Source organism: Mycolicibacterium nivoides, assembly GCF_003855255.1.
GTDB lineage: Bacteria > Actinomycetota > Actinomycetes > Mycobacteriales > Mycobacteriaceae > Mycobacterium > Mycobacterium nivoides.
Genome location: NZ_CP034072.1, coordinates 3,997,588 through 4,052,943 on the forward strand (window position 1 = coordinate 3,997,588; position 55,356 = coordinate 4,052,943).

58 protein-coding genes, 1 pseudogene and 1 riboswitch (2 of these 60 cut by a window edge) are annotated in these 55,356 nt (G+C 67.5%); of the genes and pseudogenes, 27 read left to right on the forward strand and 32 right to left on the reverse strand.

Features of this window, described 5'->3' with window-relative positions; all coding sequences use genetic code 11:
* Positions 1–75 carry the 3' end of a pyridoxal phosphate-dependent aminotransferase gene (locus EH231_RS19465; RefSeq protein ID WP_164480957.1) on the forward strand. 1,083 nt of this gene lie to the left of the window's left edge, so the window shows 75 of its 1,158 coding nt (coding positions 1,084–1,158); the start codon falls outside the window, past its left edge; it ends in the stop codon at positions 73–75.
* Positions 76–98: 23 nt separating this feature from the next.
* On the opposite strand, the gene EH231_RS19470 is transcribed toward EH231_RS19465, so the two are convergent.
* Genes EH231_RS19470 through EH231_RS19480 form a run of 3 tightly spaced genes read right to left on the reverse strand, consistent with a single transcriptional unit; the run spans position 99 to position 4,152 of the window.
* Entirely contained in the window at positions 99–2,084 is a 1,986-nt protein-coding gene (locus tag EH231_RS19470; RefSeq protein WP_124713117.1) for an acetoacetate--CoA ligase, read from the reverse strand.
* Entirely contained in the window at positions 2,081–2,827 is a 747-nt protein-coding gene (locus tag EH231_RS19475; protein ID WP_090430547.1) for a 3-hydroxybutyrate dehydrogenase, read from the reverse strand. The genes EH231_RS19470 and EH231_RS19475 overlap by 4 nt, the downstream gene beginning before the upstream one ends.
* The gene (locus tag EH231_RS19480; protein WP_090430545.1) at positions 2,824–4,152 is read right to left on the reverse strand and encodes an MFS transporter; all 1,329 of its coding nucleotides are present in this window, start codon (positions 4,150–4,152) and stop codon (positions 2,824–2,826) included. Before EH231_RS19480 ends, EH231_RS19475 begins: the two co-directional genes overlap by 4 nt.
* 118 nt (positions 4,153–4,270) lie before the next feature.
* On the opposite strand from EH231_RS19480, the gene EH231_RS19485 reads away from it, so the two are divergent.
* Together EH231_RS19485 and EH231_RS19490 are read left to right on the forward strand one after the other, a co-directional pair.
* On the forward strand, positions 4,271–5,182 hold the full coding sequence (locus EH231_RS19485) for a LysR family transcriptional regulator (protein ID WP_124713118.1): 912 nt from the start codon (positions 4,271–4,273) through the stop codon (positions 5,180–5,182).
* Positions 5,183–5,235: 53 nt separating this feature from the next.
* Entirely contained in the window at positions 5,236–6,006 is a 771-nt protein-coding gene (locus tag EH231_RS19490) for an alpha/beta fold hydrolase (protein ID WP_124713119.1), read from the forward strand.
* Here the strand turns inward: EH231_RS19490 and EH231_RS19495 are convergent.
* Positions 6,003–6,563 carry a TetR/AcrR family transcriptional regulator gene (locus EH231_RS19495; RefSeq protein ID WP_090430539.1) on the reverse strand — a complete coding sequence of 187 codons (561 nt, stop codon included), beginning with the start codon at positions 6,561–6,563 and terminating at the stop codon, positions 6,003–6,005. The two genes, EH231_RS19490 and EH231_RS19495, sit on opposite strands and share 4 nt — an antisense overlap.
* An 85-nt stretch (positions 6,564–6,648) precedes the next feature.
* On the opposite strand from EH231_RS19495, the gene EH231_RS19500 reads away from it, so the two are divergent.
* The 9 genes from EH231_RS19500 to EH231_RS19540 all read left to right on the forward strand — a co-directional run bounded on the left by EH231_RS19500 (position 6,649) and on the right by EH231_RS19540 (position 16,978).
* Entirely contained in the window at positions 6,649–7,479 is an 831-nt protein-coding gene (locus EH231_RS19500) for a mycofactocin-coupled SDR family oxidoreductase (protein ID WP_090430538.1), read from the forward strand.
* On the forward strand, positions 7,479–8,279 hold the full coding sequence (locus EH231_RS19505) for a mycofactocin-coupled SDR family oxidoreductase (RefSeq protein ID WP_170856363.1): 801 nt from the start codon (positions 7,479–7,481) through the stop codon (positions 8,277–8,279). The genes EH231_RS19500 and EH231_RS19505 overlap by 1 nt, the downstream gene beginning before the upstream one ends.
* Entirely contained in the window at positions 8,276–9,073 is a 798-nt protein-coding gene (locus EH231_RS19510) for a carboxymuconolactone decarboxylase family protein (protein ID WP_090430536.1), read from the forward strand. Before EH231_RS19505 ends, EH231_RS19510 begins: the two co-directional genes overlap by 4 nt.
* On the forward strand, positions 9,055–10,446 hold the full coding sequence (locus tag EH231_RS19515) for an aldehyde dehydrogenase family protein (protein WP_234927305.1): 1,392 nt from the start codon (positions 9,055–9,057) through the stop codon (positions 10,444–10,446). The genes EH231_RS19510 and EH231_RS19515 overlap by 19 nt, the downstream gene beginning before the upstream one ends.
* A gap of 84 nt (positions 10,447–10,530) precedes the next feature.
* Complete coding sequence (locus tag EH231_RS19520) at positions 10,531–11,310, forward strand: DeoR/GlpR family DNA-binding transcription regulator (RefSeq protein WP_090430532.1); 780 nt, start codon at positions 10,531–10,533, stop codon at positions 11,308–11,310.
* An 85-nt stretch (positions 11,311–11,395) separates the two neighbouring features.
* Entirely contained in the window at positions 11,396–12,919 is a 1,524-nt protein-coding gene (locus EH231_RS19525; RefSeq protein ID WP_090430530.1) for an amino acid permease, read from the forward strand.
* Positions 12,916–14,346 (forward strand): FGGY family carbohydrate kinase, encoded by a 1,431-nt coding sequence (locus tag EH231_RS19530; RefSeq protein WP_090430528.1) that lies wholly within the window; start codon positions 12,916–12,918, stop codon positions 14,344–14,346. The genes EH231_RS19525 and EH231_RS19530 overlap by 4 nt, the downstream gene beginning before the upstream one ends.
* Positions 14,343–15,743: an NAD(P)/FAD-dependent oxidoreductase gene (locus tag EH231_RS19535; RefSeq protein ID WP_090430526.1), complete on the forward strand. Its 1,401-nt coding sequence runs from the start codon at positions 14,343–14,345 to the stop codon at positions 15,741–15,743. Before EH231_RS19530 ends, EH231_RS19535 begins: the two co-directional genes overlap by 4 nt.
* The gene (locus tag EH231_RS19540) at positions 15,740–16,978 is read left to right on the forward strand and encodes an NAD(P)/FAD-dependent oxidoreductase (protein ID WP_090430524.1); all 1,239 of its coding nucleotides are present in this window, start codon (positions 15,740–15,742) and stop codon (positions 16,976–16,978) included. Before EH231_RS19535 ends, EH231_RS19540 begins: the two co-directional genes overlap by 4 nt.
* On the opposite strand, the gene EH231_RS19545 is transcribed toward EH231_RS19540, so the two are convergent.
* Together EH231_RS19545 and EH231_RS19550 are read right to left on the reverse strand one after the other, a co-directional pair.
* A complete protein-coding gene (locus tag EH231_RS19545; protein ID WP_090430522.1) occupies positions 16,959–18,254 on the reverse strand; it encodes a cytochrome P450 in 1,296 nt (431 codons plus the stop codon). The two genes, EH231_RS19540 and EH231_RS19545, sit on opposite strands and share 20 nt — an antisense overlap.
* Positions 18,255–18,257: 3 nt before the next feature.
* Positions 18,258–18,494, reverse strand: a complete 237-nt coding sequence (locus tag EH231_RS19550; RefSeq protein WP_234927306.1) for a ferredoxin — start codon at positions 18,492–18,494, stop codon at positions 18,258–18,260.
* Between the two features lie 142 nt (positions 18,495–18,636).
* Here EH231_RS19550 and EH231_RS19555 point away from each other — a divergent pair, with 142 nt between their 5' ends.
* Positions 18,637–19,230 (forward strand): TetR/AcrR family transcriptional regulator, encoded by a 594-nt coding sequence (locus tag EH231_RS19555; protein WP_124713120.1) that lies wholly within the window; start codon positions 18,637–18,639, stop codon positions 19,228–19,230.
* Here EH231_RS19555 and EH231_RS19560 read toward each other — a convergent pair.
* The 6 genes from EH231_RS19560 to hsaA form a co-directional block, all read right to left on the reverse strand.
* The gene (locus EH231_RS19560) at positions 19,223–20,062 is read right to left on the reverse strand and encodes a mycofactocin-coupled SDR family oxidoreductase (RefSeq protein ID WP_090430518.1); all 840 of its coding nucleotides are present in this window, start codon (positions 20,060–20,062) and stop codon (positions 19,223–19,225) included. The genes EH231_RS19555 and EH231_RS19560 overlap by 8 nt on opposite strands.
* A 174-nt stretch (positions 20,063–20,236) precedes the next feature.
* Positions 20,237–21,724 (reverse strand): hypothetical protein, encoded by a 1,488-nt coding sequence (locus EH231_RS19565; RefSeq protein ID WP_241177773.1) that lies wholly within the window; start codon positions 21,722–21,724, stop codon positions 20,237–20,239.
* A gap of 173 nt (positions 21,725–21,897) precedes the next feature.
* Positions 21,898–22,467, reverse strand: a complete 570-nt coding sequence (gene hsaB / locus EH231_RS19570) for a 3-hydroxy-9,10-secoandrosta-1,3,5(10)-triene-9,17-dione monooxygenase reductase subunit (RefSeq protein WP_090430514.1) — start codon at positions 22,465–22,467, stop codon at positions 21,898–21,900.
* A 28-nt stretch (positions 22,468–22,495) separates the two neighbouring features.
* Complete coding sequence (hsaC, locus tag EH231_RS19575; RefSeq protein ID WP_090430512.1) at positions 22,496–23,395, reverse strand: iron-dependent extradiol dioxygenase HsaC; 900 nt, start codon at positions 23,393–23,395, stop codon at positions 22,496–22,498.
* A 3-nt stretch (positions 23,396–23,398) separates the two neighbouring features.
* On the reverse strand, positions 23,399–24,265 hold the full coding sequence (hsaD, locus tag EH231_RS19580; protein WP_055117946.1) for a 4,5:9,10-diseco-3-hydroxy-5,9,17-trioxoandrosta-1(10),2-diene-4-oate hydrolase: 867 nt from the start codon (positions 24,263–24,265) through the stop codon (positions 23,399–23,401).
* A 3-nt stretch (positions 24,266–24,268) separates the two neighbouring features.
* Positions 24,269–25,459: a 3-hydroxy-9,10-secoandrosta-1,3,5(10)-triene-9,17-dione monooxygenase oxygenase subunit gene (gene hsaA, locus EH231_RS19585; RefSeq protein WP_044520783.1), complete on the reverse strand. Its 1,191-nt coding sequence runs from the start codon at positions 25,457–25,459 to the stop codon at positions 24,269–24,271.
* Positions 25,460–25,627: 168 nt separating this feature from the next.
* Here hsaA and EH231_RS19590 point away from each other — a divergent pair, with 168 nt between their 5' ends.
* Positions 25,628–26,695 (forward strand): ferredoxin--NADP reductase, encoded by a 1,068-nt coding sequence (locus EH231_RS19590; RefSeq protein ID WP_090430510.1) that lies wholly within the window; start codon positions 25,628–25,630, stop codon positions 26,693–26,695.
* Between the two features lie 28 nt (positions 26,696–26,723).
* Positions 26,724–27,293, forward strand: coding sequence for a hypothetical protein (locus EH231_RS19595; RefSeq protein WP_164481220.1), 570 nt, complete (start codon positions 26,724–26,726; stop codon positions 27,291–27,293).
* On the opposite strand, the gene EH231_RS19600 is transcribed toward EH231_RS19595, so the two are convergent.
* Positions 27,222–27,737 (reverse strand): Rv1443c family protein, encoded by a 516-nt coding sequence (locus tag EH231_RS19600; RefSeq protein ID WP_124713121.1) that lies wholly within the window; start codon positions 27,735–27,737, stop codon positions 27,222–27,224. The genes EH231_RS19595 and EH231_RS19600 overlap by 72 nt on opposite strands.
* A gap of 60 nt (positions 27,738–27,797) precedes the next feature.
* On the opposite strand from EH231_RS19600, the gene EH231_RS19605 reads away from it, so the two are divergent.
* Positions 27,798–28,415, forward strand: coding sequence for a TetR/AcrR family transcriptional regulator (locus tag EH231_RS19605; protein ID WP_124713122.1), 618 nt, complete (start codon positions 27,798–27,800; stop codon positions 28,413–28,415).
* A gap of 75 nt (positions 28,416–28,490) precedes the next feature.
* Here the strand turns inward: EH231_RS19605 and EH231_RS19610 are convergent, their stop codons facing one another.
* Positions 28,491–30,623 carry an acyl-CoA dehydrogenase family protein gene (locus EH231_RS19610; RefSeq protein WP_124713123.1) on the reverse strand — a complete coding sequence of 711 codons (2,133 nt, stop codon included), beginning with the start codon at positions 30,621–30,623 and terminating at the stop codon, positions 28,491–28,493.
* Positions 30,624–30,824: 201 nt separating this feature from the next.
* Here EH231_RS19610 and kstR point away from each other — a divergent pair, with 201 nt between their 5' ends.
* Entirely contained in the window at positions 30,825–31,502 is a 678-nt protein-coding gene (gene kstR / locus EH231_RS19615) for a cholesterol catabolism transcriptional regulator KstR (RefSeq protein WP_029108285.1), read from the forward strand.
* A 3-nt stretch (positions 31,503–31,505) separates the two neighbouring features.
* The gene (gene otsB / locus EH231_RS19620; RefSeq protein WP_124713124.1) at positions 31,506–32,255 is read left to right on the forward strand and encodes a trehalose-phosphatase; all 750 of its coding nucleotides are present in this window, start codon (positions 31,506–31,508) and stop codon (positions 32,253–32,255) included.
* Here otsB and EH231_RS19625 read toward each other — a convergent pair.
* From EH231_RS19625 to EH231_RS19640, 4 genes are read right to left on the reverse strand one after another with little or no spacing between them, the layout of a single operon-like run.
* Positions 32,252–33,352 (reverse strand): Rv3575c family transcriptional regulator, encoded by a 1,101-nt coding sequence (locus EH231_RS19625; protein WP_090430498.1) that lies wholly within the window; start codon positions 33,350–33,352, stop codon positions 32,252–32,254. The genes otsB and EH231_RS19625 overlap by 4 nt on opposite strands.
* Positions 33,353–33,363: 11 nt before the next feature.
* Entirely contained in the window at positions 33,364–34,230 is an 867-nt protein-coding gene (locus EH231_RS19630) for a metal ABC transporter permease (RefSeq protein WP_090430496.1), read from the reverse strand.
* Positions 34,230–35,009: a metal ABC transporter ATP-binding protein gene (locus EH231_RS19635; RefSeq protein WP_090430862.1), complete on the reverse strand. Its 780-nt coding sequence runs from the start codon at positions 35,007–35,009 to the stop codon at positions 34,230–34,232. The genes EH231_RS19630 and EH231_RS19635 overlap by 1 nt, the downstream gene beginning before the upstream one ends.
* An 11-nt stretch (positions 35,010–35,020) precedes the next feature.
* Positions 35,021–36,013, reverse strand: coding sequence for a metal ABC transporter solute-binding protein, Zn/Mn family (locus EH231_RS19640; RefSeq protein ID WP_124713125.1), 993 nt, complete (start codon positions 36,011–36,013; stop codon positions 35,021–35,023).
* Positions 36,014–36,070: 57 nt separating this feature from the next.
* Between EH231_RS19640 and EH231_RS19645 the strand changes: the two genes are divergently transcribed.
* Positions 36,071–37,201 (forward strand): GTP-binding protein, encoded by a 1,131-nt coding sequence (locus EH231_RS19645; protein WP_090430491.1) that lies wholly within the window; start codon positions 36,071–36,073, stop codon positions 37,199–37,201.
* Here the strand turns inward: EH231_RS19645 and EH231_RS19650 are convergent.
* The 3 genes from EH231_RS19650 to EH231_RS19660 are packed head-to-tail and all read right to left on the reverse strand — an operon-like array spanning position 37,185 to position 40,362.
* A complete protein-coding gene (locus EH231_RS19650; protein ID WP_124713126.1) occupies positions 37,185–38,012 on the reverse strand; it encodes a class I SAM-dependent methyltransferase in 828 nt (275 codons plus the stop codon). The genes EH231_RS19645 and EH231_RS19650 overlap by 17 nt on opposite strands.
* Positions 38,013–38,045: 33 nt before the next feature.
* On the reverse strand, positions 38,046–39,206 hold the full coding sequence (gene aztD, locus EH231_RS19655) for a zinc metallochaperone AztD (RefSeq protein ID WP_090430487.1): 1,161 nt from the start codon (positions 39,204–39,206) through the stop codon (positions 38,046–38,048).
* Between the two features lie 40 nt (positions 39,207–39,246).
* Positions 39,247–40,362, reverse strand: coding sequence for an ABC transporter (locus EH231_RS19660; RefSeq protein WP_124713127.1), 1,116 nt, complete (start codon positions 40,360–40,362; stop codon positions 39,247–39,249).
* A gap of 82 nt (positions 40,363–40,444) precedes the next feature.
* Between EH231_RS19660 and bluB the strand changes: the two genes are divergently transcribed.
* The 4 genes from bluB (at position 40,445) to EH231_RS19680 (ending at position 43,615) form a co-directional block, all read left to right on the forward strand.
* Positions 40,445–41,104, forward strand: coding sequence for a 5,6-dimethylbenzimidazole synthase (bluB, locus tag EH231_RS19665; RefSeq protein WP_090430484.1), 660 nt, complete (start codon positions 40,445–40,447; stop codon positions 41,102–41,104).
* Between the two features lie 9 nt (positions 41,105–41,113).
* Entirely contained in the window at positions 41,114–41,875 is a 762-nt protein-coding gene (locus EH231_RS19670) for a LamB/YcsF family protein (protein WP_090430482.1), read from the forward strand.
* A gap of 67 nt (positions 41,876–41,942) precedes the next feature.
* The gene (locus tag EH231_RS19675) at positions 41,943–42,902 is read left to right on the forward strand and encodes a permease (RefSeq protein WP_164481221.1); all 960 of its coding nucleotides are present in this window, start codon (positions 41,943–41,945) and stop codon (positions 42,900–42,902) included.
* Positions 42,899–43,615, forward strand: a complete 717-nt coding sequence (locus EH231_RS19680) for a TIGR03943 family putative permease subunit (protein ID WP_124713128.1) — start codon at positions 42,899–42,901, stop codon at positions 43,613–43,615. The genes EH231_RS19675 and EH231_RS19680 overlap by 4 nt, the downstream gene beginning before the upstream one ends.
* On the opposite strand, the gene EH231_RS19685 is transcribed toward EH231_RS19680, so the two are convergent.
* The 8 genes and pseudogenes from EH231_RS19685 to rpmB all read right to left on the reverse strand — a co-directional run bounded on the left by EH231_RS19685 (position 43,609) and on the right by rpmB (position 48,147).
* Complete coding sequence (locus tag EH231_RS19685) at positions 43,609–44,268, reverse strand: (2Fe-2S)-binding protein (RefSeq protein WP_090430476.1); 660 nt, start codon at positions 44,266–44,268, stop codon at positions 43,609–43,611. The genes EH231_RS19680 and EH231_RS19685 overlap by 7 nt on opposite strands.
* A complete protein-coding gene (locus tag EH231_RS19690) occupies positions 44,265–45,050 on the reverse strand; it encodes an ABC transporter ATP-binding protein (RefSeq protein WP_124714332.1) in 786 nt (261 codons plus the stop codon). The genes EH231_RS19685 and EH231_RS19690 overlap by 4 nt, the downstream gene beginning before the upstream one ends.
* A complete protein-coding gene (locus EH231_RS19695) occupies positions 45,047–46,063 on the reverse strand; it encodes a FecCD family ABC transporter permease (RefSeq protein WP_090430474.1) in 1,017 nt (338 codons plus the stop codon). Before EH231_RS19695 ends, EH231_RS19690 begins: the two co-directional genes overlap by 4 nt.
* On the reverse strand, positions 46,063–47,034 hold the full coding sequence (locus EH231_RS19700) for an ABC transporter substrate-binding protein (RefSeq protein ID WP_124713129.1): 972 nt from the start codon (positions 47,032–47,034) through the stop codon (positions 46,063–46,065). Before EH231_RS19700 ends, EH231_RS19695 begins: the two co-directional genes overlap by 1 nt.
* 41 nt (positions 47,035–47,075) lie before the next feature.
* Positions 47,076–47,179: riboswitch (cobalamin riboswitch) on the reverse strand.
* A complete protein-coding gene (gene rpsR / locus EH231_RS19705) occupies positions 47,180–47,443 on the reverse strand; it encodes a 30S ribosomal protein S18 (protein WP_124713130.1) in 264 nt (87 codons plus the stop codon).
* Positions 47,443–47,747: pseudogene (gene rpsN, locus EH231_RS19710) on the reverse strand (30S ribosomal protein S14). Before rpsN ends, rpsR begins: the two are co-directional and overlap by 1 nt.
* Positions 47,747–47,911 carry a 50S ribosomal protein L33 gene (gene rpmG / locus EH231_RS19715; RefSeq protein ID WP_029108302.1) on the reverse strand — a complete coding sequence of 55 codons (165 nt, stop codon included), beginning with the start codon at positions 47,909–47,911 and terminating at the stop codon, positions 47,747–47,749. Before rpmG ends, rpsN begins: the two are co-directional and overlap by 1 nt.
* Positions 47,911–48,147, reverse strand: a complete 237-nt coding sequence (gene rpmB / locus EH231_RS19720; protein ID WP_044520828.1) for a 50S ribosomal protein L28 — start codon at positions 48,145–48,147, stop codon at positions 47,911–47,913. Before rpmB ends, rpmG begins: the two co-directional genes overlap by 1 nt.
* 72 nt (positions 48,148–48,219) lie before the next feature.
* Here rpmB and mrf point away from each other — a divergent pair, with 72 nt between their 5' ends.
* The 3 genes from mrf to EH231_RS19735 are packed head-to-tail and all read left to right on the forward strand — an operon-like array spanning position 48,220 to position 50,599.
* On the forward strand, positions 48,220–49,410 hold the full coding sequence (mrf, locus tag EH231_RS19725; protein WP_206429601.1) for a ribosome hibernation factor-recruiting GTPase MRF: 1,191 nt from the start codon (positions 48,220–48,222) through the stop codon (positions 49,408–49,410).
* Complete coding sequence (locus EH231_RS19730; protein ID WP_090430467.1) at positions 49,407–49,655, forward strand: type B 50S ribosomal protein L31; 249 nt, start codon at positions 49,407–49,409, stop codon at positions 49,653–49,655. Before mrf ends, EH231_RS19730 begins: the two co-directional genes overlap by 4 nt.
* A gap of 20 nt (positions 49,656–49,675) precedes the next feature.
* Positions 49,676–50,599: an MBL fold metallo-hydrolase gene (locus tag EH231_RS19735; protein ID WP_090430466.1), complete on the forward strand. Its 924-nt coding sequence runs from the start codon at positions 49,676–49,678 to the stop codon at positions 50,597–50,599.
* On the opposite strand, the gene EH231_RS19740 is transcribed toward EH231_RS19735, so the two are convergent.
* A complete protein-coding gene (locus tag EH231_RS19740; RefSeq protein WP_124713131.1) occupies positions 50,592–51,569 on the reverse strand; it encodes a glycerophosphodiester phosphodiesterase family protein in 978 nt (325 codons plus the stop codon). The two genes, EH231_RS19735 and EH231_RS19740, sit on opposite strands and share 8 nt — an antisense overlap.
* Before the next feature lie 71 nt (positions 51,570–51,640).
* Between EH231_RS19740 and EH231_RS19745 the strand changes: the two genes are divergently transcribed.
* Positions 51,641–52,915 carry an SLC13 family permease gene (locus EH231_RS19745; protein ID WP_124713132.1) on the forward strand — a complete coding sequence of 425 codons (1,275 nt, stop codon included), beginning with the start codon at positions 51,641–51,643 and terminating at the stop codon, positions 52,913–52,915.
* A 73-nt stretch (positions 52,916–52,988) separates the two neighbouring features.
* On the opposite strand, the gene rlmB is transcribed toward EH231_RS19745, so the two are convergent.
* Together rlmB and cysS are read right to left on the reverse strand one after the other, a co-directional pair.
* Entirely contained in the window at positions 52,989–53,933 is a 945-nt protein-coding gene (gene rlmB, locus EH231_RS19750; RefSeq protein WP_090430459.1) for a 23S rRNA (guanosine(2251)-2'-O)-methyltransferase RlmB, read from the reverse strand.
* On the reverse strand, positions 53,933–55,356 hold the 3' portion of the coding sequence (gene cysS, locus EH231_RS19755; protein WP_124713133.1) for a cysteine--tRNA ligase. Its footprint extends 25 nt past the window's final position; 1,424 of the gene's 1,449 nt are visible here — the last part of the coding sequence; its start codon lies beyond the right edge, outside the window; it ends in the stop codon at positions 53,933–53,935. The genes rlmB and cysS overlap by 1 nt, the downstream gene beginning before the upstream one ends.

Sequence of the window (55,356 nt, forward strand, 5' to 3'; positions counted from 1 at the left end):
GTCCGGCTGTCCTTCGCCGGGCCGACCAGCGATATCGAAGAGGCGCTGCGCCGCATCGGTGCCTGGTTGGGCTGACGCGCCCACCGATCGCGCCGAGACTACGGTTTTTGACGGGAAATCACGGATTTCACAGCAAAACCCGTAGTTTGGGCGGAGACAAGTGACGCGTACCAGTCCAGCAGATCCGGATTGTCCACGGCGCTGCGCTCGACCACCTTGGCCGCGTCAGCGCCCTGGAACAGCTTCTTGATCGGGACCTCGAGCTTCTTACCCGTGCGGGTGTGTGGGATGCCCGGGGCAACAAGGATGTCGTCGGGCACGTGCCGTGGCGACACCTCGGTGCGGATGGTCTGAATGATCTTGTCCCGCACTGTGTCCGTGAGCTCGACACCCTCGGCGAGCACCACGAACAACGGCATCCAGTACCCGCCGTCGGGCTGCTCGGCCCCGATCACCAGCGCCTCGGCGATCTCGGGCAACCGCTCGACCGACTGATAGATGTCGGCGCTGCCCATACGGATGCCGTTGCGGTTCAGGGTGGAGTCCGAGCGCCCGTGCACGACGACGCTGTCGTGATCGGTGATGGTGATCCAGTCGCCGTGCCGCCACACGCCGGGGAACATCTCGAAATAGGCATCGCGGTACCGGGATCCGTCGGCATCGTTCCAGAACGCGATCGGCATCGAGGGCAGTGGTTTGGTGATCACGAGCTCGCCGACCTCGCCGCGCACCGGATTGCCGGATTCGTCCCAGGCATCCACTGCCGCACCGAGGTAGCGCGCCGACAGCTCACCCGGCCACACCGGCACGGTCGGCACACCGCCGATGAAGGCCGACACCACGTCGGTTCCGCCGCTGATCGATGCGACCTGTACGCGCTCACCGACGTTGTCGCGCAGCCACAGTGCCGACGAGGGCGGCAGTGACGATCCGGTGATGCCCACGGTTCTCAACGCCGACAGATCATGCTCTTCGCGGGGTACCGCACCGGCCTTCGCACAGGCCAGCACATAACCGGGACTGGTGCCCAGAATCGTCGCACGGACGGTGGCCGCGATGTGCCACAGTGCGTCGGCCGCCGGATAGGTGGGGCTGCCCTCGTAACAGACGATGGTGGCCCCGACCAGCAGGCCGGCCACCTGGAAATTCCACATCATCCAGCTCGGGCTGGTGTACCAGAAGAAGGTGTCGTCACGACCGATGTCGGACTGCAGCGACACCGCTTTGAGGTGTTCGAGCAGCACGCCGCCGTGGCCGTGCATGATGCCTTTGGGCAGCCCGGTGGTGCCCGACGAATACAGAACCCAAAGCGGATGATCGAAATCGACCGGCGTCGTAGCCAACTCGCTCTTACCGGCGGTCGCCGACTCCCAGTCCAGCCAGTCGTCACGGGCCGCACCCAGTCGTGACACCAGCACCGAGGCCTTCAACGTGGGCAGACCCTCGCGGACTGCGGCGATATCGGCGCTCTTGTCGTGGGACTTGCCCCCGAACTGGTAGCCGTCGGCGGTCACCAACACCGTCGGCTCCAACTGACCGAGCCGGTCGAGAGCCGCCTTGGCGGTGTAGTCCTGTCCGCAGGCGCTCCAGATCGCGCCGATGCTCGCAGTAGCCAGGAAGGCGATGATCGCCTCGGCGATGTTGGGCAGGTAGCCGACCACCCGGTCACCCGGCTCCACGCCGAGCGATCGCAAGGTGTACGCGAATGACGCGGTACGGCGCAACAATTCGGCCCAGGACAGCTCGGTGACGGCGCCGCCCTCGGCGACGGTGAGAATGGCCGGTCGATCGGTCCGGGCCTGGCGGGCCACCTGGTCGACGTAGTTGAGCCGGGAACCGGGGAACCAGCGCACGCCCGGCATCGCGTCGCCGACGAGCACCTGCTCTGGCCGCTCACCCAGGTCGAAGTAATCCCACAGCGCGCCCCAGAATGCGGCCGGATCATCGACGGACCATTGCCACAGGCTCTGATAGTCAGGCGCGCTGATACCGGTGCGGGACTCCACGAACCGGGCGAAGTCGGTGACCTTCGCGGCCGCGACGCCTTCCGGGGTCGGTTCCCATTGAGCTTCTGTTGTGGTCATCGTGCGCTCCACCCACCATCCATCGTGTACGACGCCCCGGTCACCATCCGGGCGTTCGGCGACGCCAGCCAACCTACCAACGCGCCCACCTCTTCCGGCTCGACCAATTGCTTGACCGCGCTTTCCTTCAGCAGCACCTCGGCCAGCACGTCCTGCTCTGGAATGCCGTGGATGCGAGCCTGATCGGCGATCTGTTCGGTGACCAACGGGGTCCGCACATAGCCGGGGTTGACGCAGTTACTGGTCACCCCGTGCGGGCCGCCCTCGAGCGCGGTCACCTTCGACAACCCCTCCAGTGCATGCTTGGCCGTGACGTAGCCGGACTTGAACTCCGAGGCGCGCAGGCCGTGCACCGAGGAGATGTTGACGATGCGACCGAACCCCTGGGCATACATGTGCGGCAGCGCGGCGCGGATCAACAGGAACGGCACCTCGACCATCAAAGCCAGCAGCATCCGGAACCGCTCGGGCGGGAATTCCTGGATCGGGTGGATGCTCTGCACCCCGGCGTTGTTCACCAGGATGTCGCAGTCCAGCTGCAGCGTCTCCAGCGCCGAGACGTCGAGAAGGTCCACTGCCCAGGGCTTTCCGCCGATCTCCTCGGCCACGGAAGCCGCGGCAGGTCCGTTGATGTCGGCCACCGTGACCACCGCACCGAGGGACGCCAGCTCGCGGGCACATGCCGCGCCGATCCCGCTGGCAGCCCCGGTGACCAGTGCCGTGCGGCCGGCCAGATCGCTCATGCCGCGGCCCGCTGCAGATCGGCGGCATCGATGTCGGCCAGGTCCACACCCTTGGTCTCGCGGGTGAACGCCAGCGCGATCAGCGTCACGAGAGCGGCCAGCGCGAGGTACACCGCGATCGGCACGGAGGAGCCGTAGGTCTTCAACAACCAGACCGCGATAATCGGCGCCAGCGACCCGGCGGCGATCGAGGTGACCTGATAGCCAAGGGAGACACCGGAATAGCGCATCCGGGTGGGGAACATCTCGGACATCAGCGCGGGCTGCGGCGCGTACATCAGGGCATGGATCACCAGGCCAAGCGTGATGGCCCCGATCACCGGCAGATACTGACCGCTGTCCATCATCGGATAGGCGAAGAAGCCCCAGCAGGCTGCTCCGACAGCACCGAAGAAGTACACCGGACGACGTCCGTAACGGTCCGAAAGCGCCCCTACCGTCGGGATGGCCACGAGGTGCACCGTGTGGGCGATGAGCAGCCACCACAGGATGTCGCTGGTGTCGGAGTGCACGTGCTCCTTGAGATAGGTGATCGAGAACGTGACCACCAGGTAGTACATGATGTTCTCGCCGAAACGCAGGCCCATCGCGGTGAACACCCCGCGCGGATAGCGCTTGAGCACCTCGATCGCACTGAACGAGCTGGCCTTGATCTGTTCGGCTTCCTGTTGGGCCGCAACGAAGATCGGAGCGTCGGTCACCTTGGTGCGGATGTAGTAGCCGATCAGCACCACCACAGCCGACAGCCAGAACGCCACGCGCCAACCCCAGGACAGGAACGCGTCGGCACTGAGCAGTCCGTTCAGCAGCAGCAACACCACGGTCGCCAGCATGTTGCCTACCGGCACGCCGGCCTGCGGCCAACTGGCCCAGAAACCGCGCGAACGGTTCGGGCTGTGCTCGGCCACGAGCAGCACGGCACCACCCCACTCGCCGCCGACCGCGAAGCCCTGCAGGAACCGCAGGACCACCAGCAAGATCGGTGCCAGGTAGCCGATCTGCGCGTAGGTCGGCAGGCAGCCCATCAGGAACGTGGCCAAGCCGACGAGTACCAGGCTGAACTGCAGCAGTTTCTTGCGGCCGAACTTGTCGCCGTAGTGACCGAACACGATGCCGCCCAGGGGGCGGGCCAGGAAGCCGATGGCGTAGGTACCGAAGGCCGCCATGATGGTGTCCAGGTCATTGCCGCCCTGCGGGAAGAACAACTTGTTGAACACCAGCGTGGCGGCGGTTCCGTACAGGAAGAACTCGTACCACTCGACCACCGTGCCCGCCATCGATGCGGCGACGACACGGCGCAGACCGGTCATATTGGGCGCGCTCATCCGCGGCTCTCCTCATTGCTCATTACTGTGATGCCCCTTACAGCTTTCGTGAGTATTCATGCACGCCGAACTCGCCGCAATGGGTAAAACCGCACGAGCAGTCTGCAAAAATGCAGAAATGGACGGTCCGCAACGCTCCGGGCGCCCCAGCGCGGACGATCTGCTCGTGCTGCTCGCGGTCGGCCGGTCCGGCCGCTACACCGCCGCGGCCGATGAGCTGGGCATCAACCACACCACGATCTCGCGGCGTATCGCCGCGTTGGAGCAGGCCATCGGGGGCCGGGTACTGACCCGGGCCGGCGGCGGCTGGGAACTCACCGACCTCGGCCGCGAGGCGCTGGCCGCCGCCGAGGCCGTCGAGTCCGCGGTATCCACCCTGAGTACCACCGGCGCCCGGCAACTCGAGGGCGTGGTCCGGGTCTCGGCGACGGACGGCTTCAGCGCCTACATCGCCGCCCCCGCGGCGGCCCAGGTGCAACGCCGTCACCCTCGCCTGACCGTCGAGATCGTGACCGCCACCCGCCGCGCTTCTCAACAGCGGTCGAGCCTGGACCTCGAGATCGTGGTGGGAGCGCCCCAGGTACGACGAGCCGAGGCGATCCGCCTCGGTGACTACTGCCTTGGCCTGTACGGCGCGCGCTCCTATCTCGCCGAACACGGCACCCCGTCCGGCATCGCGGACCTGGCCCGATTTCCGTTGGTCTACTTCATCGATTCGATGTTGCAGGTCGATGACCTCGACATGGCCACCAGCTTTGCGCCGGCCATGCGCGAATCCGTGACGTCCACCAACGTTTTCGTTCACGTCGAGGCCACCCGCGCCGCTGCGGGGCTGGGGCTGCTTCCGTGTTTCATGGCCGACCGGCACGAGGATCTGGTTCGGGTGCTGCCCACAGAACTGACGGTTCGGTTGAGCTACTGGCTGGTGGCCCGGGCCGAGACGCTGCGCCGCCCGGTGGTGGCCGCCGTGGTCAAGGCGATCCAGGATCGGATGGCCGACCAACACGATGTGCTGCTCGGCATTCGCTGAACCGATGAGAAGAATGCTTGCGGTCCGGCCCCGATATTGCTGCAGTGAGCGGTATGCCATTCATCGAGCACGAACGCGGCCGCGCCTACTACCGGCACTGGGCCGCAGCGGAACCCCGCGCAGCCGTCGTCTTCCTGCACGGGTTCGGTGAACACACCGGGGTCTACCACCGGTATGGTTTCGCGCTCAATGCCGCGGGCATCGACCTGTGGGCGGTCGATCAGTTCGGGCACGGACTGACTCCGGGCACCCGGGGCGACTTCGGCAGCATCGAGGACAGTTGGGCACTGGCGGAGGCACTGACCACCCTCGCCGAGCAAGAGAGCGCCGGCATACCGCTGGTGGCACAAGGACATTCGTTCGGCTCGGTGGTGACCCTGTTCCGGCTGCTCGGTGCACCCGACCGGTATCGGGCCGGCATCATCTCCGGCGCTCCGTTGGTGCCGATCCCCGAGATGCTCGATGCGGACACCGAATTGGACCTGGACCCCACCTGGCTCTCGTCCGACCCGTTCTACCTCGACGCCCTGGAGAACGATCCACTGGCCTTCGTCGACGCCGATGGAGCCGCGCTCACCCGCGAGCTGGACCGGGCCTGGGACCGGTTCGGTGCCGAACTGCCCAAGCTGACCGTGCCGACCCTGGCCCTGCACGGTTCTGCCGACGTCATCGCCCCGATCGGTGCGGTGAAGGCCTACTCCGAACAGATAGAAGCATTGCAGTTCAAGGAATTTCCGGGTGGGCGCCACGACATCCTCAACGAGTCCGCGCACCGCGAGGTCGCCGTGGACATCGTGGAGTTCATCGGCGCTCACATCGGCTAGCGCGCAGCCTCATACCCCGCCGTGAGCCAGTAGATGGTCCGATCGAGGCTGGGCAGGATCTCGGTGATGGCGATCTCGCCCGCGGTGAAGCGGCCGACCAGACCGAACACCAGGCTGGTCACGATGGTGTCGAGATCGTGGACGAATGCCTCGTCCACCCCGGTCAGGATGGACCGACCCGTGGGTACGACGATATCGAGGCCCCGGCGCACCAGGCGGTCCCCGCCCGGCGCCGCCCTGGCCCGCGAGTAGGCCCTGAGCATGTCGGGGTGCTTCTCCCACGGCTCGAAGATGGTGCGGAACATCCGCATCAGCGCCTCGTAGAGGGACTCCTCCGACTCACGCACCTGCCCGGCCACTCCCGAGTACCGGTTCTCGGCCATCCAGGAATCCAGCGCGGCCAGGATCAACTCGTCGCGCGTGGCGTAACGCTTGTAGATCGTGGCCAGTGAGGTCTTGGCCCGGCGTGCCACCTCACGCAGTTGCACCCCTTCATAGCCCTCGGTCTCAAGGAGGTCCACGACGATGTCGAGGACCCGATCACGTTCAGCTGCCACTTTGAGAACACCCTTGCCGCCGGAGAGTAACCACGTTACCGTACCGCTGTAACACGGTTACAGCCATTCGGCGAAGCGAGGATCAATGGGAAATCTGGACGGAAAAGTCGCCTTCATCACCGGGGTAGCCCGAGGTCAGGGGCGCAGTCATGCGGTGACACTCGCCGGTGAAGGCGCTGCCGTCATCGGTGTGGACATCTGCGCCGACATCCCATCGAACGGGTATCCGATGGCCAGCCGCGACGAGCTCGACGAGACGGTCGCCCTCGTCGAGGCAGCGGGCGGCAAGATGGTCGCCGCCGTCGCCGACGTCCGCGATTTCCATGCGCTCAAAGCCGCACTCGACGCGGGCGTCGAGCAGTTCGGGCGCCTGGACATCGTGCTCGCCAACGCGGGCATCGCCACGATGGCATTCCGCGAGCTGACCATCGAAGAAGACCTCGATATGTGGAACGACGTGATCGACGTCAACCTCGTCGGCTCGTTTCACACCGCCAAGGCCGCGATCCCCCACTTGATCGAGGGCGGGCGCGGTGGATCGATCGTCTTCACCAGTTCGACCGCCGGACTGCGCGGCTTCGGTGGGCTCCAGGGCGGAGGCCTGGGCTACGCGGCATCCAAGCACGGCATCGTCGGGCTGATGCGCACCCTGTCCAATGCCCTTGCCCCACACAGCATCAGGGTCAACTCGGTGCATCCCACCGCGGTCAACACCATGATGGCGGTCAACCCGGCGATGACGGCGTTCCTGGAGAACTACCCCGACGGCGGTCCACATCTGCAGAACCCGATGCCGGTGTCATTGCTGGAGCCGCAGGACATCAGCGCGACCATCAGCTACCTGGTGTCCGACGCTGCCCGCTACGTCACCGGAGTCACCCTCCCCGTCGACGCCGGCTTCACGAACAAACTCTGATGGGGCGGGTCACCGGCAAGCGCGTGCTGATCACCGGCGCAGCACGTGGCATGGGCCGAAGCCATGCCGTACGCCTCGCCGAGGAAGGCGCCGACCTTATCCTCATCGACATCTGCGAATCGCTGCCGGAGGTGGAATATCCCCTGGCCACCCGCGACGATCTCGACGAAACCGCCAGCCTGGTCAGGGAACTCGGCCGTCAGGCGCTGACCTATGTGGTCGACGTGCGCGACGGTGCGGCATTGAGCGCCGTGGTCGCCGAGGGAGTGGCCGTGCTCGGCGGTCTGGAGGCCTCGGTTGCCAACGCCGGGGTGCTGACCGCGGGCACCTGGGACACCACCACCGCGGAGCAGTGGCGCACCGTCGTGGACGTGAACCTGATCGGCACCTGGAACACCTGCGCAGCCGCACTGCCGCATCTGGTGGAACGCGGCGGCAGCCTGATCAATGTCAGTTCGGTGGCGGGGCTCAAGGGTTCACCGCTGCACACGCCCTACACGGCATCCAAACACGGTGTGGTCGGCCTCAGCCGTGCCCTGGCCAATGAGCTTGCCGCGGTGAACGTTCGGGTCAACACCGTGCATCCCACGGGAGTCGCCACCGGGTTGCGGCCGGACAGCCTGCACACCCTGCTCCACGAGACTCGTCAAGACCTGGGTCCGATCTTCCAGAATGCGCTGCCGATCCAGATGACCGAGGCGCTGGACATCAGCAATGCGGTGCTTTTCCTGATCTCCGACGAAGCCCGGCACGTCACCGGCCTGGAGTTCAAGATCGACGCCGGGGTGACGATCCGATGACCGCATCCGACACCCGGGCCGAGCGCGGCAGGCGCGAATTCGCCGAGGTGATGACGTTCACGGCCCCCGAGGACGATTCTCCTGCGACCGCCAACCTCATCGACTTCGTGTTCGCCGAGGTATGGCCGCGGGCCGCCTTGAGCCGCCGGGATCGGCGATTCGTCACGCTGCCGTGCGTCGCGGCGGCCGATGCCGACGGGCCGTTGCGCGACCACGTGTACGCCGCACTCAACAGCGGCGATGTCTCCATCGTCGAAATGAGGGAAACCGTCCTGCATTTCGCGGTGTACGCCGGCTGGCCCAAGGCCTCTAGGTTCAACGGCGTGGTGGACGAGCAATGGGAGCGCATTCACCACGAACGCGGTCTCACGCCGCCGGCACCGAGTCCGCTCCTGCCGCTGACCACACCGAGTGATCCAGAGGACCGCTTGGCCTGCGGCGAGCAGTCCTTCCGGGACGTCAACTGCATGCCATACACGCCGATTCGGGACAATCCCTTCTCAGGTGCCGGCATCCTCAACTTCGTCTTCGGGGAGATGTGGCTGCGCCCCGGACTCGGGATGAAGGAACGTCGACTGGTAACGGTGGCCTGTGTGGCGTTTCAGGACGCGCCCATTCCAATCGTCAGCCACGTCTACGCCGCGCTCAAGAGTCGCGACGTGTCTTTCAAGGAAATGGACGAACTGGCATTGCATTTCGCGGCCTATTACGGATGGCCCAAGGCCTCGCACCTGAACCAGGTGATCGGAGAGCAGAAGCAGCGGGTGTTGCAGGAATGGGAAGCCGAAGCGTGATCTTCGAGCACATCTACCCGGCCACCGGCCAACCGAACGGAACCGTAGCGCTGGCCGGTGCCAGCGAGATCGACAACGCGGTGCAAGCGGCGACCAAGGCGCAGCGGCAATGGGTCTCGCTCACCGCCGACCGGCGCCGGGACCTGCTGATCGACCTGGCCGACGTCGTGCACGAGCACCTCGACGAGCTCGCGAAACTCAACGTGGCCGACTACGCGGTGCCGATCTCGTTCGCGGGCACCGCAGTCCTCCTCGAAGGGTTCCTGCGACATTTCGCGGGCTACGCCGACAAACCGCACGGGGTGACGACTCCAGTCAGCGGGTCGTTCGACATCAACCTCGTCGAACGCGAGCCGTACGGCGTCGTCGGCGTCATCACGCCGTGGAACGGCGCCCTGGTCGTCACCGGATCGTGTGTCGCCCCGGCCCTGGCAGCCGGCAACGCCGTCGTCCTCAAACCCTCGGAACTCGCCCCGTTCGCGGCGCTGCGTTTCGGCGAGCTGTGCGTCGAGGCGGGATTGCCCGAGGGCCTGGTGGCCGTCGTCCCAGCCGATGCCGATGGTGGCGACGCCCTGGTGCGTCATCGAGGTATCGGCAAGATCGCCTTCACCGGCGGTGGGGTGACAGCACGCAAGGTGCTGCAAGCTGCCGCAACGAATCTGACGCCGGTGGTCACCGAGCTGGGCGGCAAATCAGCCAACATCATCTTCGCCGATGCCGACCTGGACCTGGCCGCATCGCTGTCGGCACATCAGGGCCCGCTCATGCAATCAGGCCAGAGCTGCGCGTGCGCGAGCCGGATACTCGTCCATGATGCGGTCTACGACGAATTTCTCGAGAAGTTCCTCGGCATCGTCGGCGCGGCCCGCATCGGTGACCCGATGGATCCCGCGACCACGTTCGGGCCGGTGATCAGCCAGGCGGCCGCCGAGCGGATCCTGGCCGCCGTCGATACCGCCGTGTCCAGCGGGGCGGGCGAATTGTTGTTGGGCGGCAAGCGGATCGATGGCGACGGCTACTACGTCGAGCCGACCGTGTTCGGCGGCGTCGACAACGCCTCGGAACTCGCGCAGTTGGAGACCTTCGGGCCGGTGGTCTCGGTGATGAGATTCCGCGACGAGGACGAGGCCGTGCAGATCGCCAACGACACCCCGTACGGCCTGAACGCATTTGTTCAGACGACGGATCTCAACCGCGCGCACCGAGTGGCCCGTCGACTCGAGTCCGGTTCGGTGTGGATCAACCAGTTCAGCCAGATCTCGCCGCAGGGACCGTACGGCGGCTACAAGCAGAGTGGCTCGGGCCGCACTGGCGGTATCGAAGGCCTCCACGAGTTCCAGCAGGTGAAGAACATCCGGATCGCTGTGCGCTGATTTCCCGGCTCCGGTTGACGTGAGCCAGACAACACTCCACAATAACCGTCATGTTCGGTCAGAAATCCACATTGACGGTCAGCCGTGCTGCCGGTTGAGCGTCATGAGGCGATCGTCGAGGCGGTAGGCACCGCGCAGGCGGTCAGCACGGACGAACTCGTCCGCCGCCTCGGGGTATCGGCCGAGACGGTCCGCCGCGACCTGGCCTTTCTCGAAGAGCGCGGAGCGTTGCGCCGGGTTCACGGCGGCGCCGCGGCGGTTGCCGACCACCGACCCATCGAGCCTCCGTACTCCGAGCGCACGATGATCCGGCACCAGGCCAAGGCCCAGCTGGCCCGGGTGGCTGCGGGACTGCTCGAAAACGGGCAGACCGTGATCATCGACATCGGCACCACGGCCGTCGCCGTCGCCCACGCCATCCCCCGCAGCTTCACCGGCACCGTGATCACCCCTTCGCTGCCGGTCGCGATCGAGCTGGCCGACCGCCCCGGAATCCAGTTGCTGCTGGCCGGCGGACGGGTCCGGGCCGGCGACCTGGCCTGCTCGAACGCACACACCAAGGCGTTCTTCACCGACATTTACGCCGACATCGCCCTGCTCGGCTCCGGCGGCGTGGACGCGGCGGCCGGGCTCACCGACTTCCATCTCGACGAGATCGACGTACGCCGCACGATCATCGCCAACAGCGCGCGCAGCTACATCCTGGCCGACTCCTCCAAGCTCGGACAGGTAGCGCCCTATCGGGTGTGCGATCTGAGCGCCGTCAACGGCCTGATCACCGACCAGAACACCGATCCGGCCGTTGCAGCGGCCTTCGAAGAGACGGGAGGTGTGGTCATGCCGGCGCGGCCGGCAAGCGCCTGAAACGGGTGCGGGCGACGTTGCAGCGTCGCCCGCGGACCGAGCCTCATCATCGCGAAACAGTCAATTTCCCTCAGAAAGCCCGATCATGCCCAATTCTTCCACACCGCCCACACCACCGAGCCGCCCCGAAAACGTGTCCGCATACGGCTATACCGAGACCCTGGAACGCGGCACCGGCAAGTTCGCCTCCTTCGCCGTGGCGTTCGCATTCGTCTCGATCGCCACCGGCATCTTCACCACCTACGGCAGCGTGCTCAACAGCTCCGGCCCGATGGGCATCTGGACCTGGCCGATCGTCATCGTCGGCCAGGTGGCGGTGGCCCTGCTGCTCGGCTCGCTGGCCGCCCGCATCCCGGTGACCGGCTACGCGTACCAGTGGGTGTCGCGGCTGGCCAACCCCATCCTCGGCTGGATCACCGGGTGGATCTCGTTCACGTTCCTGGCGATCGTCGTCGTCGCGGTGGACTACACCGTGGCGGCCACCGTGGTGCCCGCATTGTTCGACTTCACCGGAACCCCGTTGACGTCATTCGAGATCACCGCCGCGGTGCTGCTGCTGCAGGCCATCTTGGTCGGACTGTCGACCAAATGGACCGAGCGGGTCAACAACTTCGCCGTCACCGCGGAGCTGATCGGGATGGTCGCCCTGGTGGTCCTGCTGTTCGTCGTGGGTGTGGTCGCCCACAAGCTGTCGGTCGGCAACCTGTTCTCCCGGGGTGACATCCCGGCCGAGGGGTACTGGAGCTTCGGGACCGCCACCTCGGTGGGCCCGTGGATGCTCGGCTTCCTGCTCGGCGCCTTCACCATCGTCGGCTTCGAGTCCGCCGCGAATCTGGCCGAGGAAACCAAGAAGCCCGAAATCGTTGTGCCGCGCGCAATGTGGCAGGCCGTGCTGGCCTCGGGCGTGCTGGGTTTCCTGTTCCTGTTGGTGGTGACCGCCGCCGTCAACGATCCGACCACGCTGGCCCAGTCGGGCACCCCGATCGCCGACGTGATCCGTGACATCCTCGGCTCCTTCGTCGGCACCGCGCTGCTGGTGCTGGTGGCGGTCGCGATCTTCGCCTGCGGCCTGGTGATCCTGATGAGCGGCGTGCGCCTGGTCTGGGCGATGTCGCGCGATCAGCGCTTCCCGGGATGGCAGTTGCTGCACAAGGTCTCGCCGCGGTTCCGCACCCCGGCCAATGCCACCGTGTTCATGGCAGCCACCTCGGCGGTGATCCTCGGGATCTTCTCGACCAGCACCGACGCGTTGTTCAAGCTGTTCTCCGCGGCCACTCTGCTGCCCGCATCCATCTACGCCATCACCATCGCGCTCTACATCGCGACCCGCAAGAAGCTGCCCGCCAGCGCCGGATTCAGCCTGGGCCGCTGGGAGATTCCGGTCCTGGTGATCGCCGTGGTGTGGCTGGTGTTCGAACTGTCGCTGTTCCGCGACGCGTCCTTCAAGGATCCTTGGTTGTACGTCCTGGCAATGGTGGCGATCGGTGCGGTCTACCTCGGCTACCTGCTGGTCACCCGAGGCAAGGAGGGTTTGAAGATGCCCGAGCTGGCCTCGATCGACGCCGAACTGGACCATGTCGCAGGCGATACCGAGGACGCCGTGAAATGACGGTACTGGCCATCGACCAAGGCACCTCGGGCACCAAGGCGATCGTTGTCGATCCCCAAGAGGGTGTAGTAGGCGTTGCCGAGGTCGCTGTCCACCCGCGCTACCTCGACGGCGGCGGCGTCGAGCAGGACCCGGCAGAACTGCTGGAGTCCGTGCTCGGCGCCGGACGCGCCGCCCTCGACGAGGCCGGCCGCCCTGTCGACGCGGTTTCGCTGGCGAATCAGGGCGAGACCGTGCTGGCCTGGGATCCCGGGACCGGCAAGCCGCTGACCCCGGCCATCGTATGGCAGGACCGCCGGGCCGAGGCCTTGTGCGCCGACCTCGGCGCACATGCCGACATGCTCGCCGCCCGAACCGGATTGGTGCTCGACCCCTACTTCTCGGCGCCGAAGATGGCCTGGCTGCGCCGCAACATGGGAGCCGCGGCCGGCAGTGTCGTAACAACATCCGACACGTGGCTGCTGCACCAGCTCACCGGCGAGTTCGTCACCGACGCCACCACTGCCAGCCGCTCGGCGGCCGTGGAACTGGGCGGCCGGGACTGGAGCCACGAGTTGCTCGCAGTGTTCGGGCTGGACGGCGAACGGCTGCCCCGAATCGCCGCAAACGACGAGATCATCGGCACCACATCGGCTTTCGGATCGGATGTCCCGGTCGGCGGCATCGTGGTGGACCAGCAGGCCGCGCTGCTGGCCGAGGCGTGCCTCGAACCCGGCATGGCCAAGTGCACGTTCGGCACCGGTGCCTTCCTGCTGTCGAACACCGGGACCACCCCGGTGCGCTCGACCACGGGTCTGACCTCGTCGGTGGCCTGGCGGGTCGGCGGCATCGACTCGTTCTGCATCGACGGCCAGGTCTACACCGCCGCATCGGCCGTCAAATGGCTCACCTCGCTCGGCGTGATCAGCGGAGCCGCGGAGATGGATGCCATCGCCGAACCCGACAACGGCGGGGTGATGTGCGTGCCCGCGCTGGCGGGCCTTGCCGCGCCATGGTGGAAATCGCAAGCCACCGCGACGATCTCGGGCATGACCCTGTCGACCGGGCGCGGCCACATCGTGCTGGCGGTACTGCAGGGCATCGCCGCACAGGTCGCCGAACTGGTGTCGGCGATCGACGCCGACGCACCGCCGCTGACCCGGCTGCGTACCGACGGCGGGCTGACCCAGTCCACGGTCCTGATGCAGGCCTGCGCCGACATCCTGCAGGTGCCCGTCGACGTGTATCCCTCAGCGCACGCCACCGCGCTGGGCGCTGCCGCGCTGGCGCGGCTCAGCCTGGCACCCGAGAAGTCGGTGTCCGACGTCGTCGCCGACTGGACCCCGTCGGCCTGCTACGAACCCCGGTGGAGCCCGGCGCGCGCCGCCGAATTCCGCTCGGCCTGGCGAGAGCTGGCCGAAACCACGTATCACCAGGAGAATTCATGAACACCCCGACCTCCGACGCCTTTGACGTCGTGGTCATCGGAGCCGGCATCGTCGGCTCAGCCATAGCGCGTGAGCTGTCCGGATACCAACTGTCGGTTGCGCTGCTCGAAGCCCGCGACGATGTCGGCGACGGAACCAGCAAGGCCAACACGGCGATCCTGCACACCGGGTTCGACGCCAAACCCGGAACGCTGGAATCCACCATGGTCAGCCGCGGCTACGAACTGCTCTCCGACTACGCGGCCCACACCGGGATCCCGGTCGAGCACACCGGCGCCATCCTGGTGGCCTGGGACGACGAACAGCTCGATGCCCTACCGGGGTTGAAAGAGAAGGCCGAGGCCAACGGGTATCACCGGTGCGAGATCGTCGATTCCGCAGCCGTCTACGCCGCGGTTCCTGACCTGGGGCCGGGCGCCCTCGGCGGACTCACCGTGCCTGACGAGTCGATCATCTGCACCTGGACGGTCAACCTCGCGCTGGCCACCGACGCCGTCAACCGGGGCACCACCCTGCTGACCGATCACCGGGTGGAGCGCGTCGAGACCGGTGCCGAGGTCACCACGCTGCACACCTCCGCGGGCACTGTGCGCACCCGATGGGTGGTCAACGCGGCCGGTCTGGGCGCCGATGTCATCGACAACCTGTTCGGCTTCTCCCGATTCACCGTGACCCCGCGCCGCGGCGAGCTCATCGTCTACGACAAGCTGGCCCGACCGTTGGTCGACAAGATCGTGCTGCCGGTGCCGACCTCGCGCGGCAAGGGCGTTCTGGTCAGCCCCACCATCTACGGCAACGTCATGCTCGGCCCCACCTCCGAGGACCTCACCGACCGCGGCGCAACAGGCACTTCGGAGAGCGGATTCGAGTTCCTGCTCGAAAAGGGTCGCGCGCTGATGCCCCGACTCCTTGCCGAGGAGGTCACCGCGACCTACGCCGGGCTGCGCGCGGCGATCGACCACGGGGACTACCTGATCGAAGCCGATCCGGCGCAGCATTACCTGCTGGTCGGCGGCATCCGGTCCACCGGCCTGACCGCGGGCATGGCGATCGCGGAATACGCCCGTGATCAACTGGTCTCGGCCGGCCTTGAGCTGACCCCGGCCGTCGATCTGCCCGACCCGCCGCAGATGCCCAATCTCGGCGAGGCATTCCCCCGTCCCTATCAGCAGGCCGAGAAGATCGCCGCCGACCCCGCCTACGGCCGGATCGTGTGTTTCTGCGAACGGGTCACCGAAGGTGAACTGCGCGATGCCTGCCATTCCGTCATCCCACCCGCGGCCCTGGAAGGCCTGCGTCGACGCACCCGCGTGATGAACGGTCGTTGCCAGGCATTCTTCTGCGGTGCCGAGGTGCAGTCGGTCTTCGAGCGGGAATCTCAGGAGAGCAATCAGTGAGCACCTACGACGTCGCGATCATCGGCGGCGGGCCCGCGGGTCTTACCGCCGCGGCCGAGCTGGCCCGCGACTCAAGCCTGAATGTGGTTGTGCTGGAACGCGAATCCGAAGCCGGAGGCATTCCGCGGCACAGCGACCATCCTGGCTACGGCATCCGCGACATGAAGACGTTCATCGGCGGGCCGGCCTACGCGCGCCGCCTGGTCCGCGAGGCCACAGCGGCCGGGGCCGCGATCCGGACGGCCACCATGGTCACCGGCTGGGCCGGCGACAGGTCCCTTGAGCTCACCTCGCCCGACGGGCGCGAACGCCTCGACGCACGTGCGGTCATCCTGGCCACCGGTGCCCGCGAGCGGGCCCGCCCGGCCCGGATGATCCCCGGCGACCGGCCCGGTGGCATCTACACCACCGGGCAGCTGCAGAACACCGTGCACCTGCAGCACCGCAGTGTGGGCAAGCGGGCCGTCATCGTCGGGGCCGAACTGGTCAGCTACTCGGCGGTGCTTACCCTCAAGCACGCGGGATGCGAAACCGCTTTGATGACAAGCGAATACCCGTCACCCGAGTCCTACGCGATGTTCAACATCGCCGGCCGGACCCCGCTGATGAACGTCGAGGTCGCCACCACCACCCGGGTGACCCGCATCATCGGCAAGGGCGTCGTCGTCGGCGTAGAGGTCGAGAACACGCGGACCGGGCAACGCCGCATCGTGGCCTGCGACACCGTGGTCTTCACCGGCGACTGGATTCCCGACCATGAGCTGGCCCGCTCCGCCGGCCTCGACATGGACCCGAGCAGCCTGGGGCCCGTCGTCGACACCGCGCTGCGGACCAGCCGGGAGGGGGTGTTCGCGATCGGCAATCTGCTGCACCCGGTGGACACCGCCGACATCGCCGCGCTCGACGGCCGTCACGTGGCCGCGCAGGTGCGTCGCTACCTAGACGGTGCGCCCACCCCGAACCAGGCGATCCGCATCGAAGCCGCAGCCCCGCTGCGCTGGGTCGCCCCGGGCCTGCTGAGGCCGGGCGATCCCGCACCCGCGCGGCATCGGCTGCTGCTATGGACCGACAGCCTGGTGCGCATCCCGAGAGTGGTTGCACGCCAAGATGGAAAGGTCGTCGGCCGCAAGACCCTGCCGTGGCCGGCCTCACCGGGCCGGGTGTTCAGGGTGCCGTCCAGCATCCTCGACGCGGTCGATCACCGCGGCGGACCGGTCAGCCTTTCGCTGGGGTGAACGTGATGTTGAGTTCGGTGAGACCCCGCAGCAGGAACGTCGGCTCGTAGTTGTAGTTCCGTCGTCCGGCCGGGCCGTGGGCGGATTCATCGATCCCGATGTCCCGCATACGGTCCAGGAGGCGACGGACGGTGATCTGTCCTTCGACCCGGGCCAGCGGCGCCCCGGCGCAGGTGTGGATGCCCCGGCCGAAAGCGATGTGTTCACGGACGTTCTTGCGATCTGGCCGGAACTCGTGTGGATCGTCGAACTTGCGGGGATCGCGGTTGGCCGCACCCAGGCACAGCATGACGATGGTCCCGGCCTTCAGGTGCACCCCGCCGAGGGTGGTGGTCTTGCGGACGAGCCGGAAATCGATCTTGGTCGGCGAGTGCATCCTCAGCGCTTCCTCGATGAAAGTCGGAATGCCGTCGGGGTTCTCGCGCAGTGTCTGCTGATACTCCGGGTAGTCACCGAGGGTCTGGACAGCGGCGGTGAGGAGCTTGGTGACGGTCTCCTGGCCTGCGGCGAACAGGAACGTGGCCGGCTTCACCACCTCGAGCAGTTCGGGCGTCGACCCGTCGGGATACGTCGCGGTGGCCATGCCGGAGAGCACGTCTCCGCGCGGCTCGCGTCTGCGCTCGGCGAGGTAACCGGCGAACTTGTCGTCCAGATACTGCAGGGGGTCGAGCCCGACGGGCTCACCGTCGAGGGCCCCGACACGGTTACCCTCCGGCCGCTCGGCGCCCAGTGCGGCAAGGAATTCGGGGCGGTCTTCCTCGGGAACGCCCAGTAGGTCGATGATCGCCGAGGTGGCAAAGGGTTTGGCGTACTCGGAGAGGAACTCGCATTTCCCGGCCGCACCAGAGGGGTCGATGAACCGGTCGAGTTGGCGATCGACCAGTTGCCACATGTAGTCCTCGTTCTCCTTGAGCCGCCGCGGCGTCAGCAGCTTGCTCAGGAGCGAACGGGCCCGCTCGTGCTGCGGCGGGTCCATCACCACCATGTGCTCGTGGATCGGGAACAGATGGCGGTGCGCCTCGATCTGCTCACTGATGTCGTCACCCTCGGGTTCGAAGGGCAGCGGCGGGAACAAACCGCCGATGGCATTCACGGCCGAGAACGACGCATGATCCTTGAAGGCAGCCATGACTTCCTGGTAGCCGGTCACCGCGACCACACCGTGGTGCGGTTCGGCGAACACCGGCCCGTTGCTGCGCAGGTACTCGTAGTACTCGTACGGATCCTGCGCGACGGCCGGGTCGGTGAAGTAGTCGACGGAGGCGAGATCGGTCATGGCTCACTGGCCTTTCGTGCTGGTGTTGAGCAGGCTGATCGCCTGGCGCGGGCAGGCGTCGACGGCGGATTTGACGTTGTCCCAGGTACGTTGATCCCACTGGCCGTCCGCCGGGGCGGCGCCGGCCACCTCGTCGTCAGACAGGTCGAACACCTCAGGGGCAAGTTGGATGCACAGTGCATGCCCCTCGCACAGACCGGCGTCCACCTGGACCCGGGTCGTGCTCATGTCTTCGGGCATCGGTTTTCCTCAGTTCTGAATTTGATCAATCGATCAAACCGTTAGGATGGCTCATGCTTACCACCCCCGACCTTCGGCGGTCAAGGATCTCGCACGATCAGAAATATCCGTTGTCGGGCAATGGTTTTCGGAGTCTGCACTGATGCCGGCGACGCGATCGACCAAGGACAAGGACGCCGGCACCCGTAAGCGCCTGATCGAGGCGACCGCCCAGGTCATCCGCGACGAGGGGTATGCCGCGGCCACCACCCGGCGAATCGCGGCCGTGGCCGGCGTGCGGTCGGCGCTGGTGTACTACTACTTCGACACCCTCGACGACCTGTACATCGCAGTACTCCGCAGCGGCGCCGACGCGGCCCTGACCCGGCTGCGCGACGCCATCAGCACCGACGATCCGCTGCGAGCGCTGTGGCTGATCAACTCCGACTCGCGGGTGACCGGGCTCAACACCGAGTTCATGGCGCTGGCCAATCACCGCAAGGCGATCGGCGTCGAGCTCAAGGCCTACTCCGAGCGCGTCCGCGACATCGAGGCCGCCGCCATGGCCGGCGTACTCCGCGCCCACGGTGTGGACATGGATGAGTTCCCGCCCGTCGTGATGTCGATGCTGCTCACCCAGTCCGCCCGCAGCCTGTGCAACGAAGAGGCGGTCGGCGTGACCGAGGGCCACGCCGAGTTCCGCGCCTTCGTCGAACGGTTCCTGCGCCGGTTCGGCACCGGCGGAGCTGCTATTTGAGCATGCTCCCAGCGTCCACCGTCACCGGAAGGCCGGTGATGTAGCGGGCCTCGTCGGAAGCCAGGAACAGCACCGCATTGCTGATATCCACAGGCTCCACCCAGCCGATCGGAAGCACGTGCATGAGCTGGGCGACCACGGCCATATCGTCGGGACCCGGGTTCTCCAGGTCGGGACGGAACAGCCGCATCGTGCCCTCGTTCATGAACATCGGGGTGTTCACGTTGGTCGGGCACACCGCATTCACCCGGATCGAGTGCTGGCCCAACTCCACCGCAAAGCTACGCATCAGACCGATCACGCCGTGCTTGGCCGCGATGTAGTGACCGGTGTTCGGGTAGGCCTTGAGCCCGCCGACCGAGCTGGTGAGAATGATCGATCCGCCCCTGCCGCCGGAAATCAGATGCGGCACCGCAGCTTTCACGGTCTTCCAGACCCCCGACAGGTTGACGCCGATCATGTCGTCCCAGTCGGATTCCTTGGTCTCGTGCAGCACATCGCCACCGTTACCGATACCGGCGTTGGCCGCCACGATGTCGAGGCGACCCAGCTGCTCGACACCGCTGTCCACCGCGGCCTTGAGCGCATCGAAGTCCCGCACATCGAGCTCCGCCGTGACGATCCGGCGGTTCAGACCCTTGACCAGGTCAGCGGTCTCGGCCAGATCGTCCGGGGTCGACGCCGGGATCGCGCTGGTATCGGTGATCGGGCTGCAGACGTCGACGGCGATGATGTCGGCACCCTCTTGCGCCAATCGCAGCGCATGGCTGCGCCCCTGCCCGCGCGCCGCCCCGGTAACGAGGGCGACTTTCCCCTCGACTCTGCCAGCCATACGAAATCCTCTCGACGCCATTGTTTGATCGATTGATCAAACAATGAACCCGCAGGGCTGTCAAGAGCAGATTTGAGCGATCGATCAGGGATCGGCGGGAGCGCCGGCGCTGGCGGGCCGACACGAAACTGGGCCCCACCCTTTCGGATGAGGCCCAGCTACGCGCAGCGCGATCTACTCGGACGAGGAGCTCGAGCTTCCCTTGGAGTCGCTGGAGCCCTTGGAGTCGCTGGAGCCCTTGGACTTGCTGGACTCGGTGGACTTGGCTTCCTTGGCCTTGGCCTTGGCTTCCTTGGTCTCCTTGGCCTTGGCCTGCCGGGCTTCCTTGGCCTCGCTGATCTTGGCCTTGATCCGGTCCGTGACCTTGGTCTTGCCCGTGGCCTTGGTATCGGCGGTGACCGACTTGGGCGTCGCAGGCGTCGTGGCAGCCTCGGTGGCAGCCTCATCCGCCACTGCCGGAACGACACTGGCCGCCGGCGTCTCGACCTTCACTGCCTCGACGGCCGGGGTCTCGACCTTCGGGGACTCGACAGCCGGGCTCTCAGCCTTGGGCGCCTCGACGGCCGGGGCCGCTTCCTTGACCGACTCGACGACCGACTCGACGACCGACTCGGTCAACGCCGCCTTGGGCGTAACCGCGGAGACCAGCTGAGCGGAGACGCTCGTCGGCACCGCCGTCGGAGCGGCCTCCGGGGTGTTGTCGATGGCATTGGCGAGGGTCTTGGGGATGTTCACCAGCAGGTTCTGCAGCAGACCCGCGACCACCCGGGCGCCCCCCTGCTCGCCGGGCTCGGCCCAGGTGAGCAGGGCCGGCCACTCGGTGTAGCCGCCGGTGCCCGTCTCGGGGTCGGGGTCGGAGTACTTGAATCCGTTGAGCGCCGCATTGACGAGGATCCCCGGCGTGTTGACGACGGCGTTGAAGGCTCCCTGGATATCTCCGGCGGCCACGGTGGTGCTGATCGCCTCGGCAACGCGCGCGAGCTCGAACACCGGACCGCTGACCGTTGCGAAGGCACCCTGGAACACGGCGCTGACGACGACACTCGAGGTGAAGGTGGCAGCGATCAGGTTCGTGACGTTCTGCGCGATCTGCTCCGGGATGCCGGCCAGGTACTCGGTTCCGCCGCGCGGAATGCCCGAGAGGATGAACCCGGGAGCGATCAGCGAACCGAAGGCGCCCTGGAACGCGTACAGCATGGAGTGGTTGAACCAGCGGTATGCCTCGCCGATGTCTCCGGCCTCAAGGGCGGCCTGCGCCTGCGCCAACCGCGCCTGCCCGTTGGGGCCGTTGTACCAGTTCTGCAGGTTGGTGGGGATGGCCTCGAACGCCGCGCCGAACTTGGCCGCGTAGCCCAGCTGGTTCTCCAGCACCTGGTTCAGCAACGGTGCCGGATTAGCTGCGATCGCGGAGCCCAGCAACTCGAGGTTGCTGAAGGTGTTGCTGAACAGCGTCCCGTAGACGTCGACCGGTGACGCGGTGGCGTCCATCGTCGCCGTCAGGTCATAGGCGAGGGTCTGGGCCTGCTGGAGGATCGTCGGGTTCTGGGCAACCGGGGTCACCGCGATGGCGCTGGCACTCACCATGGCGACGCCGGCAATGAGGAACCGATCCTTCCGGCTCACCGCAGGGGCGGCGCCGGAGGAGAGGGCAGGTTGAGGCACAAAATCTCCCTGAAAGCTGATAGTTGACTGAGGAACGACCAAAAATTAGCTTAGCTTTCCCTAAATATCAATAGGTATGCCTACCCTGACTTCCTGCAGCGTAAATATGCGCTGGGCACACGAACTGGGCCCCCTCCGTTGGAGGGGGCCCAGTCTGTGTCAACGATGAAAAGTCAGAGCCAGGTATCGGATGTGGTGGCGGTGAGGAACGCATCCAGATCGTCACGCCACTGCGCCGGGGTGTTCTTGTCCGGCTCGATACCCGTGTACTCGCCGCGGTAGAACAGCAGCGGCCGGGGCTTGCGTTTGGGGACTTCGGACAACGAGTGCACCGCACCGAACACCACGAAGTGGTCACCGCCGTCGTGCACGGAGTGCACATCGCAGTCGATGTGGGCGAGGCTGCCGTCGATCACCGGAGAGCCGAGTTCCGATGGCGTCCAGTCGATCCCGGCGAACTTGTCCGGCGCCTTGGAGCCGAATTGCGCTGACACATGCTGCTGCTTCTCGTGCAGCATGTTGACGCAGAACTTCCCACTGGCCTCGATGGCCTGCCAGGCCCGCGACTGCTTGGTGGGGCAGAACAGCACCAGCGGCGGGTCGAGCGACAGTGCCGCAAACGACTGGCAGGCAAAGCCGATCGGCACGTCATCGTGCAACGTCGTGATGACGGTGACGCCGGTGCAGAACTGGCCGAGCACATTTCGGAACGTACGCGGGTCGATCGGCTGAGTGCTGGTCATCTGTTCCTCGCGCGAGCGCTCGTCACTGTCACTTGAAGCCCACGGAGAAGTCGTGGCCCCAGAGACTGATCCCGACACTCTCCCGGGCGATCCAGCTCTCGTCCTCGACTTCGAGTCCCTCACAACCGAATTCCATGTCGAACCCACCCGGGGTCTTCATGTAGAAGGACAGCATCTTGTCGTTGATGTGCCGGCCCAGCGTCGCCGACATCTTCACGTTCCGGCGGTTGGCGCGATCCAGGCACAGGCCGACGTCGTCGGAGTTCTCCACCTCGACCATCAGGTGCACGATGCCGGTCGGGTTGGGCATCGGCATGAACGCCAGCGCGTGGTGGCGCGGGTTGCAGCCGTAGAAACGCAGCCAGACCGGATCGCCGTCGGCGGGGCGGCCCGCGAGCTGCGGGGGCAGCTGCATCGAGTCGCGGAGCTTGAAGCCCAGCACGTCCTGGTAGAACGCCTGCGCTGCCGCGTCGTCGTTGCAGGTCAGCACCACGTGCCCGAGACCCTGCTCAGCGGTGACGAACTTGTGGCCGTACGGACTGACGAACCGGCGGCCCAGGTACTGCGCGCCGTAGAACGCCTCGAGCACGTTGCCGGCAGGGTCGGAGAACCGGATCAGGCCCTCGACCCGGCGCTCGCGGATCTCATCCTTGGTGCCCTCGACGAAATCGACTCCCGCCTTGGACAGGTTCTCCCGCACGTTCTGCAGCGCGGGTGCATCGGCGACCTCCCAGCCGGAGATCAACAGCCGGTCCTGATCGCCGGGCACAATCACCAGGCGAGCCGCGAAATCGTCCATCCGCAGGTAGAGCGCGTCGGGGATGGCCCCCTCGCCCTCAACCATGCCGAGCACTTTCACGCCGAACTGACGCCATGCCGCCACGTCGGTGGCCTCGATGCGCATGTAGCCCAGTGCCTTGATGCTCATCTGTTAACCCCCAAGGAAATCGATGGTGAGTTTGTTGAACTCGTCGAACTTCTCGACCTGAGCCCAGTGTCCACACTGCCCGAAGACGTGCAGCTGTACCCGCGGAATCTGCTTGAGCGCGACCAGTGCGCCGTCGAGCGGGTTGACCCGGTCCTCGCGGCCCCAGATCAGCAGCACCGGCTGACGCAGCTTGTACACCTCGCGCCACATCATGCCGAGCTCGAAGTCCGCACCGGCGAACGACTTGCCCATCGCCCGGGTGGCGGCCAGCGACTCCGGCGTGCTGGCGATCGCGAACCGCTCGTCGACCAGCTCAGGGGTGACCAGCTTCTGGTCGAACACCATGATCCGGATGAAGGCTTCCAGGTTCTCGCGCGTCGGTTCGAAGTTGAACTTGGCGAGCGCCTTGACGCCCTCGGTCGGGTCCGGCGCGAACAGGTTGACACTGAGTCCGCCGGGGCCCATCAGGATGAGCTTGCCCGCCCGGTCCGGGTAGTCCAGCGCGAAGCGGACCGCGGTGCCGCCGCCGAGCGAGTTGCCCAGCAGTGGGATCCGGCCCTGCAGACCGAGGTGGTCGAACAGCCCGAGCAGCGCCTTGGCGCTGTAGCGGTTGTACTGCTCGTGCTCGGTGTGCTTGTCGGAGTGCCCGTAGCCGGGCTGGTCGACCGCGAGCACGTGGTAGTGCTCGGCCAACACCGCGATGTTGCGGCCGAAGTTCGACCAGCTCGATGCGCCGGGGCCCCCGCCGTGCAACAGCACGATGGTCTGCGCGTTCGGGTCACCGGCCTCGTGGTAGTGCAGCCGCATGTCATCTCTGACCTGGGCGTACCGGGAGGTGGATTCGAAGGTGATCTCCTGCGTCGCGGTCATGTATCAGACCATCGTGTCGGCCGGGGGCAGGCCGAACTCGTTGTTGCCGAAGATCAGGTAGGCGCGCTCGGGATCGTTGGCCGCGTGCACGCGACCGGCGTGCGCATCACGCCAGAACCGCTGCACCGGAGCGTCATTGGACAGCGCAGTGGCACCCGAAGCCTCGAAGAGGCGGTCGATCGAGGCGATCGACCGGCCGGTGGCCCGCACCTGATCGCGACGGGCGCGGGCCCGCAGCTCGAACGGGATCTCCTCGCCGGCGACCAGCAGCGCGTACTCTTCGGCGACATTGCCGGACAGCTGACGCCAGGCGGCGTCGATGTCGCTGGCCGCCTCGGCGATCCGGATCTTCGCGAACGGATCGTCCTTGGCCTTCTCGCCTGCGAAGGCCGCACGGACACGCTTGCCCTGATGCTCGACGTGCGCGTCGTAGGCGCCGTAGGCCATGCCCACGATCGGGGTGGAGATGGTGGTGGGATGGATTGTGCCCCAAGGCATCTTGTACACGGGAGCGGTGTTGGTCTCATAGCCGCCGGCGGTGCCGTCGTTCATCGCCTTGTAGGACAGGAAGCGGTGCTTGGGCACGAAAGCGTCCTTGACCACGACGGTGTTGCTGCCGGTGCCGCGCAGACCGACCACGTTCCAGACGTCGTCGATCTTGTAGTCGCTGATCGGGATCAGGAAGCTGCCGAAGTCGACCGGCCGGCCGTCCTTGATGACCGGGCCACCCAGGAACGCCCAGGTGGCGTGGTCGCAACCCGAGGACCAGTTCCAGGAACCGTTGACGATGTAGCCGTCACCGGTCTCGGTCACCACACCAGCACCCATCGGGGCGTAGGAGGAGGAGATCCGAACCGCGGTGTCCTCGCCCCAGACATCTTCCTGAGCCTGCTGATCGAACAGGGCCAGGTGCCAGTTGTGCACGCCGATGATGCCGGCCACCCAGCCGGTGGAACCGCAGGCGCTGGCCAGGCGCCGGACCGCCTCGTAGAAGACCGTAGGGTCGCACTGCAGGCCACCCCACTGTTCGGGCTGCAGCAGCTTGAAGAAACCGATGTCTTCCAGCGCCTTCACGTTCGCATCGGGCAGCTTGCGCAGATCCTCGGTCTCCTGAGCGCGCTCACGCAGCGTCGGCAGCAGTTCATCGATGCCGGCCAGAACCGCCTGCACGTCACGCTGTTCAATGGATGTCACGGAAATGCCTCCCAAGATTCGGACTGCGATAAGCGCGAGCTGACCGCCTAGACAGAGATTAGAACACGTTACGATTTGTGTCGAGTAGCGCCTTGCAATGGTGGGCTGGACCAGGGCAAGTACGTTTTTGTAACATGTTCTAGTTATGAGCGAAGAAAGGGTCCGGCCGTGACTGATGAGCCACTGGGCAGCCATGTCCTCGAACTGCAGGTGAGTGCGGTCATCGAGGAGACGGCCGACGCGCGGTCCCTGGTGTTCTGCGTACCGAGCGGTCCAGGAGACCCGGTGATCCCTTCCGAAAAACTCCGCTACGCCCCGGGGCAGTTCCTGACCCTGCGGGTACCGAGCGATCGCACCGGCTCGGTGGCCCGTTGTTACTCGCTGTCCAGTTCGCCGGTGACCGACGATCAGCTGACCGTCACGGTCAAGCGGACCGCCGACGGCTATGCGTCAAACTGGCTGTGCGACAACGCACACGCCGGGATGCGGATGCACGTGCTGGCCCCGTCCGGGACGTTCGTGCCCAAGAATCTCGACACCGACTTCCTGCTGCTGGCCGCGGGCAGCGGTATCACCCCGATGATGGCGATCTGCAAGTCCGCGCTCGCCGAGGGCAGCGGCAACGTCGTCCTCGTCTACGCCAACCGCGACGAGAACTCGGTCATCTTCGGCGCGACCCTGCGCGAACTGGCCGCCAAGTACCCCGACCGGTTCACAGTCGTGCACTGGCTGGAGACCGTGCAGGGGCTGCCCAGCCCCGCCGCGCTGGCCGGGCTCGTCGCGCCCTATGCCGCTCGCGAGGCCTTCATCTGCGGGCCCGGACCGTTCATGGCCGCGGCCGAGCAGGCGCTGCAGCAGGCCGGTGCCGCCGACGAGCGCATCCACATCGAGGTGTTCAAGTCGCTGGACTCCGATCCGTTCGCCGCCGTCGTCATCGAAGAAGACGACAGCGATCAGGGGCCGGCCACCGCGATCGTCACCCTGGACGGCACCACCCACGAGGTCCGCTGGCCGCGGTCGGCCACGCTGCTCGACGTCCTGCTGGACAAGGGCCTGGACGCGCCGTTCTCCTGCCGCGAAGGCCATTGCGGCGCATGCGCGGTGCTCAAGAAGTCCGGAGACGTCGAGATGAAGATCAACGACGTGCTCGAACCCTCCGATCTCGACGAAGGCCTGATCCTGGGTTGCCAGGCCACGCCGGTGTCGGATTCGGTCGAAGTCACCTACGACGAGTAACGAGCGGATACCTTTCTTGACGATGACGATCAACAGGCTCTTCGCAGCGAGCGCGGCGGCGGCGCTGACCGCGGCGGCATTGACGTTCCCCGCGTCGGCCACTGCGGCCGCGAACTCGGCCGTCACCTCGATCCCTAGTCCCCAGGGCACGATCGAGATGCACGTCAACGCCGACTGCGCGGGCACACAGTGCACGTTCAACACGCAGGCCAACCTGCTCACACCGGACGGCCCCATCGGTTTCCCGGGTGACGCGTGGGCGCGGCAGACCATCACGCTGCGCAGCACGAACAAGGACACCTGGCAGGAGGCCTCCTACAGCGCGCCGGCCGGGATGCCCCGGGAGATCAAGGGCTCCAACCACGACAACGTGCTGTCCAAGCTGTACCGGTCGGTCAACAAGGTCGAGATCTCGGCGACCTACTTCGGCGGCGGACCGATCGAACGGTTCCGCATCGAGGGTGTGTCGACCCCCACCGAGTGGCGGACCGGCCAGCCCAACACGAAGGACCAGTTCATCATCTGCTCAGTGATCCAGGTGGTCTTCGGAGGGGTCAACCTGACCACGCCGACCGCCTGCACCCAGACCGGCTTCTGACATGTGCCTGTCCACGAGCTTGCGCCACCGGCGGTGCCGGTAGGCGTAGATCCCGCGGGCAAGCATCACCACCAGGGAAGTGAGTCGGCCGGCGTCGATCTCGACGGTGTCGCTGTACCGGCACGACTGATCGGTGACGGGTTCGACGTGCAGGGTGTGGTCCCACGAGCGCAGCACCCCGCCGTGCTCGTGGGTGCGGATCGTGCGGATGCTGTCGTCGACTTCGAGAACCTCGATGGTGTGCCGGTAGGCCGGGATCAGGTGGAAGGCGAACAGCCAACCGGTGCCCCGGTCTCCGGCCCGGAACGGTTCGGTACGGCCGGCCAGAGCCGGCACGCCGAACAGACCGCGGCAGACGTAGAGAAATGTCGGGACCTGCTGCATGGCCTGCCAGACCCGTTCGGTGTCGGCGGGCAGAATCGTTTCAACGTGGATGCGCTGCATGTCACCAATTCTCGAGAGCCGCGCAGCGGCTGACTACTCGCTTTTCGTGCGGAGGCGACGATGACCCCGACCGACCGATTCCGGCCCCGTAAGCAGCCAAGACAGCAACGCGCGGTCGAGACCCGGCAGGCCATCCTCGACGCGGCGGCTCGCGTTTTCGCCGAGTACGGGTACGCCGCGGGCACCACCAACCGCATCGCCGAAGCAGCGGATCTGTCGATCGGCTCGCTGTATCAGTACTTCCCGAACAAGGACGCGATCCTGTCGGCGCTCACCGACGCGCATGTCGACGCCGGTGCGGCGCTGCTGCGCGAGCGCACGGCCGAAGGCCTGCCCGAATCACTCGAAGACCTGCTTCGGCTGTTCGCCCGGGCGACCATCGACAACCACCGCGATGACACCCGCCTGCACCGCGTGCTGTTCGAAGAGGCTCCTCGATCGCCGGGCCTGCTGAACCGGCTGCACCACACCGAAGAGGACGCCGTCAGCGCGGCAAAAGCCTTGCTGGACAGCCATTCCGCCGTGACGGTGGCCGACACCGCATTCGCCGCACGCATGGTGGTCGCGACCGTCGAGTCGCTGACACACCGACTGCTGGCATGCGAGAAGCCCGCCGATGCCGAACAACTCGAGGACGGCATCGTCGCGATGCTGTCGGCGTACCTCCGGGGTCACTAACCCGCGCGAGCAGACGCGCAGGTACCCGAAAATGACACTTCACGGGTACCTGCGCGTCTGCTCGCGGAGGTAGTCCTAGCGCGGCAGGCCGAGCAACCGCTCACCGGCGACGGTCAGCAGGATCTGCTCGGTGCCACCGGCAATCGTCAGGCAGCGCGTGTTGAGGAAGTCGTGCACCTCGCGGTTGCGCACCACACCGCCGCCGTCGGACAGTTCCAGCCGGAACTCCGCCAGCGTCTGGCGGTAGCGCACACCGATCAGCTTGCGGGCGCTGGCCTGCGCCCCGGTGTCCTGACCGCTGACCGCCAGCTGGGCGATCCGCTGATCCAGCAGAGAGCCCACCTGAGCCGTCAGGATCAACTCGCCGAGGCGGTCCAGATCGGCCGGGTCCACGTCCGGCTTCGCGCCGAGGGTGCGGAGCAGTTCCTCCATCGGATTGCCCAGCGCAGTCCCGCCGGCCATCGCCACCCGCTCGTTGGCCAGCGTGGTGCGGGCCAGCCGCCAGCCGTCGTTGACGGTGCCCACCACCATCTCGTCGGACACGAACACGTCGTCGAAGAAGACCTCGTTGAACAGCTCGTCACCGGTGATCTCCCGCAGCGGGCGGATCACGATGCCCGGCGTCTTCATGTCGATCAGGAAGTAGGTGATGCCCTTGTGTTTCGGGGCATCGGCGTCGGTACGCGCCAGGCACACGCCCCAGTGCGCCTTCTGCGCGGCCGAGGTCCACACCTTCTGGCCGGTCAACTTCCAGCCCGGCTCACCGTTCGGGCCTTCCGCGCGAACAGCTTTCATGCGCAGGGCGGCCAGGTCGGACCCGGCGCCCGGCTCCGAGAACAGCTGGCACCAGGCCAGGTCACCGCGCAGGGTCGCCGGCACGAACTGGTCGATCTGGGCGGGGCTGCCGTGCTCCAGGATGGTCGGCACCGCCCACCAGCCGATCACCAGATCCGGGCGCTCCACCTCGGCCGCGGCGAGCTCCTGGTCGATCAGCAGCTGCTCGGCCGGAGATGCGTTGCGGCCGTAGGGACGTGGCCAGTGCGGGGCCAGCAACCCGGACTCGGCCAGGGCCACCTGGCGCTTTTCCACCGGCAGCGCGGCCACCTCGGCGACCGCGGCACTGATCTCCGGGCGCAGACCCGCCACCGAGTCCAGATCGATGCGCAGCTCACGCCGCACACCCTGCTGGGTCAGTGCGGAGACCCGGCGGATCCACCGGCGCCGGCCGCCGAGTGCATGCGAAATCCCATATGCGCGACGCAGATACAGATGCGCCTCGTGCTCCCAGGTGATGCCGATACCGCCGAGCACCTGAATGCAGTCCTTGGCGTTGACCTCGGCGGCGTCGATGCCCGCGGCAGCCGCCACCGCGGCGGCGACCGACAGCTGCGAGTCATCGGATTCGGACACCGCGCGCGCCGCGTCGGCCGCCGATACCGAAATCTGCTCGGAGCGCAGCAACATCTCGGCACACATGTGCTTGACCGCCTGGAAGCTGCCGATCGGCTTGCCGAACTGCTCGCGCACCTTGGCGTACTCGGTGGCGGTCTGCAGGGTCCAGCGCGCCAGGCCGGCGGCCTCGGCCGCCAGCACGGTCGCGGCTATGTCCTCGAACCGCTGCCGTGAGACCTCGAGCACCTGCGCGGGCGCCGAATCGAGCACGACCCGGGCCAGTGGCAGGGAGAAGTCGGTGGCGGTGAGCAGTTCGACACTCACGCCGGCGGCACTCCCGTCGACCAGAACCACGCGGTCCCCGGCAGGCAGCAGCAGCACCCCGGCGGCGTCGGCGCCCAGGACGTACTCGGCGATGCCCGAAACCTTGTCGCCGCCGGACAGCGTCAGGTCCGCCTCCAGCGCCGCACCGGCGGTGCGCTCACCCGACACCAAGGCCTCGAGCACGGCCTCATCGGTCACGATCAGGGTGGCCAGGGCCGTGGTGGCCACGGGACCGGGCACCAGCGCGGCAGCGGCCTCGTCGACCATCGCGCACAGGTCCTCGACCGTGCCGCCGGCCCCGCCCTGCCCCTCCGGAACGGCAACGCTGAAGATGCCTAGTTCGGCGAGACCTTGGAACGGCCTGCGCCATGCATCGGCATCATGTTCGCCTGATCGGACCGCCGCGGCGGTATCGGTTGCACCAGCCCAGCTCCTTACCAGGTCACGGGCGGCAAACTGCTCGTCGGTGATCGTCGCAGACGCGCCGGACATGGTGGACCTCCTAGCCCCTAAAGCGAGAAGTCCGTGCTTCCCACTAGAACGTGTTCTAATGGTGACAGTGTTCGACCGTCAAGTCGACCCGCATCACAGCAGGACACGTCCGTGTGTTTACCGGCGCGGAGGTGCGTAGAAGGAGATCGCCGTGCGTATCGTTTTCGATGAGGTACGCGTCGAGAGGGGGCCACACACCGCATGTCCAGCGCACCACAGCAGGCAGGCAGCGAATCGTCCGGGTCGGACACCCGACCGCGTGAGGTTCTGAACGTGGCAGTCCTCGCCGAATCCGAACTCGGCTCCGAAGCACAGCGGGAGCGCCGCAAGCGCATCCTGGACGCGACCCTGGCCATCGCCTCCAAGGGCGGCTACGAGGCCGTCCAGATGCGCGCCGTGGCCGAGCGTGCCGATGTCGCAGTCGGCACGCTCTACCGTTACTTCCCCTCCAAGGTCCACCTCCTGGTGTCCGCTCTCGGCCGGGAGTTCGAGCGCATCGACGCCAAGACCGACCGCGCCGCACTCGCCGGCGGCACCCCCTACCAGCGGCTGAGCTTCATGGTCGGCAAGCTGAACCGGGCCATGCAGCGCAACCCGCTGCTCACCGAGGCCATGACTCGGGCCTTCGTCTTCGCCGACGCATCCGCCGCAGGCGAGGTCGACCACGTCGGCAAGCTGATGGACTCGATGTTCGCCCGGGCCATGAGCGACGGTGAGCCGACCGAGGACCAGTACCACATCGCCCGGGTCATCTCGGACGTGTGGCTGTCCAACCTGCTGGCCTGGCTGACCCGACGGGCCTCTGCCACCGACGTCAGCAAGCGACTCGACCTGGCCGTGCGGCTGCTGATCGGCGCCGAGGACAAACCTAAGATCTAGCGGGTGAGCCTTCCCGCCGACCTTCAGGACGCACTGACCCGGGCCGCCAAGGTCCCACGGCTGCTCATCACCTCGGATTTCGACGGCACCCTGGCCCCGATCGTCAACAACCCCGCCGACGCGCGCCCGCTGCGCGAGGGTGCCGAAGCACTCGTGGCGCTGTCGCAATGTCGTGACACTTCGACGGCCCTGATCTCCGGCCGCGCGCTGGAGGTGCTGCGGGAGCTGTCGGGGATGCCCGCGGCCGTGCACATGGTCGGCAGCCACGGCGCCGAATTCGACTCCGGGTTCGCCCACCCCATCGACCGCGTCCTGCTCGACACGATCGCCACCGAACTCACCGCGATCGCCGCGGTCCGGCCGGGCGTGACCGTCGAACTCAAACCCGCGAGCGTGGCCCTGCACGTCCGCAACGCCGACCCCGGCGACGCCGAAGCCGCGTCCGCGCAGGCACTCCGATCCGCACAAGCGTGGGATGTGCAGCTGACCAAGGGCAAGGCCGTGCTCGAGTTCGCGGTGATCACCACCGACAAGGGCGAGGCGATCGACATCCTGCGCGACCAGTACCGCGCGTCGGCGGTGATCTACTTCGGCGACGACGTCACCGACGAGAAGGCGTTCCGCCGGCTGCGCGACGGCGACGTCGGTGTCAAGGTGGGACCGGGCGAGACCCTGGCCGGGTACCGGGTCGACGAGCCCGAAGACGTTGTGGCAGCGCTGAAGTACCTGTTGCAGGTGCGCGCGGCGAACTAGGCCGGCGGGCCCGACGTCCGCCCGCGCACCACCTCGGTGGGGAGCACGTCGGTCACCGGAAGCCCCGACCGCGGCGGATTGTGCAGCAACTCGCCGGCGCGGCGTCCCTTGGCCAAACTGGACTGCACCACCGTGGACAGACCGCGGCGCAACGCCTCCGGCACCCCGTCGAAACCCGTCACCGTCATCTCCCCCGGCACGTAGATACCGCGGGAGCGCAGATAGTCCATGGCTGACAGGGCCAGCACATCGGCGGTGCACATCAGCGCGGTGATGCGGGGATCGGCGTCCAGCGCCACCTCGGCGGCCGCCCCTCCGGATGTCGGCAGATGGTCGTAGCTCTCCACCACCGTCAGCCTGTCCGGTGCCAGTCCGGCGGCCGTCATCGCGTCGTACACACCGTGAATCCGCTCGCGCTGCACATGGAAATGCGGCGACAACACCCGATCCGGATCTGCCAGTGCGGGTTTCGTACTCTCGTGCGGCCAGTCGCGACCCAGCCGCATGGTCAGCAGACCGATGTCCCGATGGCCCAGATCCAGTACATGTTCGGCCAGCCGCCGCATCGCGCCGCGGTCGTCGATGCTGACCCGGGACACCCCGTGAACATCCTTGGGCTGATCCACCACCACGACCGGCAACTGACGCTGACGCACCACCGGCAGGTACGGATCGTCGTCGGAGGCCGAGTACACCACGAACCCGTCGACGCCCGCCGCCAGCACCGCCGCCGAACCGTCCTCGAAACTGCGGTTGGGCCCGATCGCCACCAGGAGCAGCCCCTGCCCCACCGCTTCGCAGGATTCGGCAAGTCCGGCAACGAAATCCAACGCGGCGGGATCACTGAACGAGTAGTTGAGCGCCTCGGTGATGATCAACCCCACAGCGCCGGCCTTGCGGGTCCGCAGCGAGCGCGCCACCGGATCCGGCCCGGCATAGCCCAGCCTCTTGGCCGCATCGAAGATCCGGTCGCGGAGCTCGGCGGACAACTGGTCAGGACGGTTGTAGGCGTTGGAGATGGTGGTGCGAGAAACCTTCAGTTCGGCCGCCAACGAAGCCAAGGTGGCCCGCCGTGGCGGGTGGGGACTCCTTGGCATGCTTTCCGAGGCTAGTGGATTGCTGAATTCCTCACCCGGTCAACCGTCCAGACCGCCAGCCAGAATCCGCAGGCGATCGTGACGATCACGAAGCTCGGCGGCATGTTGAAGATTGCGGACACCGCCAGCCCGGCCCACACCGAAACGACGCTGATGCCGGTCGAGATCGCCATCGCGAGGATCGGCCGGGCAGTCACCATGATTGCCGTGGCGGCCGGGGTGACGACGAGCGCGAACAGCAGCAGCGTGCCCACCGCCAGCACCGCCATCGTCACCGCGATCCCCAGCAGGACCATGAACAGGACCGACAGCACGCGTACCGGCACCCCTTTGGCCTCGGCCACCTGCGGGTTGACGGACGCGAACAGCAATGGGCGGAAAACGAATACGACCGTGGCTGCCAACAAGAGCAGCAGCGCGGTGAAGTTCAGCAACTGCTGATGCGTGATGGCCAGCAGGTTGCCGAACAGCACGTTGGTCAGCGTGGACGAGTTCTTGGTGGCCAACGAGTTGAAGAACAGACCGAAACCGGTGGCCAGGGCCAGCACCGTGCCGGTGGCCACCTCGCGATCGTGGGCCCGGCTGCCCAGCGCCCCGATCACCAGGGCTCCGCCGACGCAGAACGCCAACAGGCCCAACCCGACCGGAAGCCCGAGCAGCGCCGCACCGGTGGCCCCGGGTAGACCGATGTGGGCCAGAGCGTGGGCGGCGAAAGCGGTGTTGCGCACGATGACGAAATAGCCGATCAGCCCGGCGGCCAGCGCCACCAGCGTGCCGCCGATCAACGCATTCCGCATGAACGCCGAAGTCAGGATCTGCCACCAGTTGTGCTGATAGCCCATCGCGAATGTGCCCGCAGCCTGCAGACCCGCCGACATCACACGCTCCTCATGTACATCTGCCCCAGCGGGGTGTGGGCCACCTGCACCTTGGTGCCGTACAGGTGGGTCAGCAACTCGGCATCCACCACCTCGTCGATGGCCGCGTGGTGGGCGTGCCCGTCGAGCAGATAGATGGCGCTGTCGAGCACGCTCAGCAGCGGGTTGAGGTCATGTGCGACAACGAGGATCGTCACGCCGAGGTCCTGGTTGAGCCGGGCCAGCAGCTGCACGATCTCGTGCTGATTGCGCAGGTCGAGCGCGGCCAACGGTTCGTCGAGGATCAGCATCTTCGGATGTCCGACAAGGGCATTGGCCAGGGCGATGCGCTGGCGTTGCCCTCCGGACAGTTCCGACAGCCGCATGTCGGCGAACCCGGTGGCCTCGACCCACGCCAGGGCCTCGTCGACCCGGGCCCGGTCGGCGGTCGAGGTTCGGGTGAAGCCCCACCGCCGCCCGGTGAGCCCGAGGGTCACCGCGCCCCGGGCCCGGATGGCCTCGCCCGCGCCTGCGGCGTAATCCTGTGGGACGTAGCCGATCAGGTCGTTGTGCTCACCGGGTGCGCCGCCGAGCACCCGCACCGAGCCCGACGCCGCGGGCAGCAGGCCCAGCATGACCTGCAGCATCGTCGACTTGCCCGACCCGTTGGAGCCGATCAGCGCGACGATGCCACCGGTCGGGATCTCGAAGGTGCCCTCCGACCAGATCAGCCGTCCCCCGCGCACGGCACTGACGTCATCGAAGACGAGGGCAGGGGGATCCACGGCATCGGCAGGCATCGGCCCTGGACTCACGGCTGGATCTGAAGAGCTTTGGCGAGCGCGGTCAGTTGGTTCACCTGCCAAGCCTCGAACGAATCCGCTCCCGGCGCCGCCGTTTCGGTGACATCGACAACCGGGATTCCGGCGCTCTCGGCGGCGGCCCGGATCTGCTTGGGCAACGAGCCCTCGGTCTGGGTGTTGTAGATCAGCACGTCGACGCCGCGGTCGGCGAGCAGACGCAGGAATGCGTCCAGGTCAGCCGGCGACGGGTCGGTCTCGTTGGACGACGCGGCCTGGTAGCCCGCGGGTGTCGCATTGACCAGACCGACCGCGGCCGCCATGTCGTCGAACACCGCTTCGGTGGCGGCGTAGCGCTTGCCGGTGGCCTTGGTCTTGATGTCGGCGATCAGCTGTTGGTAGGGCTGCATCGAGGTGGTGAACTCGGCGCGGCGTTGCGCGAAGTAGTCCCGCGCGTCGGGAGCCAACTGGCCCAGTTCCTCGGTGATCGTGTCGGCGACGCCGGTCACCGCGGCAGGGTTGTACCAGGCGTGCGGGTTGTTCGAGTGCTCGTGGGCATGTCCGCCGTCCCCGTCGCCATGATCGTGGTCGTCATCGCCGGCCCCGATGGCCGAGACGACGATCGCGTCCGGCGCGGTGCTCTGGGCCAGCTTGGTAGCCCACTCGTCGTAGTGTCCGCCGTTGATGACCACCAGCTGCGCACCCTGGAACTTGGCCGCATCCGCGGGCGAGGGCTCGAAGTCGTGCGGATCGACCGACGACCCGGCCAGCACCGTGGTCACCTTCGCGCAGTCACCGCCCAGCGCGGACACGATGTCGCCCCACTGGTCGACGCTGACGACCACGTTGACCGGTGTGGTCACGCAGTTCCCGGCGGACTCGGGCTGCTTGGCCTCATCGGAGCCGCAAGCGGAAAGGGCGAAGGGGGTGGCCAGCAGCAACGCGGTGGCCATGGCGCGGAGATTCAGGGGCGGGAGCACGGCGATAACGATAACCGTTTGCATTAGCGGATGCACGTCCGGATGATGATTTATTGAAAATCGTTTTCATTAAGGAGTGCCATGTCCGACTTGCTGCCCGTCACCGTGTTGTCCGGCTTCCTCGGCGCCGGGAAGACCACGCTGCTGAACCACATCCTGGCGAACCGGGACGGCAGGCGCGTCGCCGTGATCGTCAACGACATGAGCGAGGTCAACATCGACGCCGCGCTCATCGCCGGGCAGGGACACCTCGACCGCACGGAGGAGAAACTCGTCGAGCTGACCAACGGCTGCATCTGCTGCACATTGCGCGAGGACCTGGTGGAAGCGGTCGGCGCGCTGGCGCGACAGAACCGGTTCGACCAGTTGGTGATCGAGTCGACGGGCATCTCCGAACCCATGCCGGTCGCGGCCACCTTCAGCTGGGAATTCGAGGACGGCTTCAGCCTGGGCACGCTGGCCCGGCTGGACACGCTGGTCACCGTCGTCGACGCGTCGACTTTCCTGACCGAGTTGGCCCGGGGCGAAGCGCTGGCCGAGCGCGAGATGACGGCGGGTCCGGGTGATGCCCGCAGCATCGCCGACCTGCTCACCGATCAGGTGGAGTTCGCCGACGTCATCCTGCTCAACAAGACCGACCTGGTCAGCCCAGCAACCCTCGACACCGTCCAAACACTGCTGCGCAGGCTGAATCCGACCGCCAAGCTGATCCGGACCGACCATGGCGTCGTCGATATCGGCGAGGTGCTGGGCACCGGGCTGTTCGACCCGCAGGCCGCCGCCCAGACCCCGGGCTGGGACGAGGAGATCGCCGACGGTCACACACCCGAAACCGAGGAGTACGGCATCAGCTCGATGACCTTCCGCTCCGACCGGCCGTTTCACCCCCAGCGCCTCGGGGACGCGCTCGGTCAGGTGACAAGGGTGTTGCGCAGCAAGGGATTCTGCTGGATCGCCAGCCGCCCGACGATCGCCGCCATCTGGTCACAGGCCGGCCCGAACCTGGCGATCGAGCCGGCGCAGTACTGGTCGGGCACCGAGATCGCGCCGGGCCAGGAGATCGTGTTCATCGGGATCAAGCTCGACCGGGACAACGTCCAGCGGCTACTCGACGGGGCCCTGCTGACCGATGCGGAACTGGCCGAGGGCGAACGGGCCTGGGCCGGCTACCCCGATCCGCTACCGGCGTGGAACGTCACTCACTCGCACTGACCGGCTTACGCCCCCATACCGAGTACATCGTCGGTGACCGGTAGACGAACGTCGGGTCCTCCATGGCCCGACGGGCGTCGGCCAGAACCGACTCGGTGACGACTCCGCCGGCGATCATCACGTCGTCGAGCTTTGCGAAGCTCTCTACGAGAAACCCCGATTTCACGCTTCCACCCTGCTCCGTCGTCGAGCCGACGTCGCTGCCCGTGGCCTCCAGACCCAGCTCGTCGACGTGGGCCGGCAGGCGTGCGCCGTAGTGCAGATCCATCACGCCTGCCCCAACCAGAAACTCGTGGCGCGCGCGCAGATAGGCATCAAAGCCGGCTGCCGACGGGTGGTCCGGGGCGAGTGATTCCGCGGTGCTGTAGTCGGGCTCCTCGACAACCAGCCAACCACCCGGACGCAGCGCCGCCACCATGCGGCGCAGCACTGCGAGCGGATCGGCCATGTGCACCATCAACACCCGGCAATGCACGAGGTCGTATGCGGCCGACTCGATCTCGTCGCGCGTGATGTCGCAGCGACGTACCTCGATCCCCAGCGCGGGCAAGTCGTCCAGGAACCTCGGATCCAGGTCGACGGCGACAACATGACCGGTGGGTCCCACGCGGCTGCCGAGCCACCGCGCGACCGATCCCCCGCCCGCGCCGACTTCGAGACAACGCCAGCCCGGCCCCACCGCGATGGTGTCGAAGGTGCGAATGGTCCGCGGATCGCCCAGTGCTTCCAGCCGCTGTAGGCGCTCCCGCTCCTGCGTTGCTTCGTAGTCTGCGGCGAAGTACCGCCCGTCCTCGTCGGCATCGATCGGCATACCGACATTCTCGACGGTTCCACCGACTACCGACTAGTGCGTATGGCCTACCGTCCCGCTGAGCTCGTTGGGTGCTTTCTCCAGTGTTGTCGAGGTGCCGACGTCGCCGGATTCGACATCGACGACGTGCACCTGCCTGGTGGCGGGGTCGGTGACGAACACGTCGTGGCCGCGGACGAACACGCTCGGCCTGGGCTGCTGCCAGTCATCGGGTTCGGTCCACGGCTCGGTCACCGCGATGGTTTTCACGGTGCGCCCGGAAACCGGGTCGACGACATGGAGCTTGCCGTCGGTGCCCAGGATGAGCGCTTCGGCGTGCGGACCGCGCGCCAGCGACCTGAACGAGTAGCTGACCGCCTGCGGCAGCGGTATCAGCCGCAGCTGATTGCTCGCGGTGTCGATCAGAGCGAACCGGTTGGGCCGCTCCAGCTCGGCATCGGGATCGACCTTGTAGTCGCCCAGCGCCACCGGTGAGTCTGCATGTCCGCGAACCGTTCCCACCCGGCCGTATACGTCCGGGGCGGCGATCTTGGTGAAGGCACCGTCAGAGAAGGTCAAAACGCCGTTCTCACAGCCGAACACGAGGGTGGTGGAATCCACGACCGCTTCTCCGTGAATGCCGGGGCACTCGGCACTACGGGCGATCTCCCGGTCGGAGGCGTCGAAAGCGACTGCACCGCTGCGCTCGTCGGAATCGCCTTCGCTACGCACCCAACTCCCGTCGTCCAGTACCACGGCGACACCGTGGTGCGGCTGTGGCGCTCTCATGCCTCTCATCCGTGGTACGGCAGCGGTGAGATTGTGTGGATCGAGCACGGTGATCTCACCGGAGCCGTCGGCGAACAGCACGGTGTGTTCACCGTGGGCGACGACGTGACCGGGCTCGTCGGCCACGAAGGTGGTGTCGGTCAGCGCCCCCGCCGACGCGTCGAGCAGCCGGAAACCCTCACCCGTGGACACCAACAGGTGCGAATCGTCGCCGGCCGGGTTGACCCGCAGGAACCCCTCCAGCGGGAGGTCGGCCTTGACCTGCAGGCTGTCGCCGTCCAGCACGTACAGCCCACCGTCGTAGGTGACCACCAGCGGATCGGGTATCGGCTCGCGTGCCGCCTGCTGCGTTTCGCCGCCGCCACAACCGGTCAGCGCTGCCGCGAGCGCACCGACCAAAACGAGGACCTTCGATGGATTCGGCATTCGTTCTCCTAGCTCGTCATGTGGAATCGGTCAGGTGGATTCACCAGCCCGCGGCCACCAGGAAATCCGGGATGATGTTCGTCCGGTGCGTGCGCTCGACCCGTAGGCCGTTCGCGTAGTCGATTTCGTGTACTGCCCTCGCCGTCGCGTCGTTGACGTAGGCGCGCCCCGCACCGACCTCGATCACGGGCGTGCCGACCGGAGCGGCGAGCAGTTCGAGGCGGCCGGTGTGTACGCCTGCCGCCACATCAAGGGCATGCAGAACGCCGTCTTGCGTCACGGCCAGCACGGTGGTGCCGCCGGCGGTGTTCACCGCGACCACGCCGGGCAGCCGCATCGACGCCCATCGGCGGCCGTCCAACAGCCACACCTCGTCACCGGCCACGGCCGCGAGCGAATTCCCGTTCCTGCGATAGCCGAACGGCCCCAACGGCTCGGGGGGCCGAACCGGCCCGAAAGCGACGCTCTCGGTCACCGGCGCTCCGCCGCGCCGGGAGATCTTCAACGCACCGTCACGGCAGCCGAGCACGACCGCCCGGCGTAGTGCCACCGCGTCGGTGACCGACGGGCAGTCTCCGAGCACGGCGGTCTGTTCGGCGACCGTGCTGACCAGCCCCCGATCGGAGACCGTCAACAGGTCGTCCCCCAATATGACTGCAGCCAGCGCTTTTTCAGACTCCTGAGCGACGGCCGAGGATGTGACCTCACCGCGCGCGAAGGCGTCCCGATCCAGGGCTGCGACGGCACCGTCAGCGCGGCGGGCAACGGCCCGCGCACCGTGACCCCGTACCGCGGTGACCCGCCCGTCGATCCGCCCCACCACGGCCGGTGGTGCGTCATAGAAGTGCGAATGGTCGCCGTGGTCGAAGGTCCACGCCCCGCCGTCCACGATCGTCAGGCCGGCATCGTCGTGCAGGTAGGCGTACCGACCGTCGCCACTCACGGCGTCGACGCGGCCGAGCTGCCCCAGCCCGGTCTCGTCAGAGTCCGCGACATCGAGCACTGCGCCGGCACCGGTCTGCCGCTCCACCAGGATCAGCCGCGTCACCGGCCGATCCGCTTCCCGGGGCGACGCCGACTGCCGGGGATCCGGAGTGGTGGAGCACCCGGCGATCAGAAGGGCGACGAGCGCCATCACCAAGGCCCTGTTCAGCACCCCAAACTCTTATCATTAATGACATTCATTTTCAATAAGGGAGGATGCTCGGCGCACCCGAGGGCCCACCTAAGCTCGACCCGTGTCTGAGCACGCCTTCAACCCCGACGAGCGCCGCGCCGTCTACCGGGCCATCGCCGAACGTCGGGATATGCGCCGGTTCGTCCCCGGCAGCACGGTGCCGCCCGAGGTCCTCGGCCGGCTTCTGCAGGCCGCCCACGCGGCGCCGAGCGTCGGCCTGATGCAGCCGTGGCGGTTCATCCGGATCACCGACGATGCGCTGCGCGGCAAGATCCACGCCCTGGTCGACCAGGAACGCATCCACACCGCCGACGCACTCGGCTCCCGCGGCGACGAATTCCTGTCGCTCAAGGTCGAAGGCATCCTCGACTGCGCCGAGCTGTTCGTCGTCGCCCTCGGCGAGAACCGCGACCGGCACATCTTCGGCCGCCGCACCCTGCCCCAGATGGACCTGGCCTCGGTGTCCTGTGCCATCCAGAACATGTGGCTGGCCGCGCGCGCCGAGGGCCTCGGCATGGGCTGGGTGTCGATTTTCGAGCCGTTACCGCTGGCCCAGTTGATGGGCATGCCCGCCGACGCCGAGGCCGTGGCGATCCTATGCCTGGGCCCGGTACCCGAATTCCCGGACCGGCCGGTGCTGGAGATCGAGCACTGGACCGTCGGGCGCCCGCTGCCCGAATTCGTGGCCGAGAACGGCTGGCCCAGCGAGGCGTCGCCTTAGGCTGGACGGATGGCTGCCTCCGTCGATCTCAATGCCGATCTCGGTGAGAGCTTCGGAGCGTGGAAACTCGGTGACGACGAGGCCATGCTCGGCCTGGTCACCAGCGCCAACGTGGCCTGCGGATTCCACGCCGGAGATCCGGCACTGCTGCTGCGCACCTGCCGCGAGGCCGCGGCGCGGGGCGTACGCGTCGGCGCCCAGGTGAGTTACCGGGACCTGGCCGGCTTCGGCAGGCGCTTCATCGACGTCACCCCCGAGGACCTGACCGCCGACGTGATCTATCAGATCGGCGCGCTGCAGGCCATCAGCCATGCCGCGGGTACGACGGTGAGCTACGTGAAACCCCATGGCGCGCTGTACAACACGATCGTCAGCCATCCCGAACAGGCGGCCGCCGTGGCGGCCGCGGTGGCAGCGGTGGACGCGGGCCTACCGGTGCTCGGCCTGTCGGGTTCGGCGTTCTTCGAGGAGGCCGGGCGGCGCGGGCTGCGCACCGTCGCCGAGGCCTTTGCCGACCGCGCCTACCAACCCGACGGCACGCTGGTGTCCCGCCGCGACCCCGGCGCCGTGTTGCACGATGCTCCCGAAATCGCCGAGCGAGTGGCGGGCATGGTGATGAGGCGACAGGTCACCGCAGTCGACGGATCCGTCATCCCCGTCACGGTGGAATCGGTTTGCGTACACGGTGATTCACCGGGAGCCGTCGAGATCGCCACGGCGGTGCGCGAGCGCCTGTCCGCTGAAGGGGTCACGCTGAGCGCGTTCTGCTGACAGGTTCGCCTGGCATGATGGCCGCGTGGTGGCGAACCCGGCGGTGATGCGGTGGCGGCCGAGTTCCATGCAGGTTCTCGTGGCCGGGATCATCGCGTTGGCATTGGCCGGCACCACGCTGCGTGGGTTCGTCGAAAACACGCCCGATGTGGCGACGGCAGCCACGGTGTTCTGCGGCGTGTTCGTCCAAGCGCTGCCGTTTCTTGCCCTCGGCGTGGTGATCAGCGGGCTGATCGCGGTCTTCGTGACGCCCGAGCGCCTGGCCCGCTGGCTTCCCCGGCGTCGCAGCGCGGCCATCCTGGCCGCCGGTGTCGGCGGCGCGGCATTGCCCGGCTGCGAATGCGGTTCAGTGCCGGTGGCGCGCAGGCTCTTCGGCGACGACACCGAAGACGGCACCGTGGGCGCGGCGGCGCTGACCTTCATGCTGGCGGCACCTGCCATCAACCCCGTCGTACTGGTGGCCACCGCCGTCGCGTTCCCCGGGCACCCGCAGATGGTCGCCGCCCGGTGTGCGGCATCACTGCTCACCGCGCTGATCATGGGCACGCTCTGGGCCCGGTTCGGCAGCCCGGGGTGGATCACCCGCCGGCTGCCCAAGCCACACGACGGCGAGGGTTCACGGTGGGCGGTCTTCACCGAGGCCGCACGCCACGATTTCCTTTCGGCGGCCTCCTATCTCGTCGTGGGCGCGGCAGCCGCGGCGGCCCTGCACGTGCTGGTTCCGACGTGGGTGTACGAGCACCTGGCGGGCCAGATCGTGCTGGGGGTGATCACCATGGCGGCGCTGGCGGTGGTACTGGCGTTGTGTTCGGAGGCGGACGCGTTCGTCGCGGCCAGCCTGACCATGCTGCCGCTGCTGCCGCGACTGGTGTTCCTGGTCGTCGGGCCGGCCGTCGACATCAAGCTGTTCGCGATGCAGGCCGGAATGTTCGGCCGCGCGTTCGCCGTCCGGTTCGCACCCACGACCTTCGTGGTCGCCACGGTGGTGGCGACCGGCGTCGGCCTGCTGATCCTGGGGCCACAGTGAGCCGCGAAACCGAGAACGCACTGCTGCTGCTGATCGGGGTCAGCACCGCCATCATCGCCGTCTCCGGTGCCTACACCCGGTACGTCAAGCCGGGACTGCTGCCGTATCTGGTGGCGACCGCGGTGTTGCTGATCGCGCTGGCGCTCGCCGCGATCGTGCGCGATATCCGGCACGGCCGCCGCGAAGGCGGCGCGGACGACGCGCATGATCATCCGCACTCGCCCGGCGTCGCGTGGCTGTTGCTCATCCCGATCGCGCTGCTGGCCTTCGTCGTACCCCCGGCGATCCGTCCCGACGCCGCATCGGTGACCGCGGTGTCCACCGATGTGCTGCGCCGTCCGTTCCCACCACTTCCCGACGGCACTGCTCCGGAGGTCTCCCTGCCCGACGCACTGATCCGCGTGGCACAGGACTCCGCGGGCACCCTGGACAACCGCACGATCACCGTCACCGGGTTCACCATGCGTGACGGTGACCGCAGCGACCTGGCCCGGGTGGTGATCATCTGTTGCGCGGCCGACGCTCAGCTGGCCCGCATTCGCCTCTCCGGGCCGGCAGCGGCGCAGGTGGCCGGCTATCCGGACGACACCTGGATCAAGGTGGTGGGCACGATCCCTGCGGGGCAAGGCGATTCGAGCCGGCGCGCCATCCCGACGATGACGGCCCTGAGCGTGACCCGCACCGATCCCCCGGCGCGTCCCTACGCCTACTGATGCCTGAGCGCGCAATCACCGCACTTCGATCCGCCGGGCACCCGGTAGTACAGGCAACAGCTGCGTCGGCGGAACGCCCACCCGGTCAGGTGGCCGGTGCCGGTCAGATCCCCGGTGGCCAAAAGCGATTCGGTGACCTCGGCGACGGCGTCACTCAATTCCGGGCGGACCCGGGCCAGGTCGGCCGCCGCTGCGGCCAGGGCCGCCGCGGCATTGCCGTAGAGCAGACGCGGCGCCATCTTGACCCGGAGCCCCGCGGCCAGCGGCTCGAGATGGTCGCTGATCACCAGCCGATACAACTGCTGGGCCAGCGGACCGTTGTCGTCCACGGGTCGCCCCACCGGACGCGGCAACCTGAGCTCGGTCCGGGCGGCATGGCGCTGCAGATCGGCGAGGTCGGGCAGCACACCGAATTGCAGCGCACACGCCAGCAGCGGTGACCACAGGCGCGAGGCATGACTGAACTGGACCAGGGATGCGCCGATACGAAGATCCGTCGTGTCGTTGCGCGCGCTGGTCGCGGCGACGAGGTCGGCGCAGCCGTCGTCATAGCAGCGCTGGACCGGAATCCAGTCGGTCGCCTCCCCGCCGACGGTGATCGCGAAGAACCCTCCGTACGAGGTGATTTCGCTCAGCTGGTCACCGATGTTCACGGCCTCGCCCCGATCTTGGCAGGGACGGTGACCTGCGGCCGGCCGGTGTCGGCATCAATGGTGATCCGGGCCCCGACCCCGTACACCTCGGACAGTAATCCCTCGGTGAGGACGTCGGCCGGCGTGCCGACCGCTACCATCCCGCCCCCGTCGAGCACGCAGATCCGATCGCAGTAAGCCGCAGCGAGATTCAGATCGTGCAACGCGGCGATGACCGTCGCACCGGTCTCCCGCAGCAGGTGCAGGGCCTCGTGTTGATGGCGCAGGTCGAGGTGGTTGGTGGGTTCGTCGAGCACGATGACGTCGGTGCGCTGGGCCAGCGCCCGGGCGATGAGCACGCGTTGCTTCTGTCCGCCCGACAGCCGGCCGTAACCGGCCCGGCTCAGTTCCGCGATGTCCAGCGCCGTCATCGCCGCGCCGATGATCTCGAGGTCCTCGGCGTTGTCGGCCTCGAAAGATCGCTTGTACGGTGTGCGGCCCATGGCCACCATGTCGAACACGGTGAGCTCGAAATCGCCTGCAGCTTCCTGCAATACCGCCGCGACCCGGCGTGCGGCCCGCTTGCCCGGCAGCTTCCACACGTCGGTGCCGTCGACCAGCACGCGACCGGTGCTCGGTCGCTGCGCCCGGTACAAGGTGCGCAGCAGTGTGGTCTTGCCCGCACCGTTGGGGCCCACGACGGCCAGCATCTCGCCGGGGGCGACCGACAACGACACGTCGGCGATCAACGGTGTACCGCGCACCGTCACCGAGACCGCCTCGAACGTCACTGCCGCCGTCACGTCACGGCCTTCCGCCGCATCAGCCACAGGAAGAACGGCCCGCCCGCGAGTGCGGTCAGAATCCCCACGGGCAATTCCTCCGGCGCGGCCACGGTGCGGGCCACGATGTCGCACAGCACCAGGAACGCCGCACCCAACAAGGCCGCGGCCGGCAGCGCTCTCCGGTGGTCGGCACCGACCAGCAGACGCACCACATGCGGCATGATCAGCCCGACGAAGCCGATCGTGCCGCTGACCGCGACCATCGCCCCGACCATGAGCGCCACGACGACGAACATTCCCGCCCGGAACCGGTGTACGTCCAGGCCGAGCGAGGCGGCCGCCTCCTCGCCGGTATAGAGCAGGTTCAGCGATCGGGTGAAGGCCAGCAGTACGACCACACCGACGAGTACCGCCACCGCGGGCACCCACACCATGCGCCAGGTGGTGCCGCCCAGGCCGCCGAGCATCCACCGCACGGCCGCCTGGGTCTTGTGCGGATCGTCCGAGGTGACGATCAGCAGGCTGGCCACCGCGGACAGCACTTCGGCCACCGCCACGCCGGCCAGGATCAACCGCGCTGTCGTCATGCGCCCGCCCGAGCGGGCCAGGAAGTACACCGCGACGAGCGCGAGGAAGGCTCCGAGGAAGGCCGCCAGCGGCACAGTGAACACCTGCAGCGCACCGGCGCCGACCACCAGGATCATCACGGCGCCGACCGATGCCCCCGAGGAGACACCCAGCAACATGGGATCGGCGAGTGGATTACGCACCACGGCCTGCAGCGCCATCCCTGACGCCGCCAGGCCGGCCCCGACCACCGCACCCAGTACGACCCGGGGAAGCCGGGCGTCGAGCACGATGGATTCCCGTACCGCAGGCCAGCTCTGCTCGACCAGGCCCGGATGGACCGAGTGCAGCACGATGGCCCACACCTGCCCGGGCGCGATGGACACCGAACCGATCGCGACACCGGCGGTCATCGCCATCAGCAACAGCCCGGCCAGCGCGGCGAGGGTCAGCCGGTAGGGCATCAACTGAACCGGTCGGGGTGCAGCTGCCGGGCCAGGGCGTCCACTGCCCGGCCCACCCGGACGCCGACCACCACCGAGGACAACGGGAGGACCGCGAATCGCTGCTGGGCGACAGCCGGAACATGCTGCAGTAGAGGATGTTCGGTCAGAAACCGTTTCTTGTCCGCGACCGGCTGGTCTCCGTAGTCGTAGATCACGATGACCTCGGGTGCGCGATCGGCGAACTGCTCGAACGACACGTCGCCCCACACCTTGGGCACATCGGCGAACACGTTGACGCCACCGGCAGCCTCGATCATCAGGTTTCCGATGCCCTTGCCACCCGAGGTGAACACGGTCGCCTCACCGCTGTCGTAGACCGCGACCCGCACCGGCCGGACCCCGCGCAGCTTCGCCGCGGACTGCGCCAGCTCGCCATGGAGCTTCTCGATCTGCTGCTCGGCCCGGGCGGTGACGCCGAATATTGTTCCGATGTTGCGGATTTCGTCGTCAACGGTGGACACCGCGACGGGCTCGGACCGGCAATCCTCGATGTTGAGGTAGGTGTGAACACCGGCGTCGGTCAGCCGTTGCCTGCCGCGGCCCTCTTTCTCGTCGAACGCGCTGTCCCAGCCGCCGTAGACGAAATCGGGTTCGACGGCCAGCAGCGACTCGTAGGACGGGTACTCCTTGGCCAGCACCGGAACGGTGTCGTAGGCGGCCTGGTATTCGGGCAGGATCCGGTCGTCGAGATAGGACGTGCCGACCATGGAGTTCTCCAGGCCCAGCGCCAGCAGCGTCTCGATCGCGTGTTGGTTGAGCGCGACGGCGCGGGCCGGCGGCCGGTCATAGGTGGTGCTGACGCCGCAATTGTCCACGGTGACCGGGAATCCCGGTGGGGCGTCGCCTGCGGCGCCGGGTGCCGCGGTCGAGGCGCACCCCGACACCAGTAACGCCGACGTCAGTCCGGCGATCAGCCAACGAGCGGCCATGGGCGTACCCGTCCTCTCCGGGGAGATCCGCCCCAGTACGTGAGGTGGCGACTGCGGTGTGTATCTGGCTATACAGTGGCGGGACCGCGCCGGATTCTCACCGGCTTCCACGATCCGCAGTCGCCCTATCGCCGTCGATGTTAGGTCAAGCGGGGCCGACCACCGGCAGCAGCGCCATCTCCCTGGCGTTCTTGATCGCCGTGGCGACTTGACGCTGCTGCTGCGGGGTGAGCCCGGTGATGCGCCGGGACCGGATCTTGCCCCGCTCACTGATGAAGGTGCGCAGCAGGTGGACGTCCTTGTAGTCGACCTCGGTCACCCCGAGGGCAGTCAGTTGATTGCGCCTCGGCTTCTTGAGTTCGGTGGCCGGCGGGCGCTTCTTGGTGTTCTTCCGGGAGTTCGACACCATCACCAGCTCGACTTCCGCACGCCCGGCAGTTCACCGCGGTGTGCCAGTTCGCGCACCCGGACCCGCGACAGCCCGAACTTGCGCAGATGACCCCGCGGGCGGCCGTCGACCGCGTCTCGGTTGCGCAGCCGCACCGGGCTCGAATCACGCGGCAGCCGTTGCAGTGCCGAGACGGCCGCGGCTTTCTGCTCGCGCGTGCTGGCTGGTTGCGGATGGCCTCTTTGAGCTCGGCCCGCCGTTCGGCGTAGCGCTCCACGAGTTCCCGGCGCTGCTCGTTCTTGACGATCTTGGATCGCTTGGCCATCAGCGCTCCTCGCGGAAGTCGACGTGGCGGCGGACGACCGGGTCGTATTTGCGCAGCACGATGCGGTCCGGGTCGTTGCGGCGGTTTTTGCGGGTGACGTAGGTGTACCCGGTCCCCGCGGTCGATTTCAGCTTCACGATGGGCCGGATATCGGTGCTGGCCATCAGATCTTCTCCCCTGCGCTACGCAGGCGGGCCACAACGGCCTCGATGCCGTCGCGATCGATCACCTTGATTCCCTTGGCGCTGACCCGAAGCCGGATGCGGCGCCCTTCTCCTGGCAGGTAGTAGGTCTTGGTCTGAATGTTGGGGTTCCAGCGGCGGCGACTGCGCTTGTGCGAGTGCGACACCGTGTTGCCGAACCCGGGCGAGCGCCCGGTGACTTGGCAGTGGGCAGACATCGGTCTCCTTCGGATGGGGTAGCCTTACGATAATGATAATCGTTTTCAACAACAACTTCACCGGGAGGTGCAGTGCGAACCCCTGTGGTGCTGATCGCCGGTCAAGGTGACAGCGACGGCGTAGCAGAAGAACTGGGCCGCAGGCCGGGAACCGTGCTGGTGCGCCACACCTTTGACGGCCAGGTGGTCCTGCGGACCGTGTCCGACGGCGGCGGGACATCCGAACTGGCCCTGGAGCTGGCCCACGGTTGCGTGACCTGCACGGTCCGCGACGACCTGCTGATCCTGTTGCGGCGCCTGAGCCGGCGCGGCGACGTGGAGCGCATCGTCGTGCAGTTGATGCCCTGGCTGGAGGCCGAGCCGGCGTGCTGGGCGATCAACACCGTCCGGGTCCACGTCGGGCCCGGTTACCTCGACGGGCCAGCCGCCCGCGACGTGAGCATCGAGGCGGTCATCGCAAGCCTGGACGCCTCGGTCTGGCTGGAACAGTCCGTCGGCGACGAGGAGCTGCCCGACGGGCGCACTGTCGCCCAGGTGGTCGTCGGTCAGGCCGAGTTCGCCGACATGCTGGTGCTCAACGAGCCCGACGCCACCACACTGGCGGTGCTGCGCCGGCTCGCACCCCGCGCCCGCATCACCGTGGGCCCCGACCAGGTGGAGCTCGGCCTGGCACACCTGGAACCGAACAGTCCGCGCGGGCGCACCGCGACACCGCACGATCCGCTCCTGGCCGGTGAACCGCCGCTGGAACCCGACGACGAGGTCATCATCGTCGAATTCGCCGCGCGCCGACCGTTTCACCCGCTACGCCTGCACTCCGCCGTCGATCTCCTGCTCGACGGCGTGGTGCGCACCCGTGGGCGGGCCTGGCTGGCCAACCGGCCCGCCGACGTCATGTGGATCGAATCCGCCGGCGGCGGAATGCATTTCAGCAATGCCGGAAAATGGCTGGCGGCAATGGATTCCACCGAGCGGGCCTACACCGACCCCGAACGCCTGGCGATGGCCGCGATCGACTGGCATCACCAGTTCGGTGATCGCCACATCTCTCTGACGGTACTGGTCTGTGGAGCCAGGCCCGGCGAGGTCATCGAGGCGCTGCGCGGCGCGCTGCTCACCGACGACGAGCTGGCGCGGCCCGAGCAGTGGGCCGATTACCCCGACCCGTTCGGGGATTGGCACGAAGAACCCTGCCAGCCCGGAATCGACGAACCCGCCACGTCCGTCCGTCAGGAAGCCCGCCAGGAAGGGGAATCCCAGTGAAATCCGACATCCACCCCGACTATCACCCCGTGGTGTTCCAGGACGCAGCGACCGGCACCAAATTTCTCACCCGGTCGACCGCGACCAGTGAGCGCACCATCGAGTGGCCCACCCCGGACGGAATCCAGACCTACCCGCTGATCGTCGTCGACGTCACCAGTGATTCGCATCCGTTCTGGACCGGCTCCGCACGCCATATCGACTCGGCCGGGCAGGTGGAGAAGTTCCGCCGTCGCTACGGATAGGCCGGCCCTAGGGTGGGGCCATGCGGCTCAAGCCTGGCAGACCCGACCTGGCCCCCTATGCGCGGTTCTTCGACGCACCGTCGGCCACACCGCAATCCCCGGTCACGGTGACGTGGGCCGGGGTCAGCACGCTCCTGGTCGACGACGGCTCCTCGGCCCTCCTCACCGATGGGTTCTTCTCCCGGCCCGCGCTGTCGAGCGTCGTCCTGGGCAAGCTGGCGCCGTCACTGCCCCGCATCGATGGCAGCCTGGCCCGCCTCGGCGTCGACAAGCTCGAAGCCGTGCTGCCGGTCCACACCCACTTCGACCACGCCATGGACTCGGCCGTCGTGGCCGAGCGCACCGGTGCCCGACTGGTGGGCGGTACCTCGACCGCCCAGGTCGGTGCCGGCGGTGGCCTGGCTCCCGACCGGATCGTCACGGTCACCCCGGGCGAAGCCGTCACCCTCGGAGCGTTTCAGGTGACGCTCTTCGAGTCAGAGCACTGCCCACCGGACCGCTTCCCCGGCACCATCACCGCGCCTGTCGTGCCGCCGGTGAAGGCCTCTGCGTACAAATGCGGTGAGGCCTGGTCGACCCTGGTACACCACCGGCCCAGCGACCGCAGCCTGCTGATCGTCGGCAGCGCCGGCGCTGTGCCCGGCGCACTGGACGGGCAGCACGCCGAGGTGGTCTACCTCGGGATCGGCCAACTGGGGTTGCAGTCCGAGCAGTACCTGGAGAGCTACTGGGCCGACACCGTGCGCACCGTGGGCGCGCGCCGAGTGGTGCTGATCCACTGGGACGACTTCTTCCGGCCGCTGCACAAACCGTTGCGCGCACTGCCGTACGCCGGTGACGACCTGGACGTCTCCATGCGGGTGCTGACCCGGCTGGCCGAACGGGACGCGGTGAGCCTGCACCTGCCGGCGCTGTGGCAGCGCGCCGACCCGTGGGTCAGTTGAGCCGCTGAAACCACGGCGGCAACGGCAGGCCCAGCTCCGCCAGCACACCACGCAGCCGCGTCGGGTAATCGGTGATGAGACCGTCGACGCCGTCCGCGATCAGCGCCCGCATGGCCGCCGGCTCGTTCACCGTCCACGGAGTCACCTTGAGGTCCAGCGTGTGTGCCCGCTCCACGAATCCCCGGTCCACCAGCCGGTACTGGGGTGAGAGCACCGTGGCGCCCACCGATACCGCGCCGGCGATCGGATCGCTGTCCACAGCCGGATCGATCCCGCCGAGCCACGGAGAGCCGGGCACCCAGGTCGTGTCATCCCACAGTGCCACCCTCGGTATCGACGGCTCGGCCCGCTGGACCAATGGCAGTGTGCGCCAGTCGAAGCTCTGGATGTCCACCTTGTCGACCTTGCCCGCCGCCCGTACGGCATCGAGGATGACGTCGACGAACTCCTCCGGCGGGGCCGAGGTTTCGGGTTTGTCCGCCTCGATCTTCGTCTCGATGTTGAAACGCACGTCGGCGTTGTAGGCGTCGGTCAGCGCGAACACCTCGGGCAGCACGGCAATCTTGTTGTCGCGCACCACCTCGGCGTCGGGAAATCCGCTCAGCAACTTGCCACAGTCAAGGGTGCGAATCTGTTCGAGGGTGAGATCGTGCACCAGTTTGCCCACGTACGGGTACATCGGGTCGCCCCGGAACGCCGGGGCGGTGTCGGCACATTTGGTCTCGTCGATCCGGGGGTCGTGCCACACCAGGGGTTGCCTGTCCCTCGTGAGCACGATGTCGAGCTCGAGCGTGCTCACCCCTAGCTCCAAGGACTTCGCGAAGGCGCGCAGCGACTCCTCGGTCGTCTCGCCACGTCCGCCGCGGTGGGACTGCAGGTCGAACCCGGCGGGCGCCGCGACGGCCGGCGGGACAGACTGGAACACGGCAGCCAGAGCGAACAACAGGACCATCGGTGCAGCCGGACGCATGGTCACCAACGCTATCGAGCAAACCGAGTACGGTCAGGTCCGCGTGGCCCGACCGCGCGAATCGTCATCGAATGTTCGACTGGCCGAAAGGAACCACGCCGTTGATTCTGGCCCTGGTGCTGCTGGCCGTCGTGTTGGTGTTCGCGCTGGCGCGACCCGAGGGCTGGCCCGAGGCCGTCGTGGCGATTCCGGCTGCCGGCCTGCTGATCGCCTTCGAGGTGATCTCGCCGGACGAGGCGCTGGCCGAGGTGAATCGCCTTCTGCCCGTGGTGGGTTTCCTCGCGGCGGTGCTGGTGCTGGCCCATCTGTGTGACGACGAGGGCCTGTTCCATGCCGCGGGCACGCTGATGGCCCGGGCCAGCAGGGGTGATTCCCGAAGGTTGCTGACCCGGGTGTTCCTGATCGGGGCGACGACGACCGCCGTGCTGAGCCTCGACGCGACCGTGGTGCTGTTGACGCCGGTGGTGCTGGCCACCGCCCGCACACTGGCGATACCGCCCCGGCCGCATGCCTACGCCACCGCACATCTGGCCAACTCCGCGTCGCTGTTGTTTCCGGTTTCGAACCTGACCAACCTGCTGGCCTTCACCGTGGCCGGACTGTCCTTCACCCAGTTCAGCGCGGTGATGGCGCTGCCCTGGCTGGCCGCCATCGGCGTCGAATTCGTGGTACTGCGTTGGCTTTTCCGCCGTGAGTTGAGCCGCCCCGCCGCGGAGGTGACTCCCCCGCCGCCCGAGGTTCCGGTGTTCGTGCTCGTGGTGTTGGGTTTGACGCTGGCGGGTTTCGTCCTCACCTCGGTGTTCGACGTGTCGCCTGCCTGGGCGGCGCTGGCCGGGGCGGTGGTGCTCGGCGTTCGCAGTCTGGCCCAGCGCCGCAGCACGATCGGCGGAATCGTGCGCGCCGTCAACGTGCCGTTCCTGGCGTTCGTACTGTGCCTCGGCGTGGTGGTGGACGCAGTCGTCCACCCGACCAACCAGGCCGGCCTCGGCGACACCATGCTCGGGGTACTTCCGGTGGGCGACTCGCTGCCAGCGTTGCTGGGCCTGGCCGCCGTGGCCGCCGTGCTGGCCAATCTGGTCAACAACCTGCCCGCGGTGCTGGTACTGCTGCCGTTGGTGGCCGGCGCCGGACCGGCCACCGTGTTGGCGGTGCTGATCGGGGTCAACATCGGACCCAACCTCACCTACGTCGGCTCATTGTCAAATCTGCTGTGGCGCAATGTGGTTCACCGGAGCGGCCTACGCGCACCATTTCACGAGTTCAGCTGGATCGGGTTGTGCACGACGCCGCTCACCCTGGTGACGGCGGTGCTCGGGCTGTGGGCGGGTTTGCGCCTTTTCCTCTGACGAGCAGACGCTGCGGTACCCAGAAGTGCTGATCTTGGGGTACTTTCGCGTCTGCTCGCGCTAGAGACTCGTGCTAAGAACGCCGGCGCTGACGGGCGATCTCGGCCAGCACCACACCGGCCGCCACCGAGGCGTTCAACGACTCGGTCGGCCCGGCCATCGGGATGGAGACCACCGCGTCGCAGTTCTCCCGCACCAGCCGTGACAGGCCCTTGCCCTCCGAGCCGACCACCACGACCATCGGCCCCGAGCCCTCGAGCTCGTCGAGCGTGGTGTCACCACCGGCATCCAGGCCGACCACCTGCAGACCGGCATCGGCATAGCTCTTCAGCGTGCGAGTCAGATTCGTCGCCCGCGCCACCGGCGTACGGGCCGCGGCACCGGCGCTGGTGCGCCACGCCACCGCGGTGACCGACGCTGAACGTCGCTGCGGGATCACCACACCGTGCCCGCCGAACGCGGCCACGGAACGCACGATGGCGCCCAGGTTGCGCGGATCGGAGATGTTGTCCAGCGCGACCAACAACGCGGGCTCCCCGGACTCGCGGGCAGTCTTCAACAGGTCGTCGGGATGGGCGTAGTTGTACGGCGGCACCTGCAGGGCCAGGCCCTGGTGCAGCGCGTTGGAGCTCATCCGGTCCAGATCGTGGCGTTGCACCTCCAGAATCGAGATGCCCCGGTCCGCGGCGATCTGGACGGATTCGGTGAGCCGTTCATCGGCCTCGGTGCCCAGCGCCACGTACAGCGCGGTGGCCGGGACCTTGGCCCGCAGGCATTCCACTACCGGGTTGCGGCCCAGCACCAACTCGGTGTCGTCGGTCTTCTTGTGCCGGCCCTGCGCCTGGCGCGCCGCCTTCGCGGCCTTCTTGGCGGCCGGATGATGCGGACGCTGTTCCGCGCGCGGGGTAGCCCCACGGCCCTCGAGCCCGCGGCGACGCACGCCGCCGGACCCGACCGTCGGTCCCTTCTTCGTCCCCGCCTTGCGCACTGCGCCGCGCCGCTGCGAATTCCCGGCCATTACGCTCCGTTCCCGTCCACCAGTGCCCACTGAGGACCGTCGGCGGTGTCGGTGACCTCGATGCCGGCCGCCTTCAGCCGATCCCGGATGGCGTCGGCCGCCGCCCAGTCCCGGTTGGTCCGGGCCTCGGCCCGGCCGGCCAGGGCCCACTGCACCAGCTCATCCACTGCGGCCAGGGCGGCCGAAGTCTCGTCCCGCGATTCCCAGCGCTCGTCGAGCGGATCGCAACCCAGGATGCCCATCATCGCGCGGATGGAGGAGGCCTGCGCCATCGCGCCTTCGTGATCGCCGGCGTCGAGCGCGCGGTTTCCCACGGCCCGAGCGGCGTGCACCTCTGCCAGTGCGATCGGCACCGCGAGGTCGTCGTTGAGCGCGGCGGCGAACTTCGGCGTCCAGTCGCCGACGGCGACGGCGCCGACCCGGTTACGCACCCGGTGCAGGAAGTCCTCGATGCCGCTGTAGGCCTTCACCGCGTCCTGCAGTGCGTTCTCGGAGAACTCCAGCATGGACCGATAGTGCGCGCTACCCAGGTAGTAACGCAGCTCGGCAGCCCGAACCCGTTGCAACACAGCAGGAATCGACAGCACGTTGCCCAGCGACTTGCTCATCTTCTCGCCGCCCATGGTGACCCAGCCGTTGTGCAGCCAGTACCGGGCGAAACCATCGCCCGCGGCCCGCGCCTGGGCGATCTCGTTCTCGTGGTGCGGGAAGACCAGGTCCATACCGCCGGCGTGGATGTCGAACTCCGCGCCCAGATAGGCCTCGCACATCGCCACGCACTCGGTGTGCCAGCCGGGGCGTCCGCGCCCCCACGGCGTCGGCCACGACGGCTCACCCGGCTTGGCGCCCTTCCACAGCGTGAAATCGCGCTGATCGCGCTTACCCGTGGCCACACCCTCGCCCTGGTGCACATCGTCGATGCGGTGGCCGGACAGCGCGCCGTAATCAGGCAGGCTCTGCACGTCGAAGTAGACGTCGCCAGCCGCATCGCCACCGCCGGCATAGGCGTGTCCTCGAGCGATCAACCGGTCGATGAGCTCGACCATCTGGGTGATGTGGCCGGTGGCGCGCGGCTCAGCCGACGGCGGAAGCACGCCCAGCGCGTCGTAGGCGGCGCTGAAAGCCCGCTCGTAGGTCGCGGCCCACTCCCACCACGGCCGGCCTGCGTCGGCCGCCTTGTTGAGGATCTTGTCGTCGATGTCGGTGACATTGCGGATGAACGCAACGTCGTATCCATTGGCGGTCAGCCAGCGGCGCAGCACGTCGAACGCGACTCCGCTACGGACATGACCGATGTGCGGCAAGCCCTGGACGGTGGCACCGCACAGGTAGATCGATGCGTGCCCCGGCCGCAGCGGTACGAAATCTCGTACGGCACCCGCCATGGTGTCGTACAGCCGCAAATCGGAGGCAAACCCCGACG

What these genes read in the sequence shown, in the direction of transcription:
- EH231_RS19490 (WP_124713119.1), top strand. Translation starts at nt 5,236, where the DNA reads ATGCCATTCATCGAGCACGAACGCGGCCGCGCCTACTACCGGCACTGG.
- EH231_RS19610 (WP_124713123.1), bottom strand. Translation starts at nt 30,623, where the DNA reads ATGTCCGGCGCGTCTGCGACGATCACCGACGAGCAGTTTGCCGCCCGT.
- hsaB (WP_090430514.1), bottom strand. Translation starts at nt 22,467, where the DNA reads ATGACCAGCACTCAGCCGATCGACCCGCGTACGTTCCGAAATGTGCTC.
- EH231_RS19675 (WP_164481221.1), top strand. Translation starts at nt 41,943, where the DNA reads ATGCAGGTTCTCGTGGCCGGGATCATCGCGTTGGCATTGGCCGGCACC.
- hsaD (WP_055117946.1), bottom strand. Translation starts at nt 24,265, where the DNA reads ATGACCGCGACGCAGGAGATCACCTTCGAATCCACCTCCCGGTACGCC.
- EH231_RS19645 (WP_090430491.1), top strand. Translation starts at nt 36,071, where the DNA reads ATGTCCGACTTGCTGCCCGTCACCGTGTTGTCCGGCTTCCTCGGCGCC.
- EH231_RS19500 (WP_090430538.1), top strand. Translation starts at nt 6,649, where the DNA reads ATGGGAAATCTGGACGGAAAAGTCGCCTTCATCACCGGGGTAGCCCGA.
- EH231_RS19625 (WP_090430498.1), bottom strand. Translation starts at nt 33,352, where the DNA reads ATGCCAAGGAGTCCCCACCCGCCACGGCGGGCCACCTTGGCTTCGTTG.
- EH231_RS19525 (WP_090430530.1), top strand. Translation starts at nt 11,396, where the DNA reads ATGCCCAATTCTTCCACACCGCCCACACCACCGAGCCGCCCCGAAAAC.
- EH231_RS19510 (WP_090430536.1), top strand. Translation starts at nt 8,276, where the DNA reads ATGACCGCATCCGACACCCGGGCCGAGCGCGGCAGGCGCGAATTCGCC.
- EH231_RS19560 (WP_090430518.1), bottom strand. Translation starts at nt 20,062, where the DNA reads ATGGCTGGCAGAGTCGAGGGGAAAGTCGCCCTCGTTACCGGGGCGGCG.
- EH231_RS19695 (WP_090430474.1), bottom strand. Translation starts at nt 46,063, where the DNA reads ATGCCCTACCGGCTGACCCTCGCCGCGCTGGCCGGGCTGTTGCTGATG.
- EH231_RS19600 (WP_124713121.1), bottom strand. Translation starts at nt 27,737, where the DNA reads ATGCAGCGCATCCACGTTGAAACGATTCTGCCCGCCGACACCGAACGG.
- rpsR (WP_124713130.1), bottom strand. Translation starts at nt 47,443, where the DNA reads ATGGTGTCGAACTCCCGGAAGAACACCAAGAAGCGCCCGCCGGCCACC.
- EH231_RS19555 (WP_124713120.1), top strand. Translation starts at nt 18,637, where the DNA reads ATGCCGGCGACGCGATCGACCAAGGACAAGGACGCCGGCACCCGTAAG.
- EH231_RS19485 (WP_124713118.1), top strand. Translation starts at nt 4,271, where the DNA reads ATGGACGGTCCGCAACGCTCCGGGCGCCCCAGCGCGGACGATCTGCTC.
- rpmG (WP_029108302.1), bottom strand. Translation starts at nt 47,911, where the DNA reads ATGGCCAGCACCGATATCCGGCCCATCGTGAAGCTGAAATCGACCGCG.
- EH231_RS19530 (WP_090430528.1), top strand. Translation starts at nt 12,916, where the DNA reads ATGACGGTACTGGCCATCGACCAAGGCACCTCGGGCACCAAGGCGATC.
- EH231_RS19745 (WP_124713132.1), top strand. Translation starts at nt 51,641, where the DNA reads ATGTTCGACTGGCCGAAAGGAACCACGCCGTTGATTCTGGCCCTGGTG.
- EH231_RS19700 (WP_124713129.1), bottom strand. Translation starts at nt 47,034, where the DNA reads ATGGCCGCTCGTTGGCTGATCGCCGGACTGACGTCGGCGTTACTGGTG.
- EH231_RS19635 (WP_090430862.1), bottom strand. Translation starts at nt 35,009, where the DNA reads ATGCCTGCCGATGCCGTGGATCCCCCTGCCCTCGTCTTCGATGACGTC.
- EH231_RS19630 (WP_090430496.1), bottom strand. Translation starts at nt 34,230, where the DNA reads ATGTCGGCGGGTCTGCAGGCTGCGGGCACATTCGCGATGGGCTATCAG.
- EH231_RS19545 (WP_090430522.1), bottom strand. Translation starts at nt 18,254, where the DNA reads ATGACCGATCTCGCCTCCGTCGACTACTTCACCGACCCGGCCGTCGCG.
- aztD (WP_090430487.1), bottom strand. Translation starts at nt 39,206, where the DNA reads ATGCCGAATCCATCGAAGGTCCTCGTTTTGGTCGGTGCGCTCGCGGCA.
- rpmB (WP_044520828.1), bottom strand. Translation starts at nt 48,147, where the DNA reads ATGTCTGCCCACTGCCAAGTCACCGGGCGCTCGCCCGGGTTCGGCAAC.
- EH231_RS19535 (WP_090430526.1), top strand. Translation starts at nt 14,343, where the DNA reads ATGAACACCCCGACCTCCGACGCCTTTGACGTCGTGGTCATCGGAGCC.
- EH231_RS19475 (WP_090430547.1), bottom strand. Translation starts at nt 2,827, where the DNA reads ATGAGCGATCTGGCCGGCCGCACGGCACTGGTCACCGGGGCTGCCAGC.
- EH231_RS19505 (WP_170856363.1), top strand. Translation starts at nt 7,479, where the DNA reads ATGGGGCGGGTCACCGGCAAGCGCGTGCTGATCACCGGCGCAGCACGT.
- kstR (WP_029108285.1), top strand. Translation starts at nt 30,825, where the DNA reads ATGTCCAGCGCACCACAGCAGGCAGGCAGCGAATCGTCCGGGTCGGAC.
- EH231_RS19605 (WP_124713122.1), top strand. Translation starts at nt 27,798, where the DNA reads ATGACCCCGACCGACCGATTCCGGCCCCGTAAGCAGCCAAGACAGCAA.
- EH231_RS19515 (WP_234927305.1), top strand. Translation starts at nt 9,055, where the DNA reads ATGGGAAGCCGAAGCGTGATCTTCGAGCACATCTACCCGGCCACCGGC.
- EH231_RS19640 (WP_124713125.1), bottom strand. Translation starts at nt 36,013, where the DNA reads ATGCAAACGGTTATCGTTATCGCCGTGCTCCCGCCCCTGAATCTCCGC.
- hsaC (WP_090430512.1), bottom strand. Translation starts at nt 23,395, where the DNA reads ATGAGCATCAAGGCACTGGGCTACATGCGCATCGAGGCCACCGACGTG.
- EH231_RS19740 (WP_124713131.1), bottom strand. Translation starts at nt 51,569, where the DNA reads ATGCGTCCGGCTGCACCGATGGTCCTGTTGTTCGCTCTGGCTGCCGTG.
- EH231_RS19480 (WP_090430545.1), bottom strand. Translation starts at nt 4,152, where the DNA reads ATGAGCGCGCCCAATATGACCGGTCTGCGCCGTGTCGTCGCCGCATCG.
- EH231_RS19470 (WP_124713117.1), bottom strand. Translation starts at nt 2,084, where the DNA reads ATGACCACAACAGAAGCTCAATGGGAACCGACCCCGGAAGGCGTCGCG.
- EH231_RS19670 (WP_090430482.1), top strand. Translation starts at nt 41,114, where the DNA reads ATGGCTGCCTCCGTCGATCTCAATGCCGATCTCGGTGAGAGCTTCGGA.
- rlmB (WP_090430459.1), bottom strand. Translation starts at nt 53,933, where the DNA reads ATGGCCGGGAATTCGCAGCGGCGCGGCGCAGTGCGCAAGGCGGGGACG.
- EH231_RS19650 (WP_124713126.1), bottom strand. Translation starts at nt 38,012, where the DNA reads ATGCCGATCGATGCCGACGAGGACGGGCGGTACTTCGCCGCAGACTAC.
- EH231_RS19550 (WP_234927306.1), bottom strand. Translation starts at nt 18,494, where the DNA reads ATGCCCGAAGACATGAGCACGACCCGGGTCCAGGTGGACGCCGGTCTG.
- EH231_RS19735 (WP_090430466.1), top strand. Translation starts at nt 49,676, where the DNA reads ATGCGGCTCAAGCCTGGCAGACCCGACCTGGCCCCCTATGCGCGGTTC.